At 38.3% G+C, this 57,671-nt stretch carries 57 protein-coding genes and 2 pseudogenes (1 of these 59 cut by a window edge); 18 read left to right on the top strand and 41 right to left on the bottom strand.

The window, feature by feature from the left end; translation table 11 throughout:
* Nucleotides 1–132 precede the first annotated feature (132 nt).
* Nucleotides 133–609, bottom strand: a complete 477-nt coding sequence (locus AC0VX1_RS10095; protein WP_034312912.1) for a CcdC family protein — start codon at nt 607–609, stop codon at nt 133–135.
* Nucleotides 610–1,032: 423 nt separating this feature from the next.
* Nucleotides 1,033–1,740 (bottom strand): cytochrome c biogenesis protein CcdA, encoded by a 708-nt coding sequence (locus AC0VX1_RS10090; protein WP_034312916.1) that lies wholly within the window; start codon nt 1,738–1,740, stop codon nt 1,033–1,035.
* 246 nt (nt 1,741–1,986) lie between these two features.
* On the opposite strand from AC0VX1_RS10090, the gene AC0VX1_RS10085 reads away from it, so the two are divergent.
* The 3 genes from AC0VX1_RS10085 to AC0VX1_RS10075 all read left to right on the top strand — a co-directional run bounded on the left by AC0VX1_RS10085 (nt 1,987) and on the right by AC0VX1_RS10075 (nt 4,576).
* On the top strand, nt 1,987–2,160 hold the full coding sequence (locus AC0VX1_RS10085; RefSeq protein WP_072272814.1) for an aspartyl-phosphate phosphatase Spo0E family protein: 174 nt from the start codon (nt 1,987–1,989) through the stop codon (nt 2,158–2,160).
* A gap of 942 nt (nt 2,161–3,102) precedes the next feature.
* The gene (locus AC0VX1_RS10080) at nt 3,103–3,501 is read left to right on the top strand and encodes a DoxX family protein (RefSeq protein ID WP_095679715.1); all 399 of its coding nucleotides are present in this window, start codon (nt 3,103–3,105) and stop codon (nt 3,499–3,501) included.
* Nucleotides 3,502–4,189: 688 nt separating this feature from the next.
* Complete coding sequence (locus AC0VX1_RS10075) at nt 4,190–4,576, top strand: hypothetical protein (protein WP_475471032.1); 387 nt, start codon at nt 4,190–4,192, stop codon at nt 4,574–4,576.
* 743 nt (nt 4,577–5,319) lie between these two features.
* Here AC0VX1_RS10075 and AC0VX1_RS10070 read toward each other — a convergent pair.
* The 10 genes from AC0VX1_RS10070 to yneA form a co-directional block, all read right to left on the bottom strand.
* Nucleotides 5,320–6,441, bottom strand: coding sequence for an NADH-dependent flavin oxidoreductase (locus tag AC0VX1_RS10070; RefSeq protein ID WP_475471030.1), 1,122 nt, complete (start codon nt 6,439–6,441; stop codon nt 5,320–5,322).
* 82 nt (nt 6,442–6,523) lie between these two features.
* Entirely contained in the window at nt 6,524–6,838 is a 315-nt protein-coding gene (gene trxA / locus AC0VX1_RS10065) for a thioredoxin (protein WP_034312928.1), read from the bottom strand.
* Between the two features lie 49 nt (nt 6,839–6,887).
* Nucleotides 6,888–7,271 (bottom strand): IDEAL domain-containing protein, encoded by a 384-nt coding sequence (locus AC0VX1_RS10060; RefSeq protein ID WP_048685971.1) that lies wholly within the window; start codon nt 7,269–7,271, stop codon nt 6,888–6,890.
* A 100-nt stretch (nt 7,272–7,371) separates the two neighbouring features.
* Entirely contained in the window at nt 7,372–7,791 is a 420-nt protein-coding gene (locus AC0VX1_RS10055; RefSeq protein WP_034312932.1) for an RrF2 family transcriptional regulator, read from the bottom strand.
* Between the two features lie 816 nt (nt 7,792–8,607).
* Entirely contained in the window at nt 8,608–8,823 is a 216-nt protein-coding gene (locus tag AC0VX1_RS10050; RefSeq protein WP_034312934.1) for a YneF family protein, read from the bottom strand.
* Nucleotides 8,824–8,907: 84 nt separating this feature from the next.
* Nucleotides 8,908–9,348, bottom strand: coding sequence for a sporulation inhibitor of replication protein SirA (gene sirA / locus AC0VX1_RS10045; RefSeq protein WP_133345361.1), 441 nt, complete (start codon nt 9,346–9,348; stop codon nt 8,908–8,910).
* A gap of 295 nt (nt 9,349–9,643) precedes the next feature.
* Nucleotides 9,644–11,647: a transketolase gene (tkt, locus tag AC0VX1_RS10040; protein ID WP_475471027.1), complete on the bottom strand. Its 2,004-nt coding sequence runs from the start codon at nt 11,645–11,647 to the stop codon at nt 9,644–9,646.
* Between the two features lie 229 nt (nt 11,648–11,876).
* A complete protein-coding gene (locus AC0VX1_RS10035; protein WP_034312941.1) occupies nt 11,877–12,110 on the bottom strand; it encodes a DUF896 domain-containing protein in 234 nt (77 codons plus the stop codon).
* Nucleotides 12,111–12,175: 65 nt separating this feature from the next.
* Nucleotides 12,176–12,832, bottom strand: coding sequence for a YneB family resolvase-like protein (locus AC0VX1_RS10030; RefSeq protein WP_034312943.1), 657 nt, complete (start codon nt 12,830–12,832; stop codon nt 12,176–12,178).
* Between the two features lie 19 nt (nt 12,833–12,851).
* A complete protein-coding gene (gene yneA, locus AC0VX1_RS10025; RefSeq protein WP_034312946.1) occupies nt 12,852–13,163 on the bottom strand; it encodes a cell division suppressor protein YneA in 312 nt (103 codons plus the stop codon).
* Nucleotides 13,164–13,317: 154 nt separating this feature from the next.
* Between yneA and lexA the strand changes: the two genes are divergently transcribed.
* On the top strand, nt 13,318–13,941 hold the full coding sequence (gene lexA / locus AC0VX1_RS10020; RefSeq protein WP_034312948.1) for a transcriptional repressor LexA: 624 nt from the start codon (nt 13,318–13,320) through the stop codon (nt 13,939–13,941).
* A gap of 478 nt (nt 13,942–14,419) precedes the next feature.
* Here lexA and AC0VX1_RS10015 read toward each other — a convergent pair whose 3' ends face one another.
* Entirely contained in the window at nt 14,420–15,952 is a 1,533-nt protein-coding gene (locus AC0VX1_RS10015; protein ID WP_475471748.1) for an esterase/lipase family protein, read from the bottom strand.
* Nucleotides 15,953–16,683: 731 nt separating this feature from the next.
* Entirely contained in the window at nt 16,684–16,908 is a 225-nt protein-coding gene (locus tag AC0VX1_RS10010; protein WP_268573482.1) for a helix-turn-helix transcriptional regulator, read from the bottom strand.
* 134 nt (nt 16,909–17,042) lie between these two features.
* Between AC0VX1_RS10010 and AC0VX1_RS10005 the strand changes: the two genes are divergently transcribed.
* Nucleotides 17,043–17,681 carry a LexA family protein gene (locus AC0VX1_RS10005; RefSeq protein WP_475471024.1) on the top strand — a complete coding sequence of 213 codons (639 nt, stop codon included), beginning with the start codon at nt 17,043–17,045 and terminating at the stop codon, nt 17,679–17,681.
* A gap of 353 nt (nt 17,682–18,034) precedes the next feature.
* On the opposite strand, the gene AC0VX1_RS10000 is transcribed toward AC0VX1_RS10005, so the two are convergent.
* Both AC0VX1_RS10000 and AC0VX1_RS09995 read right to left on the bottom strand, forming a co-directional pair.
* Nucleotides 18,035–18,724 (bottom strand): N-acetylmuramoyl-L-alanine amidase, encoded by a 690-nt coding sequence (locus tag AC0VX1_RS10000; protein WP_475471022.1) that lies wholly within the window; start codon nt 18,722–18,724, stop codon nt 18,035–18,037.
* Nucleotides 18,725–19,424: 700 nt separating this feature from the next.
* Entirely contained in the window at nt 19,425–19,766 is a 342-nt protein-coding gene (locus AC0VX1_RS09995) for an alpha/beta fold hydrolase (protein ID WP_475471020.1), read from the bottom strand.
* A 251-nt stretch (nt 19,767–20,017) separates the two neighbouring features.
* On the opposite strand from AC0VX1_RS09995, the gene AC0VX1_RS09990 reads away from it, so the two are divergent.
* Together AC0VX1_RS09990 and AC0VX1_RS09985 are read left to right on the top strand one after the other, a co-directional pair.
* Nucleotides 20,018–20,851, top strand: coding sequence for an aminoglycoside phosphotransferase family protein (locus AC0VX1_RS09990; RefSeq protein WP_475471018.1), 834 nt, complete (start codon nt 20,018–20,020; stop codon nt 20,849–20,851).
* A 27-nt stretch (nt 20,852–20,878) separates the two neighbouring features.
* Nucleotides 20,879–21,298, top strand: coding sequence for a CotD family spore coat protein (locus AC0VX1_RS09985; RefSeq protein WP_413022821.1), 420 nt, complete (start codon nt 20,879–20,881; stop codon nt 21,296–21,298).
* 67 nt (nt 21,299–21,365) lie between these two features.
* Here the strand turns inward: AC0VX1_RS09985 and AC0VX1_RS09980 are convergent, their stop codons facing one another.
* Both AC0VX1_RS09980 and AC0VX1_RS09975 read right to left on the bottom strand, forming a co-directional pair.
* Nucleotides 21,366–21,827 (bottom strand): GNAT family N-acetyltransferase, encoded by a 462-nt coding sequence (locus tag AC0VX1_RS09980; protein ID WP_475471016.1) that lies wholly within the window; start codon nt 21,825–21,827, stop codon nt 21,366–21,368.
* Between the two features lie 1,695 nt (nt 21,828–23,522).
* Nucleotides 23,523–23,783, bottom strand: coding sequence for a hypothetical protein (locus tag AC0VX1_RS09975; protein WP_475471746.1), 261 nt, complete (start codon nt 23,781–23,783; stop codon nt 23,523–23,525).
* 189 nt (nt 23,784–23,972) lie between these two features.
* Here AC0VX1_RS09975 and AC0VX1_RS09970 point away from each other — a divergent pair, with 189 nt between their 5' ends.
* Nucleotides 23,973–24,302, top strand: a complete 330-nt coding sequence (locus tag AC0VX1_RS09970) for a DMT family transporter (RefSeq protein ID WP_475471014.1) — start codon at nt 23,973–23,975, stop codon at nt 24,300–24,302.
* A 25-nt stretch (nt 24,303–24,327) separates the two neighbouring features.
* Nucleotides 24,328–24,675, top strand: a complete 348-nt coding sequence (locus AC0VX1_RS09965; protein WP_057276133.1) for a DMT family transporter — start codon at nt 24,328–24,330, stop codon at nt 24,673–24,675.
* 47 nt (nt 24,676–24,722) lie between these two features.
* On the opposite strand, the gene treR is transcribed toward AC0VX1_RS09965, so the two are convergent.
* The 3 genes from treR to treP all read right to left on the bottom strand — a co-directional run bounded on the left by treR (nt 24,723) and on the right by treP (nt 28,671).
* Complete coding sequence (treR, locus tag AC0VX1_RS09960; protein ID WP_057276134.1) at nt 24,723–25,436, bottom strand: trehalose operon repressor; 714 nt, start codon at nt 25,434–25,436, stop codon at nt 24,723–24,725.
* 31 nt (nt 25,437–25,467) lie between these two features.
* Entirely contained in the window at nt 25,468–27,138 is a 1,671-nt protein-coding gene (gene treC / locus AC0VX1_RS09955; RefSeq protein WP_475471012.1) for an alpha,alpha-phosphotrehalase, read from the bottom strand.
* A gap of 81 nt (nt 27,139–27,219) precedes the next feature.
* Entirely contained in the window at nt 27,220–28,671 is a 1,452-nt protein-coding gene (treP, locus tag AC0VX1_RS09950; protein ID WP_101221630.1) for a PTS system trehalose-specific EIIBC component, read from the bottom strand.
* Between the two features lie 316 nt (nt 28,672–28,987).
* Between treP and AC0VX1_RS09945 the strand changes: the two genes are divergently transcribed.
* Nucleotides 28,988–29,572: a CGNR zinc finger domain-containing protein gene (locus tag AC0VX1_RS09945; RefSeq protein ID WP_475471010.1), complete on the top strand. Its 585-nt coding sequence runs from the start codon at nt 28,988–28,990 to the stop codon at nt 29,570–29,572.
* Between the two features lie 289 nt (nt 29,573–29,861).
* A complete protein-coding gene (locus AC0VX1_RS09940; RefSeq protein ID WP_057276138.1) occupies nt 29,862–30,416 on the top strand; it encodes an HPP family protein in 555 nt (184 codons plus the stop codon).
* A gap of 148 nt (nt 30,417–30,564) precedes the next feature.
* Here AC0VX1_RS09940 and AC0VX1_RS09935 read toward each other — a convergent pair whose 3' ends face one another.
* A complete protein-coding gene (locus AC0VX1_RS09935) occupies nt 30,565–31,674 on the bottom strand; it encodes a DNA alkylation repair protein (protein ID WP_475471008.1) in 1,110 nt (369 codons plus the stop codon).
* A gap of 91 nt (nt 31,675–31,765) precedes the next feature.
* On the opposite strand from AC0VX1_RS09935, the pseudogene AC0VX1_RS09930 reads away from it, so the two are divergent.
* Nucleotides 31,766–31,854 (top strand): annotated as a pseudogene (locus tag AC0VX1_RS09930) (IS6 family transposase); the annotation flags it as partial.
* A gap of 339 nt (nt 31,855–32,193) precedes the next feature.
* Here the strand turns inward: AC0VX1_RS09930 and AC0VX1_RS09925 are convergent.
* From AC0VX1_RS09925 to AC0VX1_RS09905, 5 genes are all read right to left on the bottom strand, one after another.
* Entirely contained in the window at nt 32,194–32,988 is a 795-nt protein-coding gene (locus tag AC0VX1_RS09925; protein WP_475471006.1) for an XdhC family protein, read from the bottom strand.
* 25 nt (nt 32,989–33,013) lie between these two features.
* Nucleotides 33,014–33,880 (bottom strand): FAD binding domain-containing protein, encoded by an 867-nt coding sequence (locus AC0VX1_RS09920; RefSeq protein ID WP_413010893.1) that lies wholly within the window; start codon nt 33,878–33,880, stop codon nt 33,014–33,016.
* Nucleotides 33,877–34,341 carry a (2Fe-2S)-binding protein gene (locus AC0VX1_RS09915; RefSeq protein WP_063576666.1) on the bottom strand — a complete coding sequence of 155 codons (465 nt, stop codon included), beginning with the start codon at nt 34,339–34,341 and terminating at the stop codon, nt 33,877–33,879. Before AC0VX1_RS09915 ends, AC0VX1_RS09920 begins: the two co-directional genes overlap by 4 nt.
* A complete protein-coding gene (locus AC0VX1_RS09910; protein WP_413022789.1) occupies nt 34,338–36,497 on the bottom strand; it encodes a xanthine dehydrogenase family protein molybdopterin-binding subunit in 2,160 nt (719 codons plus the stop codon). Before AC0VX1_RS09910 ends, AC0VX1_RS09915 begins: the two co-directional genes overlap by 4 nt.
* A gap of 134 nt (nt 36,498–36,631) precedes the next feature.
* Complete coding sequence (locus AC0VX1_RS09905; RefSeq protein WP_413022788.1) at nt 36,632–37,231, bottom strand: nucleotidyltransferase family protein; 600 nt, start codon at nt 37,229–37,231, stop codon at nt 36,632–36,634.
* An 828-nt stretch (nt 37,232–38,059) separates the two neighbouring features.
* Between AC0VX1_RS09905 and ftsZ the strand changes: the two genes are divergently transcribed.
* Complete coding sequence (gene ftsZ / locus AC0VX1_RS09900) at nt 38,060–39,079, top strand: cell division protein FtsZ (RefSeq protein WP_475471002.1); 1,020 nt, start codon at nt 38,060–38,062, stop codon at nt 39,077–39,079.
* 514 nt (nt 39,080–39,593) lie between these two features.
* Here the strand turns inward: ftsZ and AC0VX1_RS09895 are convergent.
* From AC0VX1_RS09895 to AC0VX1_RS09870, 6 genes are all read right to left on the bottom strand, one after another.
* Nucleotides 39,594–40,496: an aldo/keto reductase gene (locus AC0VX1_RS09895; protein WP_475471000.1), complete on the bottom strand. Its 903-nt coding sequence runs from the start codon at nt 40,494–40,496 to the stop codon at nt 39,594–39,596.
* Nucleotides 40,497–40,768: 272 nt separating this feature from the next.
* Nucleotides 40,769–41,095, bottom strand: a complete 327-nt coding sequence (locus AC0VX1_RS09890; protein ID WP_063576673.1) for a PTS sugar transporter subunit IIA — start codon at nt 41,093–41,095, stop codon at nt 40,769–40,771.
* Between the two features lie 24 nt (nt 41,096–41,119).
* Entirely contained in the window at nt 41,120–41,425 is a 306-nt protein-coding gene (locus AC0VX1_RS09885; protein WP_048685915.1) for a PTS sugar transporter subunit IIB, read from the bottom strand.
* A gap of 30 nt (nt 41,426–41,455) precedes the next feature.
* A complete protein-coding gene (locus AC0VX1_RS09880) occupies nt 41,456–42,538 on the bottom strand; it encodes a DUF871 domain-containing protein (RefSeq protein ID WP_475470997.1) in 1,083 nt (360 codons plus the stop codon).
* 10 nt (nt 42,539–42,548) lie between these two features.
* Nucleotides 42,549–42,830, bottom strand: a complete 282-nt coding sequence (locus tag AC0VX1_RS09875) for a hypothetical protein (RefSeq protein WP_475470995.1) — start codon at nt 42,828–42,830, stop codon at nt 42,549–42,551.
* Nucleotides 42,823–44,151, bottom strand: a complete 1,329-nt coding sequence (locus tag AC0VX1_RS09870) for a PTS sugar transporter subunit IIC (RefSeq protein ID WP_053534585.1) — start codon at nt 44,149–44,151, stop codon at nt 42,823–42,825. The genes AC0VX1_RS09875 and AC0VX1_RS09870 overlap by 8 nt, the downstream gene beginning before the upstream one ends.
* 376 nt (nt 44,152–44,527) lie before the next feature.
* On the opposite strand from AC0VX1_RS09870, the gene AC0VX1_RS09865 reads away from it, so the two are divergent.
* Nucleotides 44,528–44,803: a ribbon-helix-helix domain-containing protein gene (locus AC0VX1_RS09865; protein WP_413022781.1), complete on the top strand. Its 276-nt coding sequence runs from the start codon at nt 44,528–44,530 to the stop codon at nt 44,801–44,803.
* Between the two features lie 209 nt (nt 44,804–45,012).
* On the opposite strand, the gene AC0VX1_RS09860 is transcribed toward AC0VX1_RS09865, so the two are convergent.
* Nucleotides 45,013–45,432, bottom strand: a complete 420-nt coding sequence (locus AC0VX1_RS09860) for a VOC family protein (protein WP_475470992.1) — start codon at nt 45,430–45,432, stop codon at nt 45,013–45,015.
* A 204-nt stretch (nt 45,433–45,636) separates the two neighbouring features.
* Between AC0VX1_RS09860 and AC0VX1_RS09855 the strand changes: the two genes are divergently transcribed.
* Nucleotides 45,637–46,008, top strand: a complete 372-nt coding sequence (locus AC0VX1_RS09855) for a potassium channel family protein (protein WP_475470990.1) — start codon at nt 45,637–45,639, stop codon at nt 46,006–46,008.
* A 657-nt stretch (nt 46,009–46,665) separates the two neighbouring features.
* On the opposite strand, the pseudogene AC0VX1_RS09850 reads toward AC0VX1_RS09855, so the two are convergent.
* The 5 genes and pseudogenes from AC0VX1_RS09850 to AC0VX1_RS09830 all read right to left on the bottom strand — a co-directional run bounded on the left by AC0VX1_RS09850 (nt 46,666) and on the right by AC0VX1_RS09830 (nt 52,353).
* Nucleotides 46,666–47,247: pseudogene (locus tag AC0VX1_RS09850) on the bottom strand (cupin domain-containing protein).
* A 407-nt stretch (nt 47,248–47,654) separates the two neighbouring features.
* Nucleotides 47,655–49,283, bottom strand: a complete 1,629-nt coding sequence (abc-f, locus tag AC0VX1_RS09845) for a ribosomal protection-like ABC-F family protein (RefSeq protein ID WP_475470988.1) — start codon at nt 49,281–49,283, stop codon at nt 47,655–47,657.
* A gap of 454 nt (nt 49,284–49,737) precedes the next feature.
* Entirely contained in the window at nt 49,738–50,607 is an 870-nt protein-coding gene (locus AC0VX1_RS09840) for a cation diffusion facilitator family transporter (protein WP_330502457.1), read from the bottom strand.
* 283 nt (nt 50,608–50,890) lie between these two features.
* Entirely contained in the window at nt 50,891–51,442 is a 552-nt protein-coding gene (locus tag AC0VX1_RS09835; protein WP_475470986.1) for a dihydrofolate reductase family protein, read from the bottom strand.
* Nucleotides 51,443–51,507: 65 nt separating this feature from the next.
* The gene (locus tag AC0VX1_RS09830; protein ID WP_475470984.1) at nt 51,508–52,353 is read right to left on the bottom strand and encodes a nucleotidyltransferase domain-containing protein; all 846 of its coding nucleotides are present in this window, start codon (nt 52,351–52,353) and stop codon (nt 51,508–51,510) included.
* Between the two features lie 209 nt (nt 52,354–52,562).
* Here AC0VX1_RS09830 and AC0VX1_RS09825 point away from each other — a divergent pair, with 209 nt between their 5' ends.
* On the top strand, nt 52,563–52,889 hold the full coding sequence (locus tag AC0VX1_RS09825) for an antibiotic biosynthesis monooxygenase family protein (protein WP_063576684.1): 327 nt from the start codon (nt 52,563–52,565) through the stop codon (nt 52,887–52,889).
* 535 nt (nt 52,890–53,424) lie between these two features.
* Here the strand turns inward: AC0VX1_RS09825 and AC0VX1_RS09820 are convergent.
* A complete protein-coding gene (locus tag AC0VX1_RS09820) occupies nt 53,425–53,982 on the bottom strand; it encodes a GNAT family N-acetyltransferase (protein ID WP_475470982.1) in 558 nt (185 codons plus the stop codon).
* A 499-nt stretch (nt 53,983–54,481) separates the two neighbouring features.
* Here AC0VX1_RS09820 and AC0VX1_RS09815 point away from each other — a divergent pair, with 499 nt between their 5' ends.
* Complete coding sequence (locus tag AC0VX1_RS09815) at nt 54,482–54,841, top strand: hypothetical protein (RefSeq protein WP_475470980.1); 360 nt, start codon at nt 54,482–54,484, stop codon at nt 54,839–54,841.
* A 380-nt stretch (nt 54,842–55,221) separates the two neighbouring features.
* Nucleotides 55,222–57,006 (top strand): laminin G domain-containing metallophosphoesterase family protein, encoded by a 1,785-nt coding sequence (locus tag AC0VX1_RS09810; protein ID WP_475470978.1) that lies wholly within the window; start codon nt 55,222–55,224, stop codon nt 57,004–57,006.
* A gap of 159 nt (nt 57,007–57,165) precedes the next feature.
* Here the strand turns inward: AC0VX1_RS09810 and AC0VX1_RS09805 are convergent, their stop codons facing one another.
* Nucleotides 57,166–57,671 carry the 3' portion of a DMT family transporter gene (locus tag AC0VX1_RS09805; RefSeq protein ID WP_475470977.1) on the bottom strand. 391 nt of this gene lie beyond the right edge of the window, so the window shows 506 of its 897 coding nt (coding positions 392–897); its start codon lies off the right edge, out of view; its stop codon occupies nt 57,166–57,168.

Genomic DNA, 57,671 nt, shown 5'->3' with positions numbered 1-57,671 from the left:
CTAATATAATATAATTCGGATGAAATTACTAGGTTTTTGGATTGATTTTTTTCTAATGAAGTTCCCATGCAAATGAAAAACCCGAGTCATCATGAATAACGACTCAGGTTTTGTAGATTATTCCTTTGATTATCAAACCATACTGCCTCCGCCGAAACTGGCTGCTTTAACTTTCTTATATTGGTAAAGCATGGCAATTCTCCACGGAACGATCATCGCAAAAGCAAGTAAGAAAAACATTCCGCTCAATACACCGATTTCAATCGTGCTTCCCAGCATCAGCTTTGCCACCAGTCGAATCACCATGAGACCAATCAATATGAATATGAACGCTTTAGAGCGCAGAATATAAATTTTTTCATCTCTAACTTCAAATTTAGATGTTTTGATCAATAAGATGGAAAATAGCATTCCTGCAACAAGAGCCTCCAACAATTCGTATCGAGTGACCCTGAACATCGGGAAAATAAACATCAAGGCACCGGTACTCATAAACAGCGGCGGTAAAATGATTTTCTTTTCATTCACTGGTTTTTTCGTTTCCTTCATCCGTAATATGAAAACACCTATAGCCATCACAATCGCTATACCTGTTGATATATATATCATCTCTTAACCATCCCTTTTAACTAATAATAGGTAAGTACCATTAAAAATTATATATGACTTCAATTTATAAACAAAGTATATAGTACCTATTTAAGATAAACAAGGAGGTGTTTATTAATTAAGCCCGCTATTGATGATGCTTCCAATTCCCGCCTCGACAAAAGGCTTGTCGATAAAACCTTGGTCCCGGCTTCTATAGACTTCGTCAACCATTTTTGCATTATGAACATCGCTGCCTGAAGTTCCTTCTTAATTTCTTAGATCAGGATTTAATTTCTATATAATATTCAATGCTTACCGCCCAATCCCGCCTTCATCAACCACTTAGTGACTGACCTTATACACAAAATCAACGAAATGGCACCATAAGACCTAATAGCCGACCTCAATTTGAATAATATTGAAAAATTAACTTATTATGGACTAAAAACCTGTAAAGCCACCGAATAGTCTAGACAGGACTGCAATTATTTTGGTCATCCAATCAAAAAATAAAACCACACCCATTATAATCATTAAATATCCGCCAATCTTCATGATGTATTGGCTGTACTTTTTGATCCATTTCAACTTTCCGACAAAGAAGGACAATATGAAGAAAGGGATGGCAAATCCTAAAATATAGGCAGTCATATAGCTCATGGCAGCACTTGGATTAGTTGCCCCCAATGAAATGACAGCACCTAACAGCGGACCTGCACAAGGAGTCCATCCAGCGGCGAAGGCCAGTCCGATAAGAATGGAACCTATATATCCGCTAGGTCGATTCTTGAATTCAAATCGACTGTCTTTCATCAAAGATTTCGGCTGAAAGATTCCTACAATGAATAAACCAAAAATGATAATCAGGATAGCACCAATCTGACGAATTAATTCTTTGTAATCCGAGAAAAAAGAACCTAAGTATGAAGTGCTAAAACCAATTGCAATAAAAACCAAGGAAAACCCAAGAAGGAAAAATAAAGTATGCAGCATGCTCCTTCTTTGGAGCATGGCGTTCTCGGATTTGATTTCACCTACACTCATACCAGTGATATAAGATAAAAAGGCCGGATATAGCGGTAAGCAGCAAGGCGAAATAAAACTCAGGAATCCCGCCCCAAAAGCTAAAAACATATTAATATCATTCAAATAAGCTCACTCCTATGTATGTCAACCTATAAACATTGTAACAAATAAGATAAAAAAATACATTTATGGAACTGTGAATATTTCATGACAACCAATAGCTTATAACTGGATGGGTGACAGGCTAAGTTAACTTATTTGAATTCATTAGTCCAAGCCGATATAATTGTTATATTCATACAGATTTTACAACGAACACATAAATTAAGGGTACCTTGAAATAAATGTTGGGGCCAGAAAGGAAATATAATGGCTAAAAAGAATGAATTTCTCGAACAGATTGAAATAAAGAGAAATGAACTTATCAAAATTGTCGCTAAAGATGGTTTAAACTCTCATGTTGCCGTTGAATATAGCCAGCAACTTGATCAGTTACTAAATAAATATAATGAACTTTTTTATAAAACCGGTACAAATTTTTAATCCAGTACATCTCCCATTGATAACCACATAAGTTATTATATGATTTATTTTGCTGTCAATCTCCCCTTTTTTACCTTCTTTCTCAATTAGGATACTTAGGCATGACCTTTGCAATATAAGAAAACAGGCAACCGCCATGGGCATTGCCTGTTTTTCCATTTTAAATAATGCATAAGAATCATTTTGCTTAGGGATGTCGGAGGATAGGTTGTCACACCTAGAACAAAAGGAGATCCAGCTAAGACGGAAGAACCGTCCGGACCACTTCCTACCCCAATGTGACACCCGGTTGTGTACGTTATTTAATCCTCGTTGCAACACCCTACACACCACATATGAGTATTTTCGATTATCTAAACACCTTAAGTAATGGCGGCCGGTTCTTAATCAATTCCTTAACTGGTATTTCCAAGTCGGCGGCCTCAATTGATTTCATATATAATGATTACGAGTAAATGCGCGGAATTCACGAGTAAATCAGCTAAACTCACGAGTAAATAGAGCGAATTTACGAGTAAATCGTGTAAATTCACGAGTAAACGCAATATTTACGAGGGCAACAGCTAAATTTACGAGTAAATAGAGCAAATTTATGAGTAAATCAACTAAATTCACGAGTAACAGTGTGAAATTCATGTGTAAGATGTATGTAGCAGGAGGCATTCGTTTAAGAGATATCCCTTACAAATAAAAGGAATGGTTTTTTCTACCTAAATATATTTATTTTCAAATTCAACCTGGAAACCTCACCTGTCCTCGTTCCTTTTTCTAAAGCAATCATTTTAAATTTACATGATAAAAATTGTGTTTGACAAATCGATCAAAAAATATTATCTTTAATTAAAGATAAATTAACTCGAGATAATATCACTGTATTTTTTTAAACATAAATCTCGAATTAAAGATATCTAAATTCAAAATAAACTCTAGGAGGAATCATAAATGATTGGTATTGGTTTATTAGTTATACGCTTAGTAATAGGGTTATCGTTTGTTGGACATGGAGCTCAAAAATTATTTGGGTGGTTTGGCGGTCACGGCTTGAAAGGTACAGGAGGCTGGTTTGATTCAATTGGGATGAAGCCAGGAATTACCATGGCCCTATTTGCCGGTCTATCTGAACTTATAGGCGGAGCGTTATTTGCTTTAGGTCTCCTTACACCCTTTGCAGGTATATTAATTGCACTTACAATGCTCGTTGCAATCGTTAAAGTCCATGGAGCAAATGGCTACTGGGCAACTCAAAACGGTTATGAATATAATCTTGCCATTCTTGCAGTGGCGATTGGCGTTGCGCTAACCGGAGCTGGCCCATACTCTCTTGATTCCTTTCTATTTTAAGGAAGCTTGGGTTTTATAATCCCTATATTATGAAAAACACGGAGTTGGCTATAACCACTCCGTGTTTTTACTTTTTCCCCATTATTCAGAGATTTTTCTAGTGGTTATCAAAGCTTATAACTGAGTGAAAGTTACTTCGAGTATAGTTTACATAGGTTGTCCCATATTTAAATTAGATGGTTTCAATATTAAAATGCAAACTACCTAAGCATCACTCTTGTACAGTAATTTTCACAAAGGAGTTGGAATAATGCCATTAATATAGAGTACCATCGAATCCTATTCTTTATGTTCCTAAAATGGAGAATATTGGATTGAAAACAATAGTTCCTAATATGAAATATCTTGTCTAAAAACTAAAACTCATGTTTAGGAATAATAGAGTACAGTAATAACGAGAATGATCATTACCTCATGTTTTTTATTTCCGGTGTGTCCTCAATGAATCAAAAGAAACGCTATTTTTTTATAGAACTAAGTTATATATATTCCCTCAGAGACAGTTAAAGTGCTCCTATCCCATCCTGAAGATAATAGAAATCCATGGTTCTTTAATTCGTTCCTATGGCTTTCAGTATACAAACGATAAGTCGGCAATACTCAAGAAGAATCCGAGGATTTACCTGTTGAAGTTTCAAGACGATTAATTGAAGAGGAGGCTAAAGTTATAGATTCTGGATCGAAATTTATGGTTATATATGATTTAGAAGTTACAAAACCAGGGCAAATCAGCACTTTTGCATCAATTGCTGCAACAACTTTAAAAATAGGAGGAACTGTATATAAAGTAAAAAGTGATCGTTCAAAAGAAGATAAATTTTATATATACGGTAACTTTCAATGGCTAAAAACACCTTCATTTACTTTAGTGGATAAAATGTCAATTGGTTTCCCTTCAGGTTCAGGACTATATCTGCCAACAAGTGGAGGGAAAGTAAAACAACACCAGCACAGATATTCTCAAGATCAACAAAGAAATGGACGTTGGATTGATTATGCAATCAAGTATTCTCCAAGTAATTGGGAACCAAGTGCTGGTATGGCTGGTTCATATGATATAAGGGCTTCTACTTAAAACCAAGCATAAAGGGTATATCGGACAATACGTATATGTTCCTACATCAAAAAATGGTAAAATAAACATAAAAATATCATATGGTCATAAAAGAATTTCTGGTACGCCTTCTGTGTCAGTTTATCCGGCTGGTTTATCAATTACACCAAATAATACTACAGATACAAGGTCATATGCATTAACGCTGTCTTATTGATCTGTTGTTAGATTGGGGGGACCATGAGGCAAATTATTATTAATTTCATTTTCATTCTAGTCATATTAGTAATTTTATTTTTTATCTTTAGCTATGATGCATCTTTAGATAGTGATTATATGTTGTCTCTTTTACTTATCATTTCTCTGCAAATATCTTTGATATTAGCTATTCTGTTAAAAAGAAGGTAACACCAGAAGAGCAACCATTAATTAATGGTTGCTCTTCTGGTGTTAACTAGCGTCCTTCCTACCTTTTCCACGCGTTCCGTAAAGAAAGCCCTTTTCCTCACCAAAATTCCCAAGTGTATCTGCGGTTGAGGCTTAAGTGCTAGTCAATAAAAATTCTAAACTTTCCCCTGTTTTATTTCCGAATCAGCTTAGAAATAGAATGCTCAGTTATTCATTCGGACTCAATTTAAAATCACTATTTAGATTCTCATTCATATAAATGACTTTTCCATACATAAAAACCCGGATAAGAACACTTTTATATGTGTTTCTTAACCGGGTTATATAACCAAATCAGTACTTTTACGAACTTTTATTTATTCAATCCCCGGAAACCATCCTGGAGTGTGGATGATCGCTTGCCATAATGGGTCTGGAATATCAAGTTGCTGCTGATTTTCTTTGTTTATTTTGGTCACGATTTCAGCTTCCCTGCCTTGTTCCACTTTTTGTACCCATTCAGGATCAATTATGATTTCACGCCCTAATGCAATTAACGGAACCCCCGATTGCAATGCTTTGATCGCATTATCTGCTGTATAGATGGAACCAACACCAATTAATGGAACTTGATCTCCGATACGTTCTTTAATGATCTCTATCCGAGGTCGGTCAACGTCGGTTCCCCGTCTTGCTTTCGACCAGAAATCCATTAATGATACATGAAGATAATCCAGATCCTTTGTTACAAGCCCATCAATTAATGCAAGTGTATCATCCATTGTGATTCCTGGTGTTTCCGGTTCTTCCGGTGAAAAACGGTAACCTACGATGAACGGATCCTTGGCATGGTTGGCAACCGCCTTTTTCACTTCATCCACAACCGCTAATGGAAAAGTCAGGCGCTTTTCAAGAGAACCGCCCCACTTGTCTTCACGACGGTTCGAATGCGGCGAAAAGAATTGCTGTAGCAAGTAACCATTTGCACCGTGAATCTCGACACCGTCAAATCCCGCTTCAATGGCACGTCTGGTGGTTTCACCAAAGTCGAGAATGATCGATGCTATTTCCTTTTCAGATAGTGGACGTGGAACTGCTTTCCCTTCACCTTCCGATGGGATGTTGCTTGCACTGACAACATCACCATTTACCAATTCGGGTGGAACCTCTCGGCCGCCATGAAAGATCTGGAGAATTGCCTTTGCCCCTTTCGCTTTAATCGCTGATGCCAAACGACTTAGACTAGGTATCAATTCATCCTGATCTCCGCCAAATTCCCCGTGAAAACCTTTGCCATTAGCCGTCACGTAAGTACATGCCGTTATAACCATGCCGACCCCGCTTGACCGACGTTCATAATAGTTGACTTCCGCATCGGTTACAGTCCCGTCAGGATTAGAAGAGAAATTTGTCATAGGTGCCATCACCAATCGATTTTTCACTTCTAATTTTTTTCCTAAATTGAACGATTCAAATAATGGTGTATATTTAGAATTCATTTAGCAATCCTCCATTTAGTTACCCACCCTGTTGGCTGGTATAAGTCCTTAATTAAATATCATCCGCGTATTATGATTATAATCATGCATACTTTGCGATTAATGCCGAAATGGCTTCTTTTGGCTGGAAGCCAATAGCTTGATCTACCTTTTCTCCATCTTTGAATAGAATCAGAGCTGGAATTCCCATCACTCCATATTCGCTCGTCGTATCTGAATTTTCATCCACATTAAGTTTAACGATCTTAACCTGATTACCCATTTCCTCATCTATTTCATTAAGAACTGGGGCAATCATTTTACACGGACCGCACCATGGAGCCCAAAAATCAACCAATACTAAGCCTTCCTTGATTTCACTAGCAAAATTATCATCTGTAACATGTTCTATTGTCATGATCATTTCCTCCTTGTATTATCCGAAATATTAATGATCTTTACTCATACTATTTAAAATCGAGTTTTGCGATTCTATTTCCCGGGATTTGAACCTCTGATTTCCGGGCAGTTATTTTCGGGTGGATTTTGATGGATTCCAATTTACCGGATAACTCCATAAACCATGTTTCATCTTTAGAAAGTAAAGCCAAATCAATTAAGGCCAAAAGATGAGCTTCGTTACTGATTTCTAGATCCGGCAGTTTTTCAGTCCATTTACTCGGAATCCAAATCGATTTCCCAACCGCTTTTTCATTGTCACTTTCAACTACATTCACTTTAACGATTTCTCGATTATCGCTTACGGTTTCAACGAAACCATGGATAAGTTCCCCATCTCTTGATTTTCCCTGTACCCAATCCCCATTCTTGAACAGATTGTTTTCAACCATTTTCTTAGCACCCCTTTTATGTTCATTTAATATTAAATCTATAGTTATTAACTGTATTAATAAAATATACATTTTGTGCAAATAAAAAACTAAATCAATATCACGGACATTGTTTAATTTTTTCCAAAAATGTGCTGAGAGTTATATCTTCTAAATATTTTTCAAAATATAATTCAGCTTCATCAAATATTTGATCCATGACTACCTGGGTATTTGAAGATATGACACATTTTTTCTCCGGATCACCGGTACACCACTTTGGTTTCAGGGTTCCATGTGAGACCGCTATATAAATATCCGCCAAACTTACCTCTTCAGGGTTACAGTCTAGAATATAGCCTCCGCCCACACCTTCTTTAGTCTTAACAAATCCCTTTTTCCTTAAGCTGCTCATCATTTTCCGAATCCTAGCCGAATTTGTACAAACGTTTTCTGCGATGGACTCACTGCTTGCCATATGATCTGGTAGATAAGCTAAATAGACCAAACTATGCACAGCTATTGTAAAATCACTATTCACTTTACGTATCCTCCTCAAGGAGATTACTGTAATATTAATATTTACAGTTGATAAAGTCAACTCAAAAACCTCAACAGCTTCCTCCATTATATTTGATCAATTTAGTATTGCAGTGAAATCCCCACTTTACGCTTTTAATATTGCCCAAGTTAATGAGCCTTAAAGTAAGACTTGGTGGCAATATTCATCCCTTAATTATAGATACACTAAATTGACAACGAATCCATTCTTTCTTCATGAATGGTGTTTCTATTTACAAACATTCAAATAAAAAACACCCGATTACTCGAATGATTACTTTAATCAATTTTAATAATCACTAACTCATTAATGGTTTAGCGCTTAAATAAAAAGATTAATAGAAAAGATTTATTATTTTTTACATTTAGATTTCAATCTGAATTTTGATTCCCATTTGTTGTCTTTAAATTTACATTTGTGTTCAAATTTAAGTTCACACATAGGAAAACACACCTTACATTTTTTTACAAAATCATTTATCATTCTAACCACCCTCCTTAATACTATATATGCATCTTTTGATAGAAAGTGTGGACAAGTATAATTTTTTGGCGAATATACTTTCCAAATAAAAAAGCCTCACATAGATGGAGGACTTACATTATCATTCCAAAACAAAAACCACCTTTTCTGAATCATTCATTCAGAAAAAGTGGCTTAAGAAACAAAAATGAAAGATAAACCAAAATTTTATATAAAATCGGTAGAAGGATTAGACTAAATCCATTTCGATATTATATAAAATTTTGCATCCAATCTTCCAAGAACATTGATATATCAAGGTTTCATGCTATCTTATTTTGTTTGTTGTTTATTCATGGCGCTCATCATCTGATTAATTTTCTTTTGGGATGGTTTCATACCCATTTGCATCATCATCATTTTCAACATTTGTTCGTTAATTGGCGGATTTTTCTTTAAGTAATCCATCATGTATTTACGAGCGATGAAAAATCCCAGCACTACTCCAGCAATCAATGCCAGTACGCCAACTAGAATGTAAACCCACATACTATTTCCTCCTTCATGTTGTCTAACATCAGTGTACTAGACCAAAGGTTATTATACAATACCCGCTACCGAAAAGTCCCCCATTTAGACAAATTTTCTTTCTTTTATCGGTTTTAACCAACCGTATTTTTCATGTTCAAAATCAATGGCCAGAAAACTCGCTTCATATTTTCGAATACTTTCAAAGAAAGCCGTTTCCGCTTCATAGTCTCCTTCAGCTTTAAGAGTAATGGAATCATTCTGAATGATTAAAACGGCTTTACTTGATCCGTTTGTTTTTTCTAAATAGTATTTTCCATTTTGAGTCCAATAATTCATCTTTTTTTGCAAACGTTGTTCAATAGCTAACTGCAACTGGATAATCGGGACTTTTTTGGTGACATATTCGATTTGTTTTTGCAAAATACTCTTTAGTCTGCCCCTTGCTTGAATATATTCCAAAAACAAATTGAAAAATAGCTTTTCTCTTCCATAATAATGATGGGCAAATTCATCTTCGATTAAATAAATTTGATAGGTTCTCATCAGCCAATGCCTCCTAGCTTTCCTATTTTGGTACGAAACATCTAACCACCAGCACCCTGTCCACTATTTTCCACTATTGATGACTTTCCCCTTTAACTGACACATTTAAACGAAATTTATTTATTCTCATTATATATTGACAAACAAAAAAGATATGTTGTTTGCTGGAGAAATTTTCTTCTTTTTTTGTCGAATGGAAAATTTCCTTTAGTATAGAAGCACATTCAATATATAATAGGACTCTTTTGATAAAAAAACTGACACCAATCTAGTTGGTGTCAGTTCCGCATTATTGTTATTTAAGCATTTCTTTAACAATAGCTACTACATTTTCTACAGTGAAACCGAATTCCTCCATGATTTTACCGCCTGGTGCAGAAGCTCCAAAATGATTGATGGCCAATATTTCACCCTCATCACCTGCATAACGATCCCAGCCAAACGGTGAAGCCACTTCGATAGCTAAACGTTTTTTCACTGCCGGATTGATTACGCTTTGTTTATATTCTTTTGATTGAGTTTCAAATCGGTCCCATGATGGCATGCTGATTACCGCAACATCAATTCCTTCGTTCGCTAAAGCTTCCTGTGCTTTAACAGCCAAGTTCACTTCGGAACCAGTCGCAAGAAGTAATGCATCGGCTACTTCTTTCTTAGAAGCAGAGATGATGTAAGCACCTTTTGAAACACCTTCATACGCAGTTTCGGAAGTGCCTTTTATTGTTGGCAATCCTTGACGAGTCAGTACAAGAGCAGTTGGTTTATTTGTAGACTCCATAGCCACTTTCCAGGCTGCTGCCGTTTCATTGCCATCAGCTGGACGGATTACCCCTAGGTTAGGCATTGCGCGCAATGATGCTAATTGTTCGATTGGCTCATGAGTCGGTCCGTCTTCCCCTACAGCAATGCTGTCATGGGTGAACACATAATTAACAGGGAGTCCCATCAGTGCTGCCATTCTTATGGCAGGACGTAGATAATCAGAGAATACGAAGAATGTTCCTCCATATACTTTTAAGCCACCATGAAGTGCCATTCCATTTAAAGCCGCACCCATAGCGAATTCACGTACACCGAACCATATATTACGGCCACTGTAATTACCAGGTAATAGATCTGTCTCACCTTTGATGGCAGTATTATTAGACCCGGCTAAATCCGCAGAACCCCCAATGAAGCTAGGGACCTTTTTGGCGATCGCATTCAGTACTTCCCCACTTGAAGCACGGGAAGCTAATGTCTTACCTTCTTCATAGACTGGAATTTCCTGATCCCATTCAGCAGGCAGTTCACCTTTAATTGCAAGCTCCAATTGCTGTGCTAACTCAGGATGTGCTTCTTTGTAATTTTTAAACAATTCATTCCAAGCTTCTTCTTTTTGAGCTCCTGCATCAACAACAGCTTCATTGAAGTGTGAATACACTTCTTCAGGTACATGGAAGTCCTCTTCGAATGTCCATTTGTATGCTTCTTTTGTCAATTTAAGCTCATCTGCACCAAGCGGAGCGCCGTGAACGGCAGATTTACCTGAACGATTTGGTGAACCGTAACCGATAACCGTTTTCACTTCGATTAATGTTGGGCGTGCTTCGTCGGTTTTCGCTTCTTCAATCGCTTTAGCAATTTCCTGAAGATCATTGCCATCCTCAACGCGGATATATTGCCATCCATAAGATTTGAACCGGTCTGCTACGCTTTCACTAAAGGATTGACTTAAGTCGCCGTCAAGGGAAATATCATTAGAATCATATAAAACAACAAGTCTTCCCAGTTGTAGATGTCCAGCTAATGAAGCGGCTTCTGCAGAAACACCTTCCATTAAATCTCCATCTCCACAAATGCTATATGTATAATGATCGACCACATTATAAGAATCGCGGTTATAGCTTTCTGCCAAGTGACGTTCAGCCATTGCCATTCCGACCGCCATTGCGATACCTTGTCCAAGCGGCCCGGTAGTTGCATCCACACCAGCCGTATGTCCGAATTCAGGATGTCCTGGAGTTTTACTGCCCCATTGACGGAAGCTTTTCAAATCATCGATAGATAAGCCATAGCCCGATAAATGAAGAAGGCTGTATAACAGCATAGAACCATGTCCAGCTGAAAGAACAAAGCGATCTCTATTAAACCAATCTGGATTTTTCGGGTTATGGTTCATATATTCGGTCCATAGTTTATACGCCATTGGCGCTGCCCCCATTGGCATACCTGGATGGCCGGAATTAGCCTTTTCAATTGCATCAATTGATAATGTACGAATCGTATTGATTGAAAGTGCATCTAATTTATCTAACATATTGTAAAAACATCCCTTCCTGTAATGTACCTCTTTATATTATAGTGACAAGCATAATATCACAACTAAAATCACTATTTAATGCCCCAATATTACAATTTTCTAGGAATAAGAAGTCACCTATTTAGATTAAACTAAATCGGAGAATACATACATGAATGCACTCTCTTTTTACTCCAAAATGCCAAAGAATCCTCAAATGGAATATTCCATCAGAAGAATCCAAGCATTAATGTAAATTTCGTTTTTCTTTTATATTTTTTATCTTTTGAGGAGTGACGTCATTACCCTCTGGATCCACGACTTTCACATGCTCCAACGTGTCGGACATGGATTTTCTGAATGTTTCCAAATACTCACTTCTCAATTGGGTTTGCTCTTTCGCTTCAACTTCCGTCAAGCCTTCACCCTTTGCCTTTTTAGAAAGTTCATTTATACGGGCTATTTTTTCTTTTGATAACATAATTTCGCTCCTTCATAATCTGCGGATATTGTCATGGTATTAAAAAAAAAGCGAAATTACAAGTTCTATGATTTACTTTCCTTTGTATTCATTTGATGTTCGAGAAAACGCCTGTTCACAGTAGCCTTAGATACATTGTATCCAAAGCCCCTTAATGTGGCTGCGATTTCTGAGAATGTTAACCCATTGGCACGCAGTTTAATAATTTCTTCAATAGGAATCTCCATACGGTCCCTTCCAGTGGAATTCCTTTGATTCTGAAGATTTTTTTGAGGACGGTACCCTTTTTCAACGGCTCTCATCATTCCGCGCTTTATTTTAAGATTATGTAGTTTCCTTTGATATTCTTCTACAATGCCCACTATCTGAATGACCATGGCATCCGAATCCGATAACTCCAGCTCCCCATCGTGTGAGAGCGTATAAATTTTCACATCTTCTTTAAGGATGACATGGAAAAGGGCTATTTTGGCATTCCCTCTTCCCAGTCTTGTTTCATCCTGGATTAATAGCACTTCAGCTTCTTTGGTTTTAAATAGTTCGAGCATGTCAAAAATGCCATCCCGATTCAACTCATAACCACTTGCCTGTTCTTTTATAATGGAGACAACTTCCACATCCATCTTTTCAGCCAATTTGACTAATTCATCTTCCTGCCTTGCCAATGATGTTTCCTGTGACTCTTTTTCGGTGCTGACCCTACAATAGATTACCGCCTTCATAATACCCTACCTTTACTACTTACTGCTCACTGGCCAAATTCTGGACAAGTTCTTCCCCTTTAACCGGTATGACAATGACTTGTCCAGGCTTTATCGAATCCGCACTGACTCCATTATTCTCTTCTATCCAACCAATGAATTCTTTTTTTGTCAAATTTGATTCTTCATATTCTTCGGCAATTCCCCATAGGGTGTCACCCTCGCTTACTTCTATAGAAAGGAAATCCTTTTTTTGATCATTGTTCAATGTACAAGAGAATAAAATTGAAAAGATGAATACTGATCCCGCTAATAGAATCGTATAAATATAATTTTTGTATAATTTTTTCATGATAATCCCTCCAAAGCGAATGTTCGTTCGTATGTTATGATCAAATTATAATACGAACGTTTGTTTCAGTCAACAACAAATTCGAACTTATGTTTGTATAGAGATGGGGGCCATGCTATAATGTAGCAAAGAACATTGGGGAAGAGGTGCACAAATGACAAAACTATCAAAACGGCAGCAAGATATTCTTGATTTCATTAAAGAAGAGGTCCGCCAAAAAGGGTATCCGCCTTCCGTACGGGAGATTGGCGAAGCAGTGGGACTTGCATCAAGTTCAACAGTACACGGACATTTATCCCGCCTGGAAAGTAAAGGCCTTATTAGACGTGACCCAACCAAGCCAAGGGCCATTGAAATAATGAATTTGGAGGAAGCGAACAATATTCCCAAAGTCAATGTCGTGAACGTGCCGTTACTTGGAAAAGTAACAGCGGGCATGCCGATAACGGCCATTGAGAACATTGAAGAATACTTTCCGCTTCCCGAAAGCATGGTTCCACATGATGACCATGTATTCATGCTGGAAATCATGGGTGAAAGTATGATAGAAGCTGGAATTCATGATGGAGATTATGTCATCGTGAAACAACAAAGCAGTGCCAATAATGGAGATATCGTCGTGGCGATGACGGAAGATGATGAAGCCACTGTAAAACGATTCTTTAAGGAACCGGATTACATAAGGCTTCAGCCTGAGAACTCAAATATGGAACCAATTATTTTACGAGATGTTTCGATACTTGGAAAAGTAATAGGCTTATATAGACAAATACACTAAAAGCGCTTCCCGCGCTTTTTTTGTTTGTTTAATTTATGTCCAGAATTCTCTCAATATGCATATGGAAGAGTAGATATTGAAATATTTTTTAATAGAATCTAGTTTCATGGGAATTTATACATCCTTTATAAGGGATGAAAGTTATACTATCGCCTTTCTGGTAATATGTACTTTGGAAAAAAGCTCATTGAAATAAAAAAAAGAGGATTTAAAATCCCCCTTTAATAAGGTTTAGATCGACCAAGTCATTCCACTGTTGAATCTGCACTTGTTGACAAGCATTTGCAAGTGCAGGGAAAAAAATACATATATTTATTTTCCCCTGATAACAAACTTCCAACCATATCCATCAGAGACCCGTTGAATTAATACTTCAATAAGTAATTACGACCTGGCTGTTTCCATTGGCTGAATTACCATCTCCCTAGTTAGCCCTACCATCAAAATAATGCCTCCTCAACTAAGAGAAGGCATTTCGTTATTTCTCAATATAGACCGAACGAATCAGCGTCCGGGTTCTTTCAGTACCATCCACATTTTTTTCCTTAACATCTATTGTTACATTATAAACACCTGACTTAGGTACTTCTGGAAGGGTGCCAGTAAAATTTTCAGTATCCATTGCCTTAATTGAGTTTTTTTCACTAATTTCATTACCGGTTTCATCTATCAGATGAACCAAAAATGTTGTACTGATTGGTCTTTTTTTATCATTCATTGGATTCTTTATTAAAAATTTTGCATCTTTTTGCTTAACTTTACCGGCCATACTTAATGTAATGGGATTCTTTTCGTTAAATTGTGCTGTGAACAGGAAGGCGTCTTTTGGCGATTTAGTCTTCATTCGTACTTTCCAGTCACCAATTTCAAGGTTATTTCTGTAGAATGATTGGATGGTTGCACCATTAAAAAAGGAAGTTTCATTTTTTGCTGAATGAACCTTTAAGGAAGGTGAATACTTTTTATTGGATGGAGAAATCAATTCAACCTCGACATCATTTGAGGCTGTATATATGCTTAAATTACCTGGGGCAGCTTCATTTACATGGAAGCTTTGTTCGACCCAGACATTTTGTTTCAGGACATCACCCAGAACGGTTTGAGCGAGTGCGGTTGTAATGACATCATCTTCGACTCGTTCTTTATAATTGACATGATATGCAGGAATCCCAGCGGTGGATGTGCTTTTTAAATAGGGTTCAATTCTTGAAAATACAGCCGAGCCAACTCGAATATTGTCGTGATCAAAGTTGGGATCCGAAAATAAATGTGTTGCATAGGGTATTTTTGTACTCCATACATTCACCAGTCCATCATTTTCGCCATATGATGATAAATATTGTCCCCCCATTGATAAGGCTGATAGTACCGGGCCTCTGTTCATACCTGCCACAGTGAAATACAAGTTTTTACGAGAGTTGACATGGTTATCCGTGACAGAACGAAATTCAGCCATTTTACCAACTTGTAAAGAATAAGTTCCCTCATCTTTTTGACCTAATAAGGAACCAAGCCAGCCCGCATACCAGCTATAAGCCAAATCAGCTAAGTGAGAACCATGATGTGGGGAGGCTAAAGTGATCACCCTTCCAACATATTGATGTGCTCCATAGTGGACTAGAGCCGCTTGGGTGTCTGGGCCCCCTTTGCTGTGCGCTATAATATTTACTTTTTTGCCCCCGAAATGGTTACTGATTTCTGAAAGCATTTGAGCTAAAAGCCTTCCATTGGCATATTGGCTCACTGACCCATTTCCAGCTGAATCATGAAGCTGAACAAAAACCGTTTGGTAGCCAGCTTCATACGCTTTGGTATACATATCATTGACACCATGATATTCCGTTTCGCCATACCAGCTGGTTGAACTGCCGTTTTTCCCTTGAACAAACACGATCGGTGGTTTGTTTGTATCAAGATTGGGAGGAATACTTCCAAGAAACCAATCCCCTGGACTGAAAGTTTCGGAGGGCGGTTTCAATTTTCCTGCTGAGGAAATGTCTGGCTTTGCCATAAATAATATGGTTAGAATGAGCACAAGAAAAACGACATAATTGATTACATTCCTTTTCAAGGGTTATCTCCTCCAATATCATCTGGAATTTTTTTGAACTCATCCAATTACCAATGCCCAGCTTCCATAGCCTTCATTAGTATATAATTGTACTTTTGCATACCATTACCTGCTATCTTCATAAAGATGGGAGAAAAAAACTAGAAGAAGTTTCATTTATAATAGAGAAAAAGTATGAAGATTTGACTTCCATTCATTTATGTATGTGTCTTTTTCATTTTATGAAGACGTGCTTTGGAGAAAACGGAATGCTGCCAATTCACGAAAATAGAGAACAAGCCCTTATCCTGCATAGGATAAGGGCTTGTTCATCCAGATTAACTTTTCCTTCGAATTTGCCATTGTCCATTTGCTCCTATTCATGGTGTTCAGAAGTCCGCCCTAAACATTAAGTAAATAATTTTCTTTAACGGCAATTGGCTGTCATTATTGGAATCTCAGTAACAATCGTATATTTGCACAAGAAGATTGGATTTGTACACCTTTTACTCCATACACGTATTTTACAAATGTTCTAATGTCAGCAGCTCCTATGCAACTTCAAAAGAATTATTTTCCCTTTCCTCTTTGTTCCCCCTTTCCATCGTTACTTGAATCTTGTCCTATGGAAGTCAGGATTGTATGGATTCAAATGGCCACTCTGTTGAGGAAATGCTGGTTCAATTGAAGTTTTAACTACATTTAAAGTGTAGGTTAGGGTCAAAAAAAATGATATCGTCAATCGAGAATCCTACACATTCAGCAAATAAATAAGCCTTATCGATTCGCAAAGGAATCTTATATTGCTCATAGTCAATGTAAGTCCTCTTGGCCATCTTCAGCACTTTAGCCATTTCATCTTGAGTTAATCCTTTATACTTCCTGGCTTGTTTAAGTGTGAACTTAACGCTTGTCATATCTTGTCACCCCCTATCTAAAAAAATAATATCACACTTGAAGTATAGTTACCAACATTTTTTCGCAAAATTCACGCACTTTTCGTTTACTCACTTTCACTCATAGTGTATATTCAAGTAAGAGGTGAAGAAATATGCACATTGGTGAACGGATTAAAATTTTAAGAAAAGAAAGAAAAATGACACAAGAAGATTTGGCAAAAGTATTAAAAGTAGCTCCTACGGCAGTATCAGCTTGGGAATCCGGACGGAATAAACCTTTAATGGATAAATTGAGCATGATGTCCACTTGTTTTGAAATACCGCTATCCCACCTCATTGAAGGAGCGCCTATCGTTAGAAATAATCCTGGAATGGAATTCCTAAATGAAAAAAATGTAAGATTAATTGGTGTCTACGGAAATATCCCCGCTGGAGAGCCTAATTTCACCAACGAATATATAGAAGCGTATATGCCGACATTAAATTCGATGCTTAAATCGGATAAAGAATATTTTTTCCTTAGAGTGAATGGCAATAGCATGAATAAAGAATTCAGAGACGGATCATTGATTCTCGTTGAAAAAACAACCTACCTTGATAACGGGAAAATTGGAGTGGTCTTGGTAAATGGACACGATGCTACGGTCAAAAAAGTGAGAATCAATGAAGAAAACATCATACTCACTCCCTGCAGCACGGATCCTTTTTATGAAGAAAAAACCTATAACATAAAAAATGATAGAGTCCGTATTTTAGGAAAAGTGGTTCAAGCCATTAAAATATACGATTAATATCCAACTCGAGGGTTTCTTACGGGAAGAAAGAAAATAAATGAATAATGAGCAGCCATACATAGATTCAATTCTTTTAGTTTATCAACTTAATTGCTGTTGCATTTTAGGTACAAGCCATCATGGTTTGTGCTTTTTAGTATTGTCCTTTTATTTGTCTTTACATTAAATCCATTTAAATTTGTGTCAGCCCATAAAAAAGGCATACCTTACATACGGAAGGACCGAATCAGGACGGCAGAATGTAGAGTTTTTCATTACATGCATATTCCTGAATCAAAAAGGCCCCTCTCTTTTTGAGAAGGGCTTACTGTGTGGTGTGCTTCTAAAAGGTATAAATAATTATTAATTATTCATTTCACCCGCAGTTTCTGGTTAACCGTAATGGTGTACTGACTGTCAAGACCGTTCCAATCTTTAATTTGCTGAACCGTACTGCCATAAGAATTGCTTAAGGAATATACTGTATCCCCACTAACGACAGTGTGGTATACAGCTGTACTTTTCTTAGTTAGATTGAAGCATTTAACTAAACCGTTTACATGTCCGCGAGCCAGTGATTCGATAAAGGATGACGTTTTCAACTTTGCTGCGTCATTTACATTATCGATAAATCCATTTTCAGTCAGGAGTGCAGGCATGTCCGTTTCACGGAGTACATGTAAATCTCCTGTTTTTTGTCCTCTGTCCTGGATGTTGATAAGCTTCATGACCTCTGAATGAATATGATCTTGATACGTTTTCGTTATCTGGTTAGTAGACGTATAAATGTAATCCTCGTACCCGGTTCCTCCGCCGGCATTAATGTGGATGGAGAGAAAAAAGTCAGCTCCCCACGCGTTCGCTGCATTCGTACGATCGTTTAAGGTGGGGAAGGTATCTTGGGTTCTGCTCATTTTCACAGAAACGTTATTATATTCTATCAATAAGATGTCTTTAATTCGGGTTGCAATGTATAAAGTTAAATCCTTTTCTCTCAATCCATTCCCGACCGAGCCTGGATCCGTACCGCCATGGCCGGGATCAATAAATACTTTCACCATTTCTATCACCTCTATTAATCTTATGTTACGTATTAACAAATGCTTGTACACATAACTATCGGATTTAAGAAATTCTGCCGTTCTCAAAAAAAAAAAACACCCCCTAAAGGTGAAGTGGCATTATATGATGACATTCGCCCAATGGTGGGGAATTCTCTGAAAAAGACTTTCTCTATTTTTTTACTTTGGCATCAGGAATTTTTGGAGAATAAGCCATCTATAATCTAAGGAAAAAGGAGATTGAGGGATATTTAAAAAAGTCAACATTAACACAAATTTATCGGTTTTTGGTTTGTTTTATTTATCGCTTCTGCACACTCTTTAATTGAGTCAATGACTATAGTCGATTCTGATAATTGCGGAAAATGTCCACCCTTTTCAGCGACAATGTGTTTGCTGTTTCTTGTCAATGAAAATAATTCCAATTGATTCTCAAGTCGTTTTTTTTCGAGCTTCCTCTGGCATCATTCGATTTTCTTGTCCACCAGTAATGACAAAGTTCAGGTATTTCGGGAAATGTATCAGTTAGATGGATTTGATTATTTTTACCACAAAATTTACTTCACTGAATTGTTTATGTGAAGACAAGGACTCAAACACTTTGAACATTATATTAATGGTTTTTACTGCCTGGCCTTGATATTCATTAAGGCTGATACCTTTCGTGGTACTGGATTCTAAAAAAACAATTCCCGCTACTTCATTCGGGTAAAGGCGAGCATAAATTAGCATATAGGCCGCCTAGCGAATGTCCAACCAATAAGAATGGAGGTTCAAATCCCACGCTTGTTAATGCTTCACGTAAAGTGTTAACAATATTTAACCCGTCATGGCTTACCTTAGGTTTATCGCTGCCAGCAACACCAAAACGATTATAGGAAAATACTGATGATGACTCCGAAATTGCCGGTAGTATTTTCATCCAACCCTCTACCGTTCCAGAACCACCGTTAATCAAAACTATATTTGGTTTGCCGTTTCCACTTATATTATATTGTAGCGTCCCTTTCGTAGTTTCCACTTTATATTTTTCTAATTTCAATGTCAGCACACCTCACTTTGTTTGGATTAATTAACGTGTGTGACAAGCTATTGGTTTCATTTATAAAAATTGCTAAATGGAATCTTTGAATTTTTTACGAAAGCTATAGAAAATGATAATGTGAACTTTCATTCCTAAACATTGTACAGGATTTTAAAAGGAGAGATCGTATGATAAATGAATATGATAAGTTTTAACAATTAGTTAAAAAGTTGGATCAAGGAAACAAGCTAATTCGCGCATGGGAATTAATGGGCGGGATTTCTGCAAATGTGACAGGACTGGAAATATTACAATCGTCAGGGCGGATCGTAAAAATGATCGTTCGTCAGCATGGTGATAATGACTTGAAACGGAATCCAAATATTGCTTCATTTGAACACAAGCTCTTAGGGATATTGAAAGCTGTCGGTTTGCCTGTACCAATGCCATATTACTTTGAGCAATCCCGCGAGATATTTTCCAAGCCATGCATACTTATCGAGTTTATTGAGGGTAAGTCAGAATTCACCCCCTCAAATCTTAATGATCATATCTTGCAATTGGCAATCAATCTAGCAAAAATCCATCGTGTTAATTGTGCAGATCTATCTTTATCATTCATGCCTAAACTGGAAAATACATATGTCGAGATGTTAAATAATAAAGATAGGGTAATCCTGGATGAAACATTAAATTTGAGCTTGATTAGAGATTTGCTGAAATCCTCCATGCCGCTACCCTCCATGAATAAGGAAGTGATTCTTCATGGTGATTATTGGCCAGGAAATATATTATGGAAAGAGGATACACTAGTTTCCATAATTGATTGGGAAGACTCAGGTTTAGGGGACCCTTTGACTGACCTTGCCAATAGTCAACTCGAAATTTTATATCATTTTGGAATGCAAGCGATGAATGACTTCACCAATCGATATAAATCCATGATGCCAGAGGTGAATTTTACAAACCTACCCTTCTGGCAATTATTTGCCGCATTGCGGTTATCCACATTTCCCGAATGGGGCTTGGAAAAAAGCAAGGAAAATAACTGGCGGAAAAGACACGAGTCATTTGTTCGTGAAGCGATTAACCGAATTCGGTAAATTATTGTTTATTCATTTTTTTTGAAAATGATTGAAGGATCTGATATGCCCGTGATTTTTGATAAAGGCATTTATACCAGTCCCTTTATCATTTATTTTCATAAACTAATAATGACTTTCAAAAGAATCCCAGGAGGTGTTTACATGTATAATAAGCCCTGGGGGCATCCGAAAGGCGGTCAATGTCCACCACAATATTGCCCACCTCACAGAATGCCCACTCAATATAATCCATCTCAAACCTCCCCGACCAAGCAATATGTTAAAACCAATGTCATTAACACTGTTATTCCGGTTTTTCACCCGACACATACAACAACCGTGAATAAACACTTCAACACCTATATACCGCATACCCGAAGTATCGTAAAAGAGTGTTATTCACAAAGTTTTGTTTGTGGAGTACCTCAACCCCCCAGTTATTCGAGGAGAATGTTAAGATATTAATTAAAAAAACCCCGAATCGGGGTTTTTTATTAATTCCTTCAACCTCTTGAATCGAGTTACAAAGGATTTACAACTGTCTGAATGCAAACTCCCTATACTTTTTAAAATTTTGTTTCTTATAAAACTCTTTTGCTGCCATGTTTTCAAACCAATAATCCAGTTCAATTAAATCTATATCATTCTTTTTAGCAATATCATAGACCTCATTCATTAGCTTTTTACCGTAACCTTTATGGGTTTGACCTTCAATGATACTAAGCTGATGCACATATACTGATTTATACTCATTTTTAAAAGCACTTTCAGGATAGTTTATAATTTCAATCCATGCATAACCAATTGGCACTTCATAATCTTTTAAAACCAGAAATACAAAATTATCATTTTCAACCAAATTTTTAAAAGTTTCTTTCATTGCATTATAATTATATTCCTTAAAATACTTAGGATATAGTTTTGCATGCAGATTGTGAACATTTCGATTTAATTTTGCAATTACTTCATGATCCCTGGATTGACTTACATACATAATCATCCCCCCTGCCTATACTATATTACAATCAAGCAACGTCCACGTTCCAAAAGTACAATCCTAGCCACTATCTGAAGAGTTAGTTCAAGAAGCCAAAAAAATCAGGTCCATATTTCAAACGCTTCGCCATCACAAGCTGCTGGGTATGAATCTTAGAAAACTTACCTAAATGAAGGAACATTAATCTTATTAAAGCAGATGGAGCTTCTGATGAAACGCTTACGGCTTATCCGAAAGCCAAACTTGTCTGCCGCTGGCTTTCTTCAGGCAATCTATGAATTGTACTTACTATAAGGAATCCTATTTTCATAGGATAACGTCAGCCAAGTGAAAAAGGTATCGGAAACGGTTATGAGCGAATAAAATATAACGGAGAAAGTCTTCTTAATGTCCTTGCATAAGTAATAGTTGAATATGTGAGTTCAAGCACGATAAAACACGATCCTTCCTTCTTGAAAGCGGGATAAGGATCATGAGCTTTACAACTTAAATGCGCGACCCTTTCCTTCCTGCACGGTTTGATTTTGTACATTCGAAATACGTGTTATGAAGGGTTGCTAGTACACTCTAAAAGTGGTTACCTATTTCGCACTAAAGAACATTGTTTAAACGCCAATATGGATGATATTCCGTTGATCTTTTCACAGTTGGGCATACCTTAAAACGGAGCCATCTAATCATGCCGGTTTAACCAAGGACTTTTGTTTAGCTTTGGTTTAAGGGTCTTTAGTTGAATAAGTAGTAAAAAGGGGTCTTCATAAAGAAGATCCCTTCAGATTGTGGACAAACTCGATGAAAATCGAGTTTGTCTATTTTTATGGCTTTTACAATTTGGACGTTGATTGGAACGTAGGGCACTCGCTTTCCGCGGGCGGTCGGGGAGCCTCCTCGGCTTTCGCCTGCGGGGTCTCCCCTAGACGCGCTTTTCCCGCAGGAGTCTCGTACCTTCCGTTCCAATCAACTTTGTCTTACCTTTTAGATAGAACACTTTTTCCTAGATTCATTTTTGTTTTAAAATAGAAGTATTAATGAGTATGCTTTCTATACATGATTCTATTCAGCGAGATCAACTTGAAATGATTACTTTAGATCAACTGGGGACACTGAAAAAAACACATGAAGCGCAACTGCTTCCGGGAAAACTTCAGCTTGATCCCTACTTGCGTTTAGCAGTAGATTCTTCTCTATCTCAAGATCATCGTATATGAAATTTTTGGATGTTCAATTCCACTTCTTGCGCCAATAAGTGAAACCTCCCCGTTTATAGGAAAAACAATTGGCGGTCAAGGTTTCCTTCTTGGAGCGTCCCTAACTGGCATAGGAAAAATACATCCTTAACAAACCAATAGTGAGTATTTTGCTATTGGTGGATCACAAGAATATTATATATTCTATCGAGGTATATCTTAAAATAAACCATGTCTTTACAGAGGTTCTTCAGACTGTCGACAGGTTTTTCCATTCAATTTATGGACGGATGTGTCTGGCTAGATGAAAGGTTCTACCTTTACCTTCGAAATCAAGTTGCCGGCCTTACACCAAGAATGAAGACCTTTTTTCTATCGCTATGAATATAATGGGTCCAGATTTTACTGGATCTCTTTTTCTTGGTGAATGACCGTTACCATATCTTCCACCTGAAGTAATAGGCTGTTGCCGTCCCCCCGTTATTCGTTTCTTAGGCTTTGTTCCTCAGTATGTTCTCACTGGTGATATAAGATGACGATAGGAGGAATTATCGCTTGGCTCGATTAAGACAGGTCTCATTGGACCGCCAAAACTTAGCTTTACCCCGTTTTCTTTTATCGCTTTTAAGGCATGCAATAAAAAACTTACATCCAGTGATACACTTAACCCCGCCTCACCTCTGATTGACTTGATGCTTTGCGTTTCTTCTATTTTCCCTAATTCCGATGAATTAGAAGATATCCTTAACTTACTATTATCTAGGATTTCGGTCGGAGGAAGCGGCTTATTTTATCACTTTCAGTCTAATATTGAGCGTAACTGTGAATTTTTTTCCATGACAGAAAATATGTAGCTGAATATAGGTGGTATGGGTTTAATATGAGTCCTTTAGATGTTAAGATTCTTGGGGGAAGAGATAGAAAAATAGTAATCAATTTATAGGAGGAGTTCATCTTGAATCCTTATGCATTTTTGGCAATTGCCATCCTAAGTGAAGTGTTTGGCAGTTCGATGTTAAAAGTATCAAACGGGTTTAAAAGGTTATTCCCTTCCATTGGTGTGGTTATTGGGATGGGTTTGGCTTTTTATTGTCTATCGTTATCTCTAATAACCATCCCGCTTGGAACGGCTTATGCCATTTGGTCGGGAATAGGCACAGCTTTAACTGCTTTAGTGGGAGTTATCGTTTATAAAGAAAGCTTAAACCTGAAAAAATTTTTAGGTTTAGTCCTGATCATTGGCGGAGTGGTTGTATTGAAACTCTCTAGTGAAGGCACTTCTTAACAATTTAGTAATCGGAGGTAACAATATGAAAGGATACATAGCTTTAGGAATTTCAATCATAAGCGAAGTATTTGGTACGACCATGCTTAAGCTGTCTGAAGGCTTCACTCATTTATCCGCTACATTTGGGGTTATGATAGGATTTGGTATAGCATTCTATAGTTTATCTGTATGTCTTAAAACAATTCCGTTAAGCTTAGCTTACGCCATTTGGTCAGGAATAGGCACAGCTTTAACGGCATTGATAGGCGTGCTTTTATGGAATGAGCCATTTAGTATCACTACATTAGGCGGCTTAGTATTGATAATTGGCGGAGTGGTTTTACTAAATGCTTCCCATACCTCCAAACAAGCGGAAGGAGAATCAAACTAAGTTTGACCCTCCTCCTCTCCCCGCTCATTCAAAAATATCAGTAGACTTCACCAAGTTCTCCGTGCAAAGTCCGTGAATTTGAATTTATCGGGTCTATGCCTGGATTCGCTATACTGAAACAAGCTTCCATCGATTAAATGGACCGTACTTTTCACAACTGCCACCATATCGAAGTCTTCAATGTCCAATAATTGTTTATCTTCTTCACTGCATGGCTCCACGGTAATTTCCTTATTTGAAAAACCAATCTGGAGCCCGAGTTCCTTTTCGATATATCCATAAATCGAATCCTCACAAATTTCCTTTGACAGGTTGCTTACGAACTCACTTTTGAAATAGTCTTTGTCCAGGATGATTTTCTTCCCATTGATTTGCCGAATCCGGAAAACCTTCCATACTTTACCATCATCAGTTAAGTCTAGAAGCTTGGCCATATTTGAGTCGGGGGTCTCAAGCTCCAACTTATGAATGATCGTTTTGGAATGCAAATTCAACTTTTCCACCATTTCTTTATAGGAAATCAACCCTGCTACAGGAAAATTAAATTTGCTGAAATCCAAGACAAATGAACCCTTGCCTTTGATTTTATGGATATATCCATTTTGTTCAAGCAACTGGAGGGACTTTCTCACAGTATCCCTGGATATGTCATACTCTTCCATGAAGCTGCTTTCGGAAGGAAGCTTTGAATTTATCGGAAAGGTTCCCTCTTCAATTTTTGAAACGATATCACCATATAGCGATAGATATTTGCTGTTCATTTCATCACCACAATATATTTTTCTTAGTCTGCTACTCGTCCTTTTTCAACAAATAGACAACCGATTCATAGGGACGGAGGATAAAATCACCTGCAAGTTCTTTCGAATCGATATAGTTTGAGAGCAGGAGCTCTGAGTTGTACCCGGATAGGTCAATATCATTTGGTATTTCGAAGGACGCTTCTTTTGCATAAAAGTTATTGATGACCAAAAGTTTCTCGTTTTCATAACTACGTATATAAGCGAACAAAGCGTCATGGTCGCCAAGAATTTCCTGATAGTCCCCATATGCAATGATATCATGTTTCTTGCGTAAGAATATAAGTTTTTGGTAATGATGAAAAATGGAATCCTGATCCATCAGTGCGTGTTCAGCGTTGATGTTTTTAGCATGATCAGGCACTGCAATCCATGGAGTCCCTTTTGTAAAGCCTGCATGCTCCGTTTTTTCCCATTGCATGGGAGTTCGCGAGTTATCACGGGATTTAGCTTGAAGGATTTCAATTATTTCCTTTTCATCCTTGCCTGCCTCTTTTAAAATATTATAATAATTAATCGATTCCACATCCCGGTATTGTCCAATATCATTGAACTTCGGGTTGGTCATCCCTATTTCCTCCCCTTGATAAATATAAGGGGTTCCCCTAAGCATATGAATGGCTGTTGCCAGCATCTTGGCAGATTCGATATGATACTCTTGATCATTCCCGAACCTGGATACAATCCTCGGCTGGTCATGGTTGCACCAGAACAGGGCATTCCACCCATTTCCTTCTTGCATCCCATATTGCCAGCTGCTTAAGATTTCCTTTAACTGCCTGAAGTCAAAATCTGCAAGTGACCACTTTTCCGCGTTCTTATAATCCACCTTTAGATGATGGAAACTGAATACCATGGACAGCTCCTTTTCAACTGGAGATGAATATTTGATGCAATGGTCAATGGTCGTCGATGACATTTCCCCTACTGTCAGCACCTCTTCATCCTTCCCGAAAGTTTCTTCATTCATTTCTTTTAGGAATTGATGAATCTTGGGACCGTCTGTATAAAAGCATCGTCCATCTCCATCTTTGTCATTTTCATAGATGTCAGGTTTCGAAATAAGATTGATGACATCCAAACGGAATCCTTTGACACCTTTATCCAGCCAGAAGTTTACTACATTGAAGATTTCCTGCCTCACTCTGGGATTTTCCCAATTAAGGTCAGCTTGTGTTCGATCGAACAAATGGAGGTAGTATTCATCATGTTCCGCTACATATTCCCATGCAGGACCCCCGAATTTCGAAATCCAATTCGTAGGGGGCTCTCCATCTTTCGATTTCTTGAAAATATAATAGTCCTTATATTCTTTATCTCCAGCCAATGCTTTTTGGAACCATTCATGCTCTGTTGATGTATGGTTGAATACCATATCCAACATGATTTGGATATCCCGCGAATTCGCCTCTTTCACCAATCTTTCGAAATCATCCATCGTCCCGAAAACAGGATCAATGGATGTATAATCGGCTACATCATATCCATTATCATTTTGCGGTGAACGATAAAAAGGGGTGAGCCAAATATAATCCACTCCCAGTTTATTCAGATAATCAAGTTTTTCAATAACACCATTTATGTCCCCGATGCCGTCACCGTTCGAATCCTTAAATGATTTCGGATAAATTTGATAGATGGTACTTTTTTTAAAATCCTTCATTGTGATTCCTCCTCTTCGATCCCCGATGTATCTTTCGTAAGTATCGTAAAAAAGAGGGAGAATGCTTCTCCCTCCGTGTTATTAAGCATTTAATTTCGTTGTTTTCGTTCTAGTTTTCAAGTTCATATTAGGACGTTTGGAGAATGCTATAGTCAAAATGAATGGCACAACGAATGCGACCAGCATCGCAAGTGCAAACATTCCCATATGCTGCGGCTGGATGGATAGGATACCTGGAATCCCTCCAACACCGATGGAATTTGCCATTACTCCAGATCCGACTGAAACGATGCCTGCGAAAAGTGAACCGATCATACCGGCTAAGAACGGAAAGCCGTATTTCAAGTTAATGCCGAACATGGCTGGCTCGGTTACACCGAGATAACATGAAATCGTGGCGGGGATGGAAACCTGTCTTTCCTCCTGGTCTTTTCTGTTGATGTAAATCATTGCTAGCACTGCCGTACCTTGTGCAATATTGGATAACGCGATCATTGGCCATAGGTTCGTACCGCCAAGTTCACTCATAAGCTGAAGATCGATTGCGTTTGTCATGTGATGCAGGCCTGTGATGACAAGCGGTGCATAGGCAAAGCCGAAAACGGCAGCAAATAGCCAGCCAACTGATGAAGTCAATCCGGAATATACAACCGTAGAAATTACTGAACCGATTTTCCAGCCTATTGGCCCCAGAATGGTATGGGCAATGATTACAGTTGGAAGTAAAGCGAAAAATGGAACGACGATCATGGAAATGGAATTGTGCACTTTATCTCTCAAGAACCGTTCTAAATACGCCAAGACGAACCCTGCAAGTATCGCTGGGATGACTTGAGCCTGGTAGCCGATCATATCGACTTGGGCAAAGCCGAAATCCCAAAAAGGTATGTCACTTGCCTTTGTGTTTGCCACTGCATATGCATTAAGAAGCTGTGGGGAAACAAGGGTCAAACCAAGGACGATGCCGAGAATCTGAGTCGTGCCCATTTTCTTCGAAATCGACCATGTGATCCCAACAGGAAGAAAATGAAAAATAGCTTCACCTATCAGCCAAAGGAAGGCGTGCACCCCTGCCCAAAATTGTGAAATATCCACAAGGGTCTTTGTACTGTCATCGAACATTTTAATATCCCCGATGATATTGCGGAATCCAAGAATGAGTCCGCCAACGACTATGGCAGGAATCAGCGGGGTGAAAATATCCGCAAGATGTGCAATCATACGCTGCAGCCAGCTCATATTCTGTTTTGCTGCATTTTTCACATCTTCTTTTGACGCTTCCTGAAGTCCAGCTATGGAAACGAATTCATTATAAAACGATGATACTTCGTTCCCGATTATGACCTGAAACTGGCCAGCTTGTGTAAAAGTTCCTTTCACAAGCTTAATCGATTCGATATTCGTTACATCCGCCTTGGCGGGATCTTTCAACGCAAAACGCATTCTTGTTGCACAATGCGTAACCGTCGCAATATTTTCTTTCCCTCCGACATGTTGGAGCAAATCCGTTGCTGGTTCTGTGTATTTACCCATTTCACTACTTCCTTTCCCTAGAAAGCAAAATATAGTTGTTTTTATAACCTGTACGTATAGGTTCTGTATACGCTTTCATATTATCCTGTACGTACAGGATATGTCAAGAACTTTTTCCCCCACTTTAAAAGAATTGATTATCATGGACTTTCATTTACGATTCTGTTCTTGCACATTTGGATTTTGATAGCATTCATATTATCCCGTGATTTTAGACGAGTAGCTGAAAAATTCAGAAATAATGTATAATGAAGATATAACCTCTCAATTTATATTTTAATGGTTAGAATTTAGCAGGGAAATGGGAGATGAACTTATGTCTGAAACTAATAAATTTCCACTTATATCAGGGAATCTTTCTCTGGATTTAGTGAATACGGAACTGGTCAGTCGTGGCCAACGGCAAGACTTATTACTATCAGAACGGGATATACTGGACTGGCTTACTGTAATAAAAGGGAATAACTCATATTTGGATAATCAGTTATCCCCAATAATTAAAGAGAGAATTCAACGAGTATTTGCAAGCATTCTAGAAATGCGTACTATTTTAAGAAAACAATTTGAATTAATAGCAGATGGGAATTCCATTCCTGATGGGTTTATCGCCTATTTGGAAAAAAAAATCGAAAAAACGCCTTTCACATATAAATTAAGTGATCAAAAACTGGTTCCCATACCTGTTGGAGAAGCGGAAGATATCCTGCAAGCTTATATTGCCTTCGACTCATTAACTTTAATTGAAAAAAATAAGCTGTCATCATTAAAGCGATGCTCGAATGATGATTGCGTCCTGTTATTTATCGATGAAAGCGGAAGACGCAAATGGTGTTCAATGAAAATATGCGGGAATAGGAAAAAGGTAGCCAGATTTCAACACCGGAAATCTGATGATGAATGAAGATACACACCTTATTAAGTTTGTCAGAATGTAAACAAATTTTGAAGTAAGCTTGTTGCCTGCAGTTTATTCATTATAAAACGATTCCAGTTAATTTCTTCACATCCATTTAGGATTTCATAAAACAGTAAAATGATTCGGGTTGAAACTATTCTGAACCTCCTCTTGTCAACACACTGAGTTGGCTTTTTTTTCTATTTTTGGATTTTTAAACTAACCACTAAAAATTATTTTGACGGGTTAGTTTATTTCATGTAAAGTCTAATTATATAAAAAAGGAGGGTTCACTTTGGACCGTATTTCAGCAGCGAGGCATAATGAAAAACGCTTATTTCATATTCATTATTTATCGAAGATGAAGGGAAAAGGAAGAAGCCCTTTACAAATAAATGTAAAGGACGCAATAACGGGATTGATTGGGGGATTTTTAACTATATTCGCCTTAATTCTTTTAACAAAAATAACATCAGCAGTGTGGTTAATGGCTCCATTTGGTGCCAGCTGTGTGCTGGCGTTCGGTCTGTGGAATGCACCATTATCACAACCGCGGAATATTATAGGCGGTCATTTTATTTCAACATTCGTAGGTTTAGCTTCCTATCATTTTTTTGGCGATGAACCTTGGGCAATCGGCTTGGCTGTCGGATTAGCAATTGCGGTGATGATGCTGACAAAAACGACGCACCCGCCAGCTGGAGCAGACCCGCTTGTAATCATGCTTGGCCAGTATGGCTGGAGTTATTTATTTACTCCTGTTTTAACTGGTGCCGTGATAATCGTTTTACTGGCATTGTTAATTAATAATTTGCGCAGCAATCGGAGCTATCCAACCTTTTGGATTTGATTGCTTTTTAATGTGGATAAAGCATAATTTTTCAATGTTTCACTACCATGAAATAATAAACGAGGAACGCACAGACTCCTCGTTTTTGTCAACCTTAATTGCTGTATTCCTGTTAATTAAGTTCTCCCCCGCTTTTCAATAACCTTTATCATCCATCATTTAGTTTGACTTGCGTTTCAGCAACTTCCACACCGTTCACAAGGAGTGATATTCGATGGATCCCCATGTAATGTCGACGTGTCGTCAGGTCTTTCCAATTGTGAATCCTCACTCTTTCAACTTCTTCACCATCTGAGAAATCCCTATCTGCCAATAGGAAAATTTTACGGGAAGTTTTCTGATTTGCTTTCACAAATTCGATGGCATACTCGATGCGAAGTTTCACAGTGTTCTTTCCTTGAACTTGAAAACCGAAATGAAGTTCACTCGTTTCCCCAATAAAAATCGAGTCTGGTTCATTTCTAATAAATGCGTTTGTAATGATATTCGGATTATTCAATATATCCGTGTATCCAAATAAAGAAAGGACTTCTGGATCTGCTTGACGAACTAAGGTCCTGCATCCCCGTCGAATAATCCAAATCGTGTTGGGTTCTCCGCTTTCATACCAGCGCTTGGCTGTTTCTATTACGGTTTTCGGATGATCTTTGGCAATATCATTCAAGTTATTGGCCACACTTTTGCGAACATATAGGGACGGATCGTTTTTCAGGTTCTCAAGTAATTCCAAGACGGGTGCCGGATCGGATTTGAACATCGGTAAAGATTGGCCCCAAGGTAACCTGGGCCTGCATCCCTCACTAGCCAGCCTGCGGACATGCTCATCATCATGATTGGTCCATCCCTTCATCTTCTCGATCATTAAAATGGGATCAAGCAAGATAAAAGCACGGATGGCAAACTCGGAGGATGACCTTGCTGTAAAACGCTCCAACGCATCTAGCGATAACGGCCAATCTTTCTTATTCAATCCATGTACCTCTACAAAATCAGGGAAAAATAAATATCTAAAACCCTCACAATCCTTATCAAGCCGATACAAAATATCCAAAGCCTCTTGATAATCACTTGGAAGATACTTTCCAAGAGTAATGGAAATGTGCCTTATTCGTTCTTTTAACTTCCTCTCGTCCCAATGCTCATCAATTACTTCCCCTATAAACGATTCTGTAGAGAAGGACGGATGGACACCCTTTACTTTTTCACCGAATTCACGAATGAACATTTCATTATATAAATCCTTTAAAGGCTCAACCATTTCATTCACTTCTTTTCTTCAGGTTAAATTTGCTTTTGGATACTTGCACTGCCTATCAGCTATCATTTAAAACTATATTATGCACGATACAATCATGAAAAAAGGACAGCTTACTTTACAGAACAAGTCTGTCCAAAATCAAGTGAAGTTCATTCATCACTATTAGGAATGGCTGCATAATAGCTGATTCTATAGGAATCTATAAACCTCTTTCCAATGGATGTAATCTTTGCACCAGAACCCGTTTCCCATAAGTCCATCTAATATCCCCATACAAAATCCCTCCAGGAGTTTTCCTTTGTGTATAGTATGATAGTAGTAGCATATAAAGTAAAATATTTCTACCATATTAATGAATGAATCAAAACGACAAAAGGCCCACTCTGAAGAGCAAGGGCCTGCTTCTAGCTTTTATCAAAGAAAAAGGGTCAGTCCCACTGAGTTAATACTTTAACACAGTGGGGACTGACCCCATTGTCCATTAGACATTTTGATTTTTGCTTTATCTGACCTTTCTACTTATCTATTTAATTGTTTCACTTTTACAGGCTTTTTTTCCTTGCTTAATTTGATGATTTGACCGATAATACTGATGGCAATTTCTTCTGATGTTTCCGAGTCAATTTCCAATCCGATTGGAGAATGGACCTGCTCCAACTGTTCTTGCGTGACCCCTTCGCTTTTTAACTTTTCAAATATGCTTATGACCTTGCGTTTACTGGCTACCATCCCAACATATGCAATCGGAAATTGCAGTGCCGTTTTTAATACAATATCATCACAATCTTTTGTAACAATTACCACATATGATTTTTCATTTAGGTTGGCTGCGAGCAAAGCCTTTCCAATATCCTCGTTCACAAAAAGGTTTGCCGCATTCGGAAAGCGTTCCTTTGTACAATAACCAACGCGATCATCGACAATGCAATAAGGATATTCAAGGAAATCAGCAAGCTTTGCCAACGCATGGCCTAAATGACCGGCCCCAGCCAGAATGAGCTCAGGCCTGCTTATATAGACTTCAATAAAGACCCGTAACGTGCCGCCACAATTCATCTGAATTCCGTCTTTTGCATGTTTATTCAATTTATATTCAACGATTTTCGATTGTCCATTTTGGATAGCCTTTACACTATCTTCGATCACATAGTGTTCAGCCAAGCCCCCTCCGACAGTCCCTTCAATAGTACCATCCCGGTAGACAATCATTTTTCCAACATGCCTGGGAGTCGAGCCCTTTGATTCAATAATCATGGCTAAAGCAAAGGTTTCGTTTTGACGCGTCAGCATGGCCACTTTTTCCATCAGCTGCATGAAAAGCTCCCCCTATCTTTAAACATTAATTCGGTTGATATTGCTTCATGCTAAGAAAATAACGTAAAAGATGTAACGCGACGGTTTTTCTGTATGCCGCAGTGGAGCGTTGATCGTCGATTGGTCTAATGATCTTATCGAAGGCTGCCACAATTTCAGCGATGTCTGCATCGGCTAATGGTATCGTTTTTCCAACCAGCTTCCTCTCAATATCAATGGAACGAACCATCGTAGGTCCGACCGCCCCGAAGGCAAATCGAATGTCATCGATTCGATCTTTGCTTATCCGGACGAAACCCGCAAACGATACTTTGGCAATGGCATCTGCGTTGCGGTTGCCGACTTTCTCGAAAACGACATGTGAATCTCCTAATACAAACGGCAGAATAATCTCCGTTACCATTTCATTGTGAAAGCGTTGAACCTGTCGTGGACCTTGAATGAAATCGCTAATCGCGACCATGCGATCACCATTTACGGAGCGCAACAGAAGCTTTGCATTGTATACATATAATAAAGGAAGCATGTCACCGGCTGGAGAGGCGTTGCAAATATTACCGCCTAAGGTTCCCCGGTTTCTAATTGCCGGGGCAGCAATTGTTTTAATTGCATTCTTTAAAGCAAAAGGAATCAACGGATTTTCAAGTAATTCACTATAAGTACAGCAGGCCCCGATGTGGAGATCCTTGTGATGTTGATACACCTGCTTTAATTCGGAAAGATGATTAATGAAAACAATCGGTTTAGGGATTTTTGGAGGTACTCCCCTTCTACTTTTGTGAAGGACCATAACATCGGTGCCTCCGGCTATGATTGCACAATCTTCTCTATTCAATTGGCTCAAAGTTTCGTCTAATCGGTCGAAACGATACGCTGTTATTTTCTCTATCATAAGCCATCACCTTTTTTAGCTGCTAGGTTAATCGCATCAACAATCATATTGTAGCCCGTACAGCGGCACAGATTTCCGGAGATGCCCTCACGAATTTCAGCCTCTGAAGGATGAGGATTTTCAGATAACAAAGCTGCACTTGCCATAATCATTCCCGGTATGCAATAGCCGCATTGCACTCCCCCGGCTATGGAATAGCTTTCATCTAAAATTTTAAATTGTTCCGTTTCAATGATGCCTTCGATCGTTTGAATATCGGCACCAGCAATCGAGCCAATTGGAATAAGGCAGCTGTTTTGCAGGAGGTTATTCACAAAAACACTGCAGGCTCCGCACTCCCCTTCACCACAGCCTTCCTTTGTTCCGATTAACTCAAACTCATCTCTTAATAAATCTAGTAATCTTGCTGTAGCAGGGGCGTCAGTTTCTACCGTTCTTCCATTTAGTGTGAATGTAATCAACCCTCTTCACCTTCTCTCATCCAAAGACTTTCAATAATGACTTCCGGTGTAATCGGAATTTGCTGAAAAGAAGTGTGCAGGGCATCCTCAATCGCAGCTTGGACTGCTGGAGCGCCTCCGATTAAAGTCAATTCACCTGCGCCCTTCGCCCCGTATGGACCATCAGCATAGGGGTTATCAAAGACCTTGCTTTCAATTGAAACAATATCCAAGGAAGTCGGCGGTCCATAATCCGATATGCTTTTTTGTTGGATTCTACCTTGTTTTGACGTCATCTTTTCCAGATAACCGTATGCTAGCCCTTGAGCCAAACCACCGTCAATTTGGCCTTTCATAATCCGTTCATCGATGACCTTCCCAACTTCATAATTGCCGTATACTTTTTCTAACTTTAAATTACCTGTTAACGTATCAACTTCTACTTCAACGATATTAACGCCCCATGAATAAGCCGGGTACGCATCTCCAGTGAAGGTTTTCTCATCCCAAGGAATCATTTCACGGTGAACATAGTGCTCAACCACTTCCTGTTCCACCCCTGTTTGCCACTGATCCTTAAGTTTTTGTGCGGCCCGTTCAAGCAATTTTCCGACAATCATCGTCGTCCTGGAAGCTACGGTCGGACCCGAGTCGGGAACCTCTTTTGTGTCGGGATAAGGGTACAAAATATCTTCGAACGGGAGGTTAAGTTCTTTGGCGACAATTTTACACAACGTCGTCAAAATACCTTGTCCCATATCAGAGTTTGAGATTTTTAGTGATACCTGGTCGTCCTTTGATTTAACCAGTTTCACCTTTGCTTTAATATGATCTCTTTCACCACTGCCAGTAAATCCACAGCCGTGGAGGAACAGCGAAGTTCCTATCCCTTTTTTATAGCGCTGATTTTGTTGATTTAAGCGCTGAAAGTCTTCTTTTTTCTTATTGTATTCTGACACGGTGAGTACGTCCTCAATCATATCTTCCACTAATATCGGGTCGCGGAATTTACCTTTGGTGATGGTGGGATCTCCTTGTTTGACGAGGTATTTTCGTTTATAATCAAGCGGATCGATTTTTGCCAGTTTACTAAGATGTCCAATATGACTTTCGATTCCGGCAAAGCTTTGAGGAGCACCAAATCCTCTGAAGGCGCCGTTCGGAACGGTATTGGTTTTTAAGACATAGCCTTTTGCATGAAAATGCGGAATTTTATAAACACCAGCACTGTTTAATAATGCTCGCTGCAGCACGACAGAGCTCAATCCAACATTTGCCCCTCCATCGAGAAAGAGGTCAACACACATGCTTAAAATATTTCCTTCCTTATCAAGGGCTGTCCGATATTTGAGTTTGGCCGGATGCCTTTTCGTCGTTACCAGCATATCCTCAGAACGGTCGAACACGAGCATTACCGATTTTTTTACCGCTCTTGCGGCAACGGCTACGTGACAAGCCATCATAGAAGGATAATCTTCTTTTCCGCCAAAACCTCCGCCGGTAGGACTTTGAACAACCCTGACTTCATCGTCACCACAGGCTAATGCGCTTAGCAATGCATTTTTTATATAATAAAGACATTGCATCGATCCCTGGACGACAATTTCATCATCCTTATAAACGGCGAGCATTCCTTGCGGCTCAAGATAGACATGCTCCTGATAACCCGTATCATATTCTTCTTCGATGATTTGATGGGCTCCCTGCTCGATAGCTGAAATGTTTTCTAAGCTTTCCCCAAATTCATAGCTTGCCAAAACTAAGGATACTGATTTTTGCTTGATCGCTTCGTCCAATGTATAGATAGCCTGATGTTCTTCAAATTCAACCTTCACTTCATTTAACAAACTGTACAGGATATCCAGGTCTTTGCCCGTGAGCATGAGAATTGGCTCACCAATATAATTGACCCACTCATTGGCAAAAATGGGCTGATCTTCTTTGATAATTTTGACATAATTCGGTCCGGGGATATGCTCTGCTCCAACAGCTTCATACCCTTCCGGAAGATTAGGTAATTGAATGGATATGATTTTTCCATAAGCAATTGGCGATCGATACAAAACACCATAAACCATATTTTCCACTTTTACGTCACTAATATAGGGCAACTGGCCCGATACTTTACCTTTATGGTCCTTTTTGGGCACTGAGGTGCTTATGTCTTTGAGATTCATTGCAACAACACCCTTCGACTCATTTTTTAATGGGACATATTCTGAATAGAAACCTCTTCCAATGATTTTATCAATGAGCATGATCTTTTATGATTCATTTCTATTCAAGATTTTCGTGGTTTTTATTTTTATTTTTACTTCGAGAAATTTAAAGCATTATCATAATCAATGGCTTTTTGGTAATCTTCCGGTGTATCAACATCCATTAATACTCCCGCATCATCTACATTCATGTATTGCTTTTCGTAACCGTCCAGGACCACACGCAAATTACTTTCTGGATTGGTTTCGAGAATTTTCTGTTTCACTTCGCTCGATAATTTAATGGGATGCCCGCCTTTATAGTCAAAGCTGGGAATAACCACGTTTCCTTTGTGTTTTGCTAGTAGCTGAACAGTCTCTTTTTTTACAAGCGGACAATCGCCGGGTGTTAAAAAGAAGGTTGGGGCATTCACTTCGTTACAGCCCTTTTGAATGGAAAGAAACATTCCCTGGTCAAAGTTTTCATTATAAACAAACTTGATCTGAAATGAATAGGCATTTTCACTGATGATTTTGGCAATTTCCTCTCGGATGATTTCCGCTTGAAATCCAGCTACGACGATGACCCTGCTGCATATTCCTTCAAATTTAGAGATCGTTTGCTCCAACACGCTCATTTGCCCCATCGGCAAAGTCATCTTAAATGCATTCGCTCGGCTGGAATATCCAGCAGCTAGGACGATCGCTTCCATATTCGTCACCTTCTATCTATCATTTTTCTTAAATCTCACAATAAAAGCACAAGCGGAGGCAGGATTTGCTGTATGGACTATTAAGAGAACATAGTGTTTTTTCTTTATATGCGTAAAAGCCTCATTATATTACTTATGGTACGCTTCACCGTAGTTATTTAAGAGGCAAAAAACAGACAGGATAAATATTTTCCTGTCTGTTTTAGTTTATTCAAAATAACAATCAGAATCATTTCACCCCTAAATTTTCACAACATTGAAATTATTTCAGGTGTAAACTATGTTCCCACATACTATATGTGTAGAGTGCAGACGGTAGGAAATATACAAAATAAAGATGAGATGTAGTGGTGCATCTTTGCTTATCTTTTTTACTAGTTCATGAATTAAAGGCATACAGCACGGTAATTTAACTCAGTTAGTTTCACCTTTTAAAACTCCTAAAGATATCATTATCTTTAACATTATTGGGTTACACACTGTAAATAATTTCTAATGAGATGGTCGTCGCCATCTTCATGAATACGTATTTGTTTATAATAATGTGTATATATTGATTTAAAAGTGGAATTACCTTAGAATTAAAACAAAGATTACCTTTTTAGGATATCGAACCCACCCACCTTTAGCAAAGAATGGAAGGGTTCAATGAAAGGCATTGTCGGTAGAAGTCTCCTTTACGGGACTGCTAACGACAATGCCTTTTTCTTTAACTAAATCTAAATATAAGAAAGACAAAACATTTCTAATAAAAGAATGAGTGTTGTTTCCGCTATTTATTTGAATAATTTGAAATAAGGTAATTTCAATGACTAGGAGGTCCTATAAATGGAGTTTGTTACAAGTGTAAACTCATCAGTCAACATTAAAGTAATTGGTATTGGCGGCGGAGGAAATAACGCCGTTAACCGTATGATCGAACATGGAGTTAAAGGTGTAGAATTTATAGCTGTTAATACAGATGCACAAGCTCTTAATTTATCAAAAGCAGAGATCAAGATACAAATCGGTGCAACATTGACAAAAGGTTTAGGATCAGGGGCAAATCCAGAGGTAGGTAAACAAGCAGTTAAAGAAAGCAAAGAGCAGATCCAAGAAGCATTAAAAGGTACAGACATGGTACTCATTACAGCCGGAATGGGCGGCGGTATAGGAACGGGTGCTGCCCCTGTCATTGCTCAAATTGCCCGTGAGCTTGACATACTAACCATTGGCGTTGTAACACTTCCGTTTGCGTTTGAGGGCAATAAGCGTGCAACACAAGCAGCAGGAGGGATCTCCTTAATGAAGAAAGCAGTGGACACATTAATTGTCATTCCAAACGATCGCTTATTGGAGATTTTACATAAAAATACACCAATGCTTGAAGCATTTCTTGAAGCGGATAATGTTATTCGTCAAAGTATCCAAGGTATATCGGATTTAATTGCTGTACCAGGTTTAATCAACATTGATTTTGCAGACGTGAAAACAATCATTTCCAATAAAGGGTCTGCCATAATAGGCATTGGCAGAGCAACAGGTAAACATCGCGCTGCGGAAGCTGCAAAGAAAGCCATTTCCAGTCCGTTACTTAACACTTCCATCGACGGAGCCCAAGGTGTGCTAATGAAACTCACAGGCGCCAATATAAGTCTATATGAAGTACAAGAGGCAGCTAATATTGTTACTTCCGAGGCAGACTCAGAGTTAAATATGATTTTCGGTTCTGTTATTAATGAAAACTTAAAAGATGAAATTATAGTAATTATCATTGCTACTGGCTTGAATGATCAGGAGGTTCCATCATTGAAAATGCCTGCGCGCCCTTCAATAGAAATGGAAAAACGGCTGTCACACGAGTTTTGAAGCAAAATACGATTATAATAATTCCACCAAGACCACAGTTAGTGAAAGTCAAATAGAAGGTATGGAGCAAGAATTATCTGAAAGTCCAGAAGATGGGACATAAATAGTTTCTATTAAGCTCCTTTTAACCTTTTCATATCCATAAAAAAGGTATGGAACCTGAAAACAGTAATAGATCGGTTTGTTTTCCCGCATTTTCTATTATTAGACTGCTTTCTTCCACATATCATATTGAACGGAAATGAATGGTTTGGGAAACATGGGAAAGTGGATTGATATGGATTCCAAAAAATACTTTGAGCCTATAACCCCGCTTTTCATGTTGTTTCACCTCGAAAATGAAATAGTATTTTTATTATACGGCAAAATCTTATTAGTACTAAAAAAATTCACCAAAAATCATGGTTGAAAAGTGAAAGTCCATCTCGTCTCTGTTTGCAATTTAAGAATGGGGACCTCTTCACGGAGGTCCCCATTAATGAAGGCAAGGTTTATTGTTAATCGGTACAGTTTATTACGGAATATCATGTCCCATCGAGCTTGTTAAAATGTTAAACCATTGCTCTTTTTCCATGCTTAAGTTTAGTGAATCAATGGCGCTGTCCAACCGTTCTTTCTTACCGGACCCAACGATTGGCATGATTTTTGCGGGATGCCTCAACAGCCAGGCATACATCACTTCATCTATTCCATTGGCACCGATTTCTTCTTTCACGGTTTCTAACGTTTTTCTTAAACGGACAGCCTTTTCGTTCGATTCCTCAAAGATGCTGCCTCCTGCAAGCGGTGACCATGCCATAGGCGCAACGCCCTTTTCCTGACATAAGTTCAAGGTTCCGTCTTCGAAGTTTTCAAGATTGTATGCCGAAAGCTCCAGCTGATTCGTCACAAGCGGATAGTCTAGATATGATTGGAGCATATCCCATTGCGGTTTTTTGAAGTTCGATACTCCAAAGTTCCGGACCTTTCCTGATTCCTTTAATTGATTAAACGCCTCAGCCGTTTCCGCCGGGTCCATCAGGGGATCCGGACGATGGATAAGTAATAAATCAATATAATCCGTTTTAAGATTCATAAGGGATTGTTCAACAGACTTTATGATATGGGTTTTACTAGTATCGTAATGGTGACTTTTATGGGAAGGACGGTTTTCTGATTGAAGAACGATGCCACATTTCGTAACGATCTCCATTTTATCGCGTAATGAAGGCTTTAATGAAAGTGCGTTCCCAAAAATCTCCTCACACGTATAGCTTCCATATATATCGGCGTGATCATATGTAGTGACGCCCCGATCCATTCCGTGTTCAATAAGAGATAGGATACCCTCGGCAGAAAATCTCCAATCTGCCAATCTCCACATACCGTGTACAATGCGTGAAAGACTAAGATCTTCAGTTAGATTGACTCTTTGCATGCTTTTCTCCCCTTTTATAAAATGATTGCTGTTGCTAATTAGTTGTTTGTTTTTCTATCATGACTGCCCTTCGTTAATCAGTGACAGTATCTATGGCTACTGTCATGAACCTAGTATAATTTAAATTTTCGGAGAATCCTAATCTTGAGTGACCCTTATCTGCCATATTCATTTAACTTAGGTTCATGAAGGAGGATATCTCCGCCTTCTCGTTGAAGTTCACACGTTATGAACATAAGAAAAAGGCTGCCGCAGCAACCTCCTGAATATTGTTAGTTCTTTTGTGTTTTCTTGTGTAATTCCACGATTTCTATCGCTAAATCTTTTGTTGTCATGGAAGTCATCAAGTGATCTTGAGCATGGATCAAGAGCATTGGAATATCGAATTTCTCACCATTCACTTCTTGTTGAATCAATGCGGTTTGGATTTTATGTGCAGCAACAAACTCATGTTCCGCTTCCTTTAATTTATCCTGGGCATCGCTTGATTTACCTTGTTTTTGCAAGGCGATGGCCTCCATTGCACAACTGCGGGCATTCCCGCTATGGAGAATTAATTGAAATGATAATTCTGAAAGATCCTCTTTTGTTTTCGTCATTTTACCACTCCTTTTGATAGTATGTTATTTTGAAATTAATTGGAGGGCCGTACGCAATACTTCCTTGCCATTACATGTTCCATAATGCATTGGATTTATCGTATCTACAGGTATTCCTTTTTCATCCCCTATTTTCTTTATATCATTAAGTTGATACCGAACTTGAGGGCCTAAAAGAATAACATCCACCTCATTTATATGGTTTCTTACTTCCATAGTGGCAACAGCCTGGATTTTCACGCTCAATCCTTCTTCCACCGCCGCTTTCTCCATCTTATTAACCAAAAGACTAGTGGACATACCTGCAGAACAGCATAATAAAATATTCATCATTATTCCTCCTTATAAATTAGGGTCAGGTTATTTAATCAATCTAAATGTGCCCCATGGTTTAATATAATCCAGTAAAAAAAGTTCCTCTTTTACAACATGGGCGACTGCATTTTTACGTTCATCCAATGTCATATCCCTTAAGATGACTTGAAGTTCGCCTTTGTATTTTCCAAAAGAATCATTGCCGATGAAAACGGCCCCTTTGCGCTGCGGGATACTTTCCCGGACTGCAAAATCTTCATTCGCATATTTTTTTCGGACCTCCACTGACCGGACCATATACTCGCTGATATCACCACGGCGAAGGTGTAATTCATCCAATACAACTTTTTGCTCAATTGGTGACGCATCCGAATGGAGTTCCACTTTCAACTCAATCATGTCACGCTGTAAGGCCCCCAGCATTCTTAGTTCCTCTTCACTCGCGTAAGCATTCCCAATGATGACATCATCAATTAAACCCGTTGCCCATAGATGCTTGGCTTGTACATCAATTGAAAGTTCACGGTGCTGCTCTAATGTGCATAATCCATCATTTATACTCCAAGGACCTATATCACCGGTTTGTGAAGTAACGAATGCAGCTGTACGAATGCCATGTTCTTTAAACCGTTTACTGCAGGCGATGAAGAAGTCGTAAGGAAGACCTGTGAATTTTTGGGGATAGAAATTATGACAGCCAATGATTTGATTTTTATTGCCCTGATGCGTCAGAATGTTCGATAAATAATCAACATCATTACTCATATTCAATTCGATTTTCAATCCATAAGGATTATAGGTCATTTTAGCTTCTCTCAAGCCATCGAATCCAAGATCCAGACGAACGCCGTCAGCTCCCATTTCTGCGAAAAAACTTAAATCATCATAGCTAATCTCAAACTTATCGAAAACAGCTGGAGCAACATCAAGTATGACTTCCATATGTAGAGCTTTCGCATAAGAAATAATATTTTTATATTCTTCCATGACAATTTCATATGGTTTTGAAACCGATAATAAACACGTGAATATTCGTTCAAAACCATAACTATGGGCAAGTTTAATATATTGCTTGTCTTTATCCGGTGTAGAGTGTTCCGGATAAATTGAAATACCTAATCTTCTCATAAGCTATCATTCACTCCTTTTCTACTTTCTTCCATTGAGCCCACTTAGTTTGTAATCCCATTAAATAGTCACGGTAGCGGGAGGATACCATTACAGAACAAATAATCGTTGGTACAATGACAATCAAATAATAAGTCGATCCCATTGCGGTAAATAGAAAGATTGAAAAACTAATGATTAAAATAGACAGGCCAACCGATTTCCATGGTGTTAAACTTTCACCTAGCCGAGTACGGGAAAAAATGATTTGCGCCCCGACAAATGATAGAATGGCGAATATTATTTCAGGCATATTTAATGCCCGCTTTCTTTTCTTCCGGTCCAGCTTCAATTTTATTTTCATCACGTAGATGCTGCTTCTCGAACATCTTGAAAAATGGAAAATAGATCATTAATGAGATGACAAAATTCAATAAAACGAGAACCCCGGCCATGATTGTCCAATTTGTACTGATGACAGCGGCAATTGGACTAAAGACCGTAAACGGCAGTTTAGCCATTATCATCGGTATTAACCCTAATTGAAAGAATGTATAAGAGACGATGACATTTACCAAAGGGGCAACAATGAATGGAACCATTAAAATGGGGTTCATGACAATCGGCGCTCCAAAAATGATAGGTTCGTTAATATTAAAAATCCCTGGAACAAAGGACAGCTTACCCAGCTCTTTCAAATACTTCGATTTTGAAAATAGGAATAGTACAACAAGTGATAATGTCGATCCCGCCCCGCCAATCCAGACGAACCATTGAATGAATTGTTCGGTAAATAGATTGGGCAAATTCGCCGCATTACCCGTTCTTGCAAATGCATCCATATTCTCGAGAATCGCCGAATCCCACATCGGCCGTATGATTGGACCCAATATTGCCGGTCCATGAATACCAAGAGACCAAAAGAAAACGATGAGAAAGACTGTAAGCAAACCTCCTATTAAACTATTGCCAACCAATAAATTTTTGAGAGGTGACACCAAAGTAGTGATGATCGAGTTAATGTCAAAGCCCAAACCATATCGAATGCCCCAGAAAAGAAGGACCACGACCAATGTTGGAATCAGGGCTGCAAAGGAATTCGAAACCATTGGCGGAACGCTTTCCGGTAATTTGATTTTTATATCGCGTTTAATCAAAAAATGAAAAATCTCAACTGAAATCAAGGATGTTACTATTGCACCGAATAAAGAGGCTGCGCTTAAAGAGCTGATAGGTAACCAGCGACCGGCTTCTATTACTCCTGGAACGGATTCCATGACTTGTGTAGGCACAACACATGTAATCAGAAAAGCTAAGACTGATAGAAGGCCTGCACTGAGCTGATCTAATTTATAATGTCCTGCAAGCGCTGACCCCACCCCAAAAGCTGCATATAAAGCCATTGCTCCGACCGTAAACCGAAACGGAACATCCAAAGCGGCACGATAAGGTGCAATCCATTCGTCATACCCATTGATTGGAAAATTCAACAAAATAACAAAGAATGATCCAATGATCGTCAGTGGAAGTGTTGCCAGAACACCGTGCCTGATTGCCAGCAGATGTCTTTGTGAACCAATTTTGTTTGCCACTGGAAGCACTTTCATTTCGAGTATCCCCATAAAATTATTCAATAACTTTTCCCCCTTTTGATCAAAAGTCTGAAAAAACACACAATTATAATAAATAAACATTATAACGTTATATTCATTATGTCAATATTTTTATTAAAAATATGGTTTATGTTATAAACTTTGAAATCCAAGAATACATAGTGCAGTTATAAATCCGCTATTGATAAAAGAAGTGGAAACCCTTCTCGTGACTCCCCAAGTGCACAAAAAAAAGAAAACTGGAAAATTGATCACTGCCAATTTCCTGCTTTCTTTTTTGAAATCACTTTTCACTTCCAGAATTGAGTGCAAAGATGAACCAAAGCCTTTATACATTTCCCTACACTATATTTGTTAACCCTCAATTAAAGGTATATGATAGATTAAAAGACTGAAGGTGGAACGGCCTATCAATTCTGAAACGAGAAAACCAATAAACATTACCCTCAATCCGTACTTGAATAATAGACTCGCTAATTTGGCTGAAGAAAGAGGTATCCCCATCGAAAGACTGATGGATAAAGCGGTAGACTTGCTGCTTGAATACATGGAAGATAATGATACCGTTAATCAGGTGAAATACAGTAATAACGAAGCGATTGAAAAGAATAATGAATTGATTGCAAAAAGCAGAGAGTTCATAAATAAAAAACAGGCACAGAACCCTAGGTAAAATACTTGTTTCATACTGTAGGCAAACTTGATGAAATCGATTTTGCCTACAGTTTTTTATGGTTTTTATAATTTGAACGTTGGATTTTCACTCCATGCACTCGCTTTTCGCGGACGGACAGCCCTCGGCGCCTCTAAACCTGCGCGGTCTCCCCTAGACTTTGATCTTCATGGAATGAATAAAACTAGAAATGATCTCTAATCATGATTCTATTCACAATCCCACTGCGGATTCCAAACAACCTCCCAAAGGTGTCCATCAGGGTCTTGAAAGTGTGCAGAGTATCCACCCCAGAAAGTCTCATGTGCCGGATCGGTTATGATCGCTCCAGCTTTTTTTGCTTTTTCCAACACCATATCCACTTCCTCTTTACTGCCTACATTGTGACCAAGTGTAAATTCAGTAGGGCTTGCCGGAGACAAAGGAACCTTGGCCTCATGAGCTATATCCCTTCGATTCCATATGGCAAGCTTTAAGCAACCTTGCAGGTCGAAAAAGGCAACGGCTCCATGCTCAAATTCTTTGCCCACTATTCCTTTTGTTTGAAATCCCAGGCCATCCCGATAGAATTCCAGCGATTTTTCCAAATCATCCACACCTAATGTAATGACAGTAATACGTGGTTTCATGATTGTCCCCCCTTCTTACTTAGTTTCTCCTTCTATTGTTAACCAACGCTTCTAGTTCAAGCCAGATCAAAATAAACAGGTTTTTTTGTCAATCTAAACTGAATTCCTGTATAGTAGAATGATTAACTGATCAATCTCGAATATCAGGATTTACTCATTCACTTTACTTAAAATGTAATAATCCGAAAGGAAAAGCGATTACCAATGATTTCATTTATCCTCACCTTGAAACGTTTTCTAAAAGCACTCTGGTCCGCTTTTAAATTGAAGAACTTCCAGGTTCTTTTCGTCTTGGTCCTCGTTATGTTATTTTCCGGCACGATTTTCTATGTTAAGCAGGAAGGTGAAGGTCTGACTGTGATTGAATCCCTTTACTTCTGTGTTGTTACTCTTAGCACGGTTGGGCATCCCAGTTTTGAACCGCAGACAACATTAGGAAAAGTGTTTACAATGATTTATATTGTAGGCGGCACCGGATTATTTATGGGCTTAATAGGATACCTAGCATACAATCATAAAGAAACCGGAAAACGAGAGCAACAGCAACAAAATCTGAATGCAAAGGAATGCTTATAATAATTGGCATTCCTTTTTATCGTAATCCAATCACCCTTCACTACAACAAGTGCAGGTTCTCTGCCGAATAACAGTTGTTTACGTAGGGGCACAAATCCCCCCTTATATTGGAGACCGTCGAACTTTCATTAACATAGGATGTTAGTGAGACGGCATTCGAGGTGAAAGATATATATTTTATTAAAAATAATTATTTTTTTCATAAGTAAAGTACTAGGAAACAATCAAAAAGAATTCAATATTAATTTTCAAGTGACTATATTGAATTGCTAAAAATTAAAAATGGCGGGTAGCTCAAATATCAAGCGTTGCCCGTGAATTTTAAAAGTTCTTGAGCCGTTGACCTACATTATCTTTATGGAATCAAAAAAATGTCCCCACTCAAAGCAAGTAGGGACTTTTCAATGTTTCGCAGTAAAAATAGGTGTAGGGTATCCACTTATTCTTTTGTATTGATCATTAAAAACAAAAAAGACCCTTTATAAGGGGGGGTTTGAAAGATGGAGGAACCCTGTGGAGATAATACCGTAGTTTTATTATCTCCATTCGATTTCTAATTGTTCACCTTACAAAATAAAAAGGGTCAGCCAATCTGTCAAAACCCTATCTGCATACTTTTGCTCTATATATACATTTACTTCCTGAAGCATATACGATCTATTGCCATAATCGTTGCACTTCTTCAACAGCCACTGCATCTGCTTTGGTAACATGAACAGTACCAAATGGATGATTAGGAGGAGCATATATCGAGTAAAGCTTTAGAGGAATATTATCTGTATTAACTACATTATGCCATGTGCCAGCAGGTATCATTATCGCATAATCATCATAGACGTTTCTTACAAAGTTTAAATTATCCTTTCTATTGCCCATTTGAACAACCCCTTGACCTTGTTCAATACGTAAAAATTGGTCAACGTTTGGGTGAATTTCTAAACCAATATCTTCACCAACTTTAATACTCATCTATGTAACTTGCAAATGTTTTCCTGTCCATAAGGCGCTACGATAGGTTGTGTTTTGTTTCGTACCCTCATTGATATTCAATACAAATGGCTTAGGTCCATAATCTTTTACCTCAAAATTATTTCTTCCATTTGATGATTGTAAATAGCCCAAATGGTTAACATTATTTACACTCCAATAATCAGGATTTCTTAAATGGTTATACATTGGTTCATTAACATAATAAGAATTTTGATATTGATAGGGATGGATATAAGGAGCATAGTACATTTTTCTCAACCCTTCACAGTTTATAAAATTATCATATGCACTTGTTAAGTGAATGTACTTGAAACATAAAAAAGCCCCTACACATATGAGTAAGGGGCTTAGATTTTGCAGGAACAAATCAATGATAGTGGCTTTGCCAGCAATCTTATCAACAGAAAAATTTCTGGCCTTTTGGAACTTATATTAAGCTGACTCTGTACTCTTTCCACATATAGTACACACCTTTTCAACAGTAACGATGGCTGCCTTAATCTTTGCTCCCCATAGCCATTTAATGATCAAATTTTCATTTGATCTCCAATCAGGATGAATTTACCTTAATCCTTTTTATTGGTCTTTCAATAAATGTAAAATAAACTAAATCATAAAGGCCCTCTCGATTGAGAAGCGCCTTTTATGGTTTGCACTTATTCTTCAAGCTCTTTTTTCTTGTTCAAGAGTTGGAGGTATTCCCTATCCAATTCCGCTTTTTCCTCTTCCTTCATAACACTGGACAGTTTACCTAGTGTCTCGATGATTTGCACTTCAATCATAAGAAGCTCAGCCTGTTTATCTTCAAGGCCATCCTTGCGAGTGGCTGATTTTGTTGATTCCTTATTTATAGCACATACTCTCGGGGGTTCTTTTTCAAATGAAAGTGAATGTGTTGCAAGCGATTGGATCAATGAACGATCATGAGTCACAAAAACGATCGTTCCTGGATATGCTTTTAACACTTCTGTTAAAGCCTCTTTAGTATGAATATCCAGGTAATTTGTAGGTTCATCCAAAACCAGTACATTATAGTTTCCCAAAAAAACCTTTGCTAGGGAAGCCCTGACTTTTTCCCCACCGCTTAAAAGTGATACTTGTTTGTGAACGTCATTTCCTTTAAAAGCTAATCGTGATAAAAGTGTACGAATAAAGGCTTGATTGTAGGGACTGTCCTCCAATATATTTTCGAGAACCGTTTTACTTTCATTTAAATTTTCTTGTTGTTGGGCAAAAAATCCAATCTTTGCTGGCATCGCGACATATAAATCTGGGTGCCTTTCCACTATCTTTTTCAATAATGTCGTTTTTCCTGAACCATTTTGACCATTGATGGCGAGTCTGCAAGCTAAGGGGACATCTCCAAAAATATGTTGTTTCAGCACCCGTGACCCGACTTTCAGGGAACAGCCATTAAATCGAATGACCCTTTTGCTATGCAAAGATGGAAATTCTGAAATATCAAAGATGATGGGGGTATCTTCCCTCGGTTTTTCTTTTTTTGCTAATTTTTCGATTCGAGTTTCGATCGCTTCAGCAGAACGGTTCAATTTCGCCTTCTGTTTCCCGGAGCTCCGTTTATGCAGCCTTGCTTCTGAATTACCCATTCGTTTAGGGGCTTTCCTAATTGAATCGGATTTGGCTTGGAGGTTTTGTGCAGCCTGTTTCAACCGGTTCTTTTCGCGGGTATACTCTTCATATTGTTTATTTTCCTTTTCTGTTTTTGCTTGCTTTTGTTCTATATACGCTTCGTAATTCCCTTCATATACCGTTACCTTGCCTTGCTCAACTTCCCATATTGTAGTACATAGATGATTCAAAAATGCTTTATCATGTGAAGTAAGCAAAATAGCGCCATTAAAAGATTTTAAATCTTTTTCCAATTGTTCAATTCCGAATATATCCAAATGGCTGGTAGGTTCATCCGCGATCAATACATCCGCATTGGAAGAAAGGGCTGCGGCGATTTTTCTTCGGGTTCGTTCACCGCCGCTTATGATTTCTTGATTCTCATCGGGCAGTTTCCATATACTCGTTAATACCCCGCTTATTTCTTGATCAGTTTCTTCCATCTGCGGGATATAGCTGACCGTTCCATAGCTCTCGATATGACCGGAATCGGGTTCCCTCACTCCCGCTAGTATAGAAAGCAGGGTCGTTTTACCTTCTCCATTCCTGCCAACCAAACCAACACGGTCATGACTGTAAAGATGAAGTGTATCAACAGAAAGAACTTCACGGCTTCCGTAACTTTTCTTTAAATCATTCGCTTTTAAAAATAACATAAAAAAATCCCCCTCCATTTTTCTAGAGAGAGATCGCCTGTTACTAAATTAATATACATAAACCAAATATACCTCATCTGATTGGATATCAGAAAAAGTAGTTGTATATGAATTAGTACCTATAAACGAACAGACGAATCCCATCTCTAAACATAATCATTAAAAATCTCACATGGGTATCTAAAAAGATTCTTGTTCAAATGAAAAAATAAATTCACTTTACTTACCGATAAATCCGGTAAGCAAACAAAGTGACGGCTTATTTGCATTGAACATACCTAACCGATTACACCCATTGAAATTGATTCAGATTTACTGTTTATTTGATAAGATTACTGCTTCATTGTATAAGGTACCTTTTCCTTCCAATGTAATGAATTAATGATTGCATATTATTTATATGTTTGTAAAGCAGATTTATACCTTTTTTGTTCATTCATAATGAAAGAGAGAGTTAATTGGGCTCTACATGGACATGAACATCATACACTCCATGATCTTTCATCATCACTTTTTCTACATGTGTCGCTATATCATGTGCTTCTTTAATATCCAAGGTAGAATTGACAAGGATCACAACATCAATCACTTCATTGTTCCCGTAATTTCTTCCTTTAATTTCTTTTATCCCCTTGACTCCATCTACATTTGTAATTACATCCTTATATAGATGAATTTTATTTTCATCAAAACCGTCAGAAAGTTCATGTGAGGCTTGACTGAATATATCCCAGGCTGTTTTGCATATTAATAATCCAACAATGATGGCCGTAAGGGGATCAAGCCATGGCATGTTTAATTGGGATCCGAAAATCCCTATAGCTGTTCCTATACTTACCCAAGCATCGGAAATATTATCTTTCGAAGCTGCCATAACGGCTTTACTGTTAATTTTCATAGCAAGCTTTTTATTATATCGGTATACAAAATACATAGCTATTGCTGATAAAACACCTACATATCCGGCAATAATGTCAGGTGATTCCTCTCCACCTTTAAGCATGGAAGCAACAGCATCTATCAATACTTGTACACCAACGGCAAACATGATAAATGAAGCTACCATTGATGCAATCGTTTCACTCTTCCAATGACCATAACCATGATCTTTATCGGGGGGTCTTTGAGCTAGCCTTAAACCGATCAATACGGCAAGGGACGCGATAATATCAGTAGTGTTGTTCAACCCATCCGCTTTTAAAGCCGCTGAGTCGCTTATGTATCCGATAGCCAGCTTTATGATTGATAGACAAATATAAGCAATAATACTGATGATTGCACCACGTTCGCCTAATTTGAGGTCATTATATTTTTGTTCTTCCATTTCAACTTCCCCCCACAATTAAGTACCTGAATATCATATCAACTTAAAAATGGGTGGGTCTATAGCAACCTTTTTGTATCGCTTTATATAAGTAAGAGATAGATAACTATGTTGCATATGGCAAACTATCTGAATAGAATAATATTTAGGTAGTTTTATTATAGGAAAAGCCCCTATGCTGCAAATTTCCCTCCGAAAGAAGATTTGTTGCATTAGAAAAGGGTTGCGGTAACACAACCCTCACAGCTAAGTAGAAGTACAACTTATTTAGGGAGTGAAGTTCCTACGCATAAATAATATTATATGTCGGTTTAATCACACCGTTTGGGAATTGTTTCATTTCAACTAAGTCCAATTTTAGACTTGGCTTAACACTGCCGAAAAGAGGGATGCCTTCACCAATTATGACTGGATTCACTTTAAGCACCAATTGATCAATGAGTTTATGTTTCAATAACGTTCCAGCCAGTTCACCGCCCCCGCAAAGCCATAGCTTTCCGTCACTTTGCTGTTTGAGGTTTTCAATAAACGCAACGGCGTTTCCCTCGATAAGTTCTACCTCCTCATTCGATTCAAACTGAAGGGAGCTCGAAAATATATAATGTTTCAAACCCTTATAACCTGGTTCACCCGGTTTGGCTCCGAATTGAAATCCAAATTCATATGTTTTACTTCCCATCAATACCGCTTCATAATGCTGGATATCGGATAAAAAGTCCGGGACATGCTCTCCTTCAAATAAGAAAAAAGAATGATTGATATCCCCTTCCAACATTGCTTGGTCTGCAATGAAATGATCAAGTGAAACGGCTACATGATATACCAATTGTGCCACTTAGCATCCCTCCAATAGAGATTACACATTTTACACGTACTTTATTTCATTAGCCTCATATGGTATCAGATAGCCATATCGATTATTCTTTTGATATGGTATTCATTTGTTTCGACACCCAATTGAGTACATAGGTATTCATTTAGTCTGAGGAATTCTGGGATCATACGTCTCAACGTTTTAATAATTTCATTTGAATTGCGGCCACAATCCCAACTTTCCAACAGGGATAACTGCTTTCCAGCTAACTTACTTCTATTGCCCTCAATTTTTGTCCATACTCCATAGGGAACATCTAAATGCTCTTCCATTTCCATATACCAACCAGACACAATCAGCCACCGTATCCTATCAAGATTGGATAGTGCATATAGCATTTCTCTTCTCATAACGGCCCTGTAGGTTTCATGGACAAATGCAAGCAGCTTTCCTCTCCAATGCTCAACTTCATCAGGTGTAGGTTTATACACTTTCTCTGCCGATTCTTTTATAATAGGACTCATAATATTAAAAGGATCATAGATGACTTTTACCTCTTTTAACCAAATGGAGGGAACAATTTCCTCAGGTGCATGATACCAGCTATCAACTTTTACAAAGGTATTATAATGAGTGACGACATACGGTGAATAAGGATTGCAGTCTTCGTGAAATGAAACATCTCCCCAATTATTGGCTCTATCCCTTTTTCCCTTTAAAAATTCTGCTTTACGTTTTGGATTAACAATGGTGTGCAAATCTATATCGGAGTATTGATCATCGTTTCCTTTTGCTAATGAACCAGCAATGTAAATAGCCAAAACATCAGGATCTGCCGATAAATCTTTTAATGCATTTTCCAAAAGAATATCGCGTTGTTTCGGTAAATATGCATCTCTTTCTATATGTTTGCTAATGAATCCCGCACACAAGACCATCTCCTTTTTTTTGTAAAGCCGTCAAAGTAATATATATTCGTGAATCAGAATAAAATCCCTTTAGCAGAATTGCCGTGTCAGAGATATATACTGCTTTTTACCTCCTTGTTTTCTTTGCTGAGTACCTCTTTACCGGGCAACTATCCTCATTCTCGCCTATGTGGTATTATTTTGAATATTAAGTTAAAAGGAGGCATCATTTCATGTTATTTGCAAATACTCCCGAACCGCCCTATTACGCTTGTATTTTCACTTCGCAAAGAAGCGATAAGGATGCCGCAAGCTATAATTCAACCGCAGAATTCATGGATGAACTTGCCGCTCAACAAGATGGCTATTTAGGAGTCGAAAGCGTGAGAGATCAAAACGGGTTAGGAATTACCGTATCCTATTGGAAGTCCTTGGATGCCATAAAGCTTTGGAAGGAAAATGCCGCTCACAAAAAGGCACAAGAAAAAGGTATGAAAGATTGGTACTCGTCATACACTACCCGAATTTGTAAGGTTGAAAGAGATTATACAAGCAAATGAGTAAACTAAGATTTATGAATATATAGTTATAAAAAAAACCGCTCTACTATTTTGGGTTTGTAAATTCGAACGTTGATTTCCATTCCAGGCACTCGCTTTCCGCGGGCGGTCCGGGAGCCTCCTCGGCGCTCTTGCACCTGTGGGGTCTCCCTTGGACGCGCTTTTCCCGCAGGAGTCTCGTACCTTCCATTTCAATCAACTAGATTTTTTTCACTTTAGGATGTTCATCCCAAAACATGTTCAAGACTAATTCCCATTATGAATTTTTACTGTTTTGTGAAACACTTATTAAATTCGACAATTCCACCATACCCTTGGAGAGTAACTTTCAGATACCAAAGCCGCTTGCGGTTAGAACTTTTTTAACTGAAATCAAACTAGTTTTCCATTGAGTTTGTCTTCAGACCGCTAAAATCCCAATTGGTAATCAGCCCCTCAGTAAAATCGTAAAAGGGCTTCGGGATGAGAGCATTCCGAAATCCACTTTTGTCGACAAACAGGGACCGCTTCTTAAACGATCTTCACAATGAATTAATTAAAAGGAAATGCCGTTAAGATCTTCTTTTATGAGTGAGTACATGTATAAATCATCGAATTTGCCACGGGTAAATTCATAATGCCTAAGAAGTCCTTCTCTTCTAAATCCTTGTTTTTCCACAAGTTTTTGGGATGGGTGATTATCAGGTTCAATTAAAGCTTCAATCCTTTCCAGGTGAAAGTGGCGATAACCATACATAACAACAGCTTCCAATGTTTCACTCGCAATGCCTTTTCCCCAATGGTCTTTACTTAATTCATATCCAATTTCCGCACGATGGTGTTTGGTTACCATATTCAGAAAACCACAACTTCCTATAACCTTACCGGAATTCTTTAATGTAATTCCCCATCTAATTCCCGAACCTTTTTCGAAAATAGATTCATACCACTTAATTTCATCCCATACATCATTTACTGTATCGAATGGATTTAACCCCATTGGCTTCACCACATCTGTATCAGATAGATATTTGAACATGTCACCCGCATCTTCCAGTGTTACTTCCCTTAATATCAATCGTTTGGTTTCAATAACCGGAAATACCTTCTCCATTCAATTTCCCCCCCTCCAAACTCCCATTTCCATATTTAACTATTTAATCATTACCTAATTAAAGTCGATAATCAACGCATTATTGCTTAAAAATTAATGTTAATAACTAAAAGGCGTCCCTTCTTTCGTAGAAACGACTTTTTTCCGTTTTATTTACTTCCTTCATTAAAAGAATTTTTTGTTTCCTTTACTGCTGAAATGAATATGGGCCTTCGATTTTCATCTTTCATTTCAGGAACACTTTTTAACATGTCATCAGAAGGCATCGGTTCCTTTACTGCTTTAATGCTGAACAAAACAACTCAAGCACTATTAGTGTTTAAAATTCAATATGGGAAAAAAAACAGCCATTAATAAACAGCCATTAATATTGTTGTCTTTTATTTTGACAACAATAAATAGGCAGCCCTGTTTTGTTGTCCATCATTGTCCATATAGGACCCTTCCCACCCTTTGTACATAGTCTGAAAGGGTAAACAAAAAAAGGAGGATTTCTTGAATGTATAATTATAATTACGCTTATTACCCTAATAATCTGCATTATTATATAGATGGAGAACGAATACCTGGCCCGGGCGGCGGTCAATGGGACGGTCACGGTGGTGGTCATGGCGGCGGTCATGGCGGCGGTCATGGCGGCGGTCAATGGGACGGACACGGTGGCGGTCATGGCGGCGGTCAATGGGACGGACACGGTGGTGGCCATGGCGGCGGTCAATGGGACGGACACGGTGGTGGTCATCATGGCGGCGGTCAATGGGACGGACACGGTGGTGGTCATTGGGAACACGGACAATGGATTCCACGCTGTAGGAGAGTATGGGTTCCCGGATTTGGTTGGACCTGGATTTGTAGATGAAAAAAAAGACAGCTTATGGCTGTCTCTTTTTTTGCTTTTTCTTCGTTTTGTCCATTAACTCCAATTACCAGTATGCTTGTTTTCCTACTCCCCATCTGATGTTCAAAATCCTTCAAACTACATCTCTTCATATTATTGATTTCTATCGATTGAAAATCTTGATTTAACAAGTTAAACAAATAATTAGGACTTATTCCCTAATGGGTTTTGTAGAAATAAGACTTTTTTACTCATCCTTAATAAGTTACCGAGAAGATAAGCAAACTATACCATATTACAGCTGTACGGAATCTACCTTGGCTTAGTACGCTACAAATTAATCCCGGTAGTAAAAAGGATAAATGTATATCGCTTAATCAAAATGTAACGGGGTGATGTTTATGAGAATGAAAAAAGCATTAATAGGTCTCTCACTCTTATGTATGATTGTTCCTGGTATTGCCAAATCGGCTGATTCCGTTGCTGAAAATGATCGAAGCAATATCGTGGCAAATTGGAAATTCACAAAACAACATGTTAAAAGCGGTTCAATCGATAAAGGTAATTTAATTATAGAAGATACAAGCAAACATGGAAATGATTTAGAGTTAGTGACGATAGGGGACCCTGCCTCGCCTGAATTAAAAAAAATGTTGAAATGGTCTGAAGAAGATTATTATGCTCAAGATAAAGTTAATAGCTTGAAATTCGCCAATTACGAAAACGCCCCTGCAGGAAGGTATTTTAAAACCATACGGGATGCACCTATCAATTCAGAGAATTTCGATAGGGGTTTTACCATTGAATTGGTATTTAAGATGCCAAAGACACCCAAAAGTGCCATGGGGCTTTTTTCAAGACAAGGACAGGCGGCAGATCTTAATAAAATGGAAGGCGAGAAAAAAATCCTTTCTGCTTTATCTATATCCAGTGATCAAAAATTGCACTGGACAAGCCATCCATCCAATCTAAACTATAATGTAAGCAATTGGTCTCGTTCTTTAAATGCTGGTGAATGGTACCATTTGGCAGTTGTTAATGATGGTAGCACAACGACTCTTACTTTAAATGGCGTTAGTGATTATGGAGAATCAGAAAAGGCAATAGGTATTGCAGCATTAAAAGGTAAAGGCTGGAATATCGGTGCAACAGAGTGGGGAAATAAGTTGGATGCGCTTTTCGCAGGGAATATCCAGGAAATACGAATTGCCAACAAGGCATTAACTGAAAAAGAATGGCTAGTACAGGATGCTCGTGACGATGAACCCTTTGAAGGATCAAACAAGTCCTTCCCCATTCTAACGAATAAGAAGAATTATAATTTCCTCTTTATTCCAGATACCCAGAAATATTCAAGCCAAAATCCTGAGATTTTCAATAGTCAAATGAACTGGATATCCAATAACACCAAGAAGAACAATATTATCATGAATACATTTGTTGGGGACATTGTCGATAGTGATTCAGAAAAACAATGGCAGAATTCGCTCAGAGCCATTTCCCTTTTGGATAAAAAGGAAATTCCATATATGATGGCGGCTGGGAATCATGACTATGCTGCCGGAGATCCTTTTTTAACACATTATGGGCCACAGCGTTTTATGAATAAAAAATACTATAAGGGGGCGGCTCCCTCTGGGTATAGCTCATATGCAATCGTTAAGGCAGGGAGTTATGAATACTTAGTTTTAATCGTGGATATGAAAAATCTCCATAAGGACTTGGAATGGTCAAAAAAAGTTCTGGAACGGCATAAAGATAAACCGACAATCCTCGTCTCACATGATATTATTTTTCCGAAAGTTAAAGATGATAAAACCATTGCCGCCGATTCGTCCAATGGCCGGCTGATATGGGATGAACTTGTAAAGAACCATAATCAAGTGTTCATGACGGTTAATGGACATTTTTATGGGATAGCGCATCGGGTAAAACAAAACTCAGCAGGAAATGATGTCATTCAAATGCTGGTCAATTACCAAACGAATTATCGAGGGGGAAATGGCTGGCTAAGACTTGTAGAATTTGATGAAAAGAAAAATGTATTATTATTCCGTACTTATTCCCCATATGTTGACGGAATGACTAGGAAAGAAAAGTCCTATATTGATTATAAATTTTTAACAAGTGAAAATAATTCATTTAAATTGGAATGGGACTTTAAACATAGATTTAATTTCAGGTAATGAACAGGTCGGAAAAATCCAATTCCCCAGGTGTATCTGATTAACCTCATCAACCTGGGTGAATTCCTTTTATTAGGATGCCCTCCTATTTGTTGAGTCGTCCAAGAAGGATATATGTTCATTCATGATGATCTGGGATGCTGCTATTTTTTCTAGTTTTCATGCTGCTTTTTTTACCACTGATTTATACTTTCCGAAACCATTAACGACAAGGACCCCCAATATCGCAATACTGCCGCCAATGACTGAAAGGGTACTAGGTACTTCCTGCAGCCAAACCCAAGCGACGAAAATGGCAATCACAGGTTCAATGTACAACAAACTGGAAACGGAACTGGCTTTTCCTAATGATAAAGCGACTGCCCAAGTTACATAACCGATGGCCGCAGGGAAAATACCAACAAAAATCGCTGATAAATGACCTTCCAAAGTAGCATGTTGAATTTCTTGAAATAGCCCAGGAAAAAATATAAAAAAGGGTATTGTACCGATCCATGTGAAGTAAGCTGTCAATTCAATCGGATTATAACGGCTAAACAGTGGCTTTTGGAAAACAAAAAACACCGCAGAAGCAATAGCTGACATCAGTACTAAAAAAGCTCCTTCAGAAATAGTCAGGGAAGGTCCTGCGGTACCTAATGTTATTAAGATGATCCCTGTGAATC

The organism is Peribacillus sp. QJM3NY_7 (genome assembly GCF_056173225.1).
Note: the sequence above shows the minus strand (reverse complement) of the source record. Positions and strands in the feature narration are given on the sequence as shown.

What these genes read in the sequence shown, in the direction of transcription:
- AC0VX1_RS09910 (WP_413022789.1), bottom strand. Translation starts at nt 36,497, where the DNA reads ATGAATCTCAAAGACATAAGCACCTCAGTGCCCAAAAAGGACCATAAA.
- treP (WP_101221630.1), bottom strand. Translation starts at nt 28,671, where the DNA reads ATGGGTAAATACACAGAACCAGCAACGGATTTGCTCCAACATGTCGGA.
- AC0VX1_RS09945 (WP_475471010.1), top strand. Translation starts at nt 28,988, where the DNA reads ATGTCTGAAACTAATAAATTTCCACTTATATCAGGGAATCTTTCTCTG.
- treC (WP_475471012.1), bottom strand. Translation starts at nt 27,138, where the DNA reads ATGAAGGATTTTAAAAAAAGTACCATCTATCAAATTTATCCGAAATCA.
- AC0VX1_RS10010 (WP_268573482.1), bottom strand. Translation starts at nt 16,908, where the DNA reads ATGACAAGCGTTAAGTTCACACTTAAACAAGCCAGGAAGTATAAAGGA.
- AC0VX1_RS09905 (WP_413022788.1), bottom strand. Translation starts at nt 37,231, where the DNA reads ATGGAAGCGATCGTCCTAGCTGCTGGATATTCCAGCCGAGCGAATGCA.
- AC0VX1_RS10015 (WP_475471748.1), bottom strand. Translation starts at nt 15,952, where the DNA reads ATGGCAAAGCCAGACATTTCCTCAGCAGGAAAATTGAAACCGCCCTCC.
- trxA (WP_034312928.1), bottom strand. Translation starts at nt 6,838, where the DNA reads ATGACAATAGAACATGTTACAGATGATAATTTTGCTAGTGAAATCAAG.
- AC0VX1_RS10005 (WP_475471024.1), top strand. Translation starts at nt 17,043, where the DNA reads ATGCACATTGGTGAACGGATTAAAATTTTAAGAAAAGAAAGAAAAATG.
- AC0VX1_RS09990 (WP_475471018.1), top strand. Translation starts at nt 20,018, where the DNA reads ATGGGCGGGATTTCTGCAAATGTGACAGGACTGGAAATATTACAATCG.
- AC0VX1_RS09895 (WP_475471000.1), bottom strand. Translation starts at nt 40,496, where the DNA reads ATGCAAAGAGTCAATCTAACTGAAGATCTTAGTCTTTCACGCATTGTA.
- AC0VX1_RS09920 (WP_413010893.1), bottom strand. Translation starts at nt 33,880, where the DNA reads ATGATAGAGAAAATAACAGCGTATCGTTTCGACCGATTAGACGAAACT.
- AC0VX1_RS10030 (WP_034312943.1), bottom strand. Translation starts at nt 12,832, where the DNA reads ATGAAGGCGGTAATCTATTGTAGGGTCAGCACCGAAAAAGAGTCACAG.
- abc-f (WP_475470988.1), bottom strand. Translation starts at nt 49,283, where the DNA reads ATGTTATTTTTAAAAGCGAATGATTTAAAGAAAAGTTACGGAAGCCGT.
- sirA (WP_133345361.1), bottom strand. Translation starts at nt 9,348, where the DNA reads ATGAGAACCTATCAAATTTATTTAATCGAAGATGAATTTGCCCATCAT.
- AC0VX1_RS10000 (WP_475471022.1), bottom strand. Translation starts at nt 18,724, where the DNA reads ATGGTGAAAGTATTTATTGATCCCGGCCATGGCGGTACGGATCCAGGC.
- AC0VX1_RS09985 (WP_413022821.1), top strand. Translation starts at nt 20,879, where the DNA reads ATGATTGAAGGATCTGATATGCCCGTGATTTTTGATAAAGGCATTTAT.
- AC0VX1_RS09815 (WP_475470980.1), top strand. Translation starts at nt 54,482, where the DNA reads ATGTATAATTATAATTACGCTTATTACCCTAATAATCTGCATTATTAT.
- AC0VX1_RS09820 (WP_475470982.1), bottom strand. Translation starts at nt 53,982, where the DNA reads ATGGAGAAGGTATTTCCGGTTATTGAAACCAAACGATTGATATTAAGG.
- tkt (WP_475471027.1), bottom strand. Translation starts at nt 11,647, where the DNA reads ATGTTAGATAAATTAGATGCACTTTCAATCAATACGATTCGTACATTA.
- AC0VX1_RS10050 (WP_034312934.1), bottom strand. Translation starts at nt 8,823, where the DNA reads ATGTGGGTTTACATTCTAGTTGGCGTACTGGCATTGATTGCTGGAGTA.
- treR (WP_057276134.1), bottom strand. Translation starts at nt 25,436, where the DNA reads ATGAACAGCAAATATCTATCGCTATATGGTGATATCGTTTCAAAAATT.
- AC0VX1_RS09980 (WP_475471016.1), bottom strand. Translation starts at nt 21,827, where the DNA reads ATGTATGTAAGTCAATCCAGGGATCATGAAGTAATTGCAAAATTAAAT.
- AC0VX1_RS09925 (WP_475471006.1), bottom strand. Translation starts at nt 32,988, where the DNA reads ATGCAGCTGATGGAAAAAGTGGCCATGCTGACGCGTCAAAACGAAACC.
- AC0VX1_RS10060 (WP_048685971.1), bottom strand. Translation starts at nt 7,271, where the DNA reads ATGGTTGAAAACAATCTGTTCAAGAATGGGGATTGGGTACAGGGAAAA.
- AC0VX1_RS10070 (WP_475471030.1), bottom strand. Translation starts at nt 6,441, where the DNA reads ATGAATTCTAAATATACACCATTATTTGAATCGTTCAATTTAGGAAAA.
- AC0VX1_RS09855 (WP_475470990.1), top strand. Translation starts at nt 45,637, where the DNA reads ATGATTTCATTTATCCTCACCTTGAAACGTTTTCTAAAAGCACTCTGG.
- AC0VX1_RS09880 (WP_475470997.1), bottom strand. Translation starts at nt 42,538, where the DNA reads ATGAGAAGATTAGGTATTTCAATTTATCCGGAACACTCTACACCGGAT.
- ftsZ (WP_475471002.1), top strand. Translation starts at nt 38,060, where the DNA reads ATGGAGTTTGTTACAAGTGTAAACTCATCAGTCAACATTAAAGTAATT.
- AC0VX1_RS10095 (WP_034312912.1), bottom strand. Translation starts at nt 609, where the DNA reads ATGATATATATATCAACAGGTATAGCGATTGTGATGGCTATAGGTGTT.
- yneA (WP_034312946.1), bottom strand. Translation starts at nt 13,163, where the DNA reads ATGAAAAAATTATACAAAAATTATATTTATACGATTCTATTAGCGGGA.
- AC0VX1_RS09875 (WP_475470995.1), bottom strand. Translation starts at nt 42,830, where the DNA reads ATGCCTGAAATAATATTCGCCATTCTATCATTTGTCGGGGCGCAAATC.
- AC0VX1_RS09885 (WP_048685915.1), bottom strand. Translation starts at nt 41,425, where the DNA reads ATGAATATTTTATTATGCTGTTCTGCAGGTATGTCCACTAGTCTTTTG.
- AC0VX1_RS09825 (WP_063576684.1), top strand. Translation starts at nt 52,563, where the DNA reads ATGTTATTTGCAAATACTCCCGAACCGCCCTATTACGCTTGTATTTTC.
- AC0VX1_RS09860 (WP_475470992.1), bottom strand. Translation starts at nt 45,432, where the DNA reads ATGAAACCACGTATTACTGTCATTACATTAGGTGTGGATGATTTGGAA.
- AC0VX1_RS10075 (WP_475471032.1), top strand. Translation starts at nt 4,190, where the DNA reads ATGGTTATATATGATTTAGAAGTTACAAAACCAGGGCAAATCAGCACT.
- AC0VX1_RS09890 (WP_063576673.1), bottom strand. Translation starts at nt 41,095, where the DNA reads ATGACGAAAACAAAAGAGGATCTTTCAGAATTATCATTTCAATTAATT.
- AC0VX1_RS09935 (WP_475471008.1), bottom strand. Translation starts at nt 31,674, where the DNA reads ATGGTTGAGCCTTTAAAGGATTTATATAATGAAATGTTCATTCGTGAA.
- AC0VX1_RS09965 (WP_057276133.1), top strand. Translation starts at nt 24,328, where the DNA reads ATGAAAGGATACATAGCTTTAGGAATTTCAATCATAAGCGAAGTATTT.
- AC0VX1_RS10080 (WP_095679715.1), top strand. Translation starts at nt 3,103, where the DNA reads ATGATTGGTATTGGTTTATTAGTTATACGCTTAGTAATAGGGTTATCG.
- AC0VX1_RS09840 (WP_330502457.1), bottom strand. Translation starts at nt 50,607, where the DNA reads ATGGAAGAACAAAAATATAATGACCTCAAATTAGGCGAACGTGGTGCA.
- lexA (WP_034312948.1), top strand. Translation starts at nt 13,318, where the DNA reads ATGACAAAACTATCAAAACGGCAGCAAGATATTCTTGATTTCATTAAA.
- AC0VX1_RS10085 (WP_072272814.1), top strand. Translation starts at nt 1,987, where the DNA reads ATGGCTAAAAAGAATGAATTTCTCGAACAGATTGAAATAAAGAGAAAT.
- AC0VX1_RS09810 (WP_475470978.1), top strand. Translation starts at nt 55,222, where the DNA reads ATGAGAATGAAAAAAGCATTAATAGGTCTCTCACTCTTATGTATGATT.
- AC0VX1_RS10035 (WP_034312941.1), bottom strand. Translation starts at nt 12,110, where the DNA reads ATGTTATCAAAAGAAAAAATAGCCCGTATAAATGAACTTTCTAAAAAG.